This window comes from Rhizobium sp. BK399 (assembly GCF_014194695.1).
Taxonomy (GTDB): domain Bacteria; phylum Pseudomonadota; class Alphaproteobacteria; order Rhizobiales; family Rhizobiaceae; genus Rhizobium.
Genome location: NZ_JACIAH010000002.1, coordinates 453,484 through 497,625, shown reverse-complemented (window position 1 = coordinate 497,625; position 44,142 = coordinate 453,484). Strand labels below are relative to the sequence as shown.

At 59.9% G+C, this 44,142-nt stretch carries 39 protein-coding genes, 1 tRNA gene and 1 pseudogene (1 of these 41 only partly in view); 20 read left to right on the top strand and 21 right to left on the bottom strand.

Going from position 1 to position 44,142, the window contains the following annotated elements:
* Positions 1-213, bottom strand: a pseudogene (locus FHT97_RS08880) (nodulation protein NodT); the annotation flags it as partial.
* Positions 214-438: 225 nt separating this feature from the next.
* Between FHT97_RS08880 and FHT97_RS08875 the strand changes: the two are divergent.
* The 7 genes from FHT97_RS08875 to FHT97_RS08845 all read left to right on the top strand — a co-directional run bounded on the left by FHT97_RS08875 (position 439) and on the right by FHT97_RS08845 (position 7,696).
* Positions 439-894, top strand: coding sequence for a MarR family transcriptional regulator (locus FHT97_RS08875; RefSeq protein ID WP_183861443.1), 456 nt, complete (start codon positions 439-441; stop codon positions 892-894).
* Positions 884-2,965: an FUSC family protein gene (locus FHT97_RS08870; RefSeq protein ID WP_183861394.1), complete on the top strand. Its 2,082-nt coding sequence runs from the start codon at positions 884-886 to the stop codon at positions 2,963-2,965. The genes FHT97_RS08875 and FHT97_RS08870 overlap by 11 nt, the downstream gene beginning before the upstream one ends.
* Complete coding sequence (locus FHT97_RS08865) at positions 2,962-3,171, top strand: DUF1656 domain-containing protein (protein ID WP_183861392.1); 210 nt, start codon at positions 2,962-2,964, stop codon at positions 3,169-3,171. The genes FHT97_RS08870 and FHT97_RS08865 overlap by 4 nt, the downstream gene beginning before the upstream one ends.
* Entirely contained in the window at positions 3,168-4,034 is an 867-nt protein-coding gene (locus FHT97_RS08860; protein ID WP_183861390.1) for an HlyD family secretion protein, read from the top strand. Before FHT97_RS08865 ends, FHT97_RS08860 begins: the two co-directional genes overlap by 4 nt.
* Before the next feature lie 125 nt (positions 4,035-4,159).
* Positions 4,160-5,368 (top strand): adenylate/guanylate cyclase domain-containing protein, encoded by a 1,209-nt coding sequence (locus FHT97_RS08855; protein WP_183861389.1) that lies wholly within the window; start codon positions 4,160-4,162, stop codon positions 5,366-5,368.
* Positions 5,369-5,533: 165 nt separating this feature from the next.
* On the top strand, positions 5,534-5,833 hold the full coding sequence (locus FHT97_RS08850; protein ID WP_183753940.1) for a hypothetical protein: 300 nt from the start codon (positions 5,534-5,536) through the stop codon (positions 5,831-5,833).
* 126 nt (positions 5,834-5,959) lie between these two features.
* Positions 5,960-7,696, top strand: a complete 1,737-nt coding sequence (locus FHT97_RS08845; protein WP_310503158.1) for a hypothetical protein — start codon at positions 5,960-5,962, stop codon at positions 7,694-7,696.
* Between the two features lie 115 nt (positions 7,697-7,811).
* Here FHT97_RS08845 and FHT97_RS08840 read toward each other — a convergent pair whose 3' ends face one another.
* The 12 genes from FHT97_RS08840 to FHT97_RS08785 all read right to left on the bottom strand — a co-directional run bounded on the left by FHT97_RS08840 (position 7,812) and on the right by FHT97_RS08785 (position 20,949).
* Positions 7,812-8,834, bottom strand: coding sequence for a DUF4105 domain-containing protein (locus FHT97_RS08840; protein ID WP_183861387.1), 1,023 nt, complete (start codon positions 8,832-8,834; stop codon positions 7,812-7,814).
* 122 nt (positions 8,835-8,956) lie between these two features.
* Positions 8,957-9,487: a DUF1269 domain-containing protein gene (locus FHT97_RS08835; protein WP_183753944.1), complete on the bottom strand. Its 531-nt coding sequence runs from the start codon at positions 9,485-9,487 to the stop codon at positions 8,957-8,959.
* A gap of 69 nt (positions 9,488-9,556) precedes the next feature.
* Positions 9,557-10,534, bottom strand: a complete 978-nt coding sequence (locus FHT97_RS08830; protein ID WP_183861385.1) for an HAD family hydrolase — start codon at positions 10,532-10,534, stop codon at positions 9,557-9,559.
* A 13-nt stretch (positions 10,535-10,547) separates the two neighbouring features.
* Complete coding sequence (locus FHT97_RS08825; protein WP_183861383.1) at positions 10,548-11,522, bottom strand: formylglycine-generating enzyme family protein; 975 nt, start codon at positions 11,520-11,522, stop codon at positions 10,548-10,550.
* Positions 11,523-11,637: 115 nt separating this feature from the next.
* Positions 11,638-12,948 carry a BatD family protein gene (locus tag FHT97_RS08820; protein WP_183861381.1) on the bottom strand — a complete coding sequence of 437 codons (1,311 nt, stop codon included), beginning with the start codon at positions 12,946-12,948 and terminating at the stop codon, positions 11,638-11,640.
* Positions 12,945-14,504, bottom strand: coding sequence for a VWA domain-containing protein (locus FHT97_RS08815; protein ID WP_183861379.1), 1,560 nt, complete (start codon positions 14,502-14,504; stop codon positions 12,945-12,947). The genes FHT97_RS08820 and FHT97_RS08815 overlap by 4 nt, the downstream gene beginning before the upstream one ends.
* A complete protein-coding gene (locus FHT97_RS08810; protein ID WP_183861377.1) occupies positions 14,501-15,487 on the bottom strand; it encodes a VWA domain-containing protein in 987 nt (328 codons plus the stop codon). The genes FHT97_RS08815 and FHT97_RS08810 overlap by 4 nt, the downstream gene beginning before the upstream one ends.
* Complete coding sequence (locus tag FHT97_RS08805) at positions 15,474-16,004, bottom strand: DUF4381 domain-containing protein (protein WP_183861375.1); 531 nt, start codon at positions 16,002-16,004, stop codon at positions 15,474-15,476. Before FHT97_RS08805 ends, FHT97_RS08810 begins: the two co-directional genes overlap by 14 nt.
* Complete coding sequence (locus tag FHT97_RS08800; RefSeq protein WP_183861373.1) at positions 16,001-16,951, bottom strand: DUF58 domain-containing protein; 951 nt, start codon at positions 16,949-16,951, stop codon at positions 16,001-16,003. The genes FHT97_RS08805 and FHT97_RS08800 overlap by 4 nt, the downstream gene beginning before the upstream one ends.
* A 10-nt stretch (positions 16,952-16,961) precedes the next feature.
* Positions 16,962-17,939 (bottom strand): MoxR family ATPase, encoded by a 978-nt coding sequence (locus tag FHT97_RS08795; RefSeq protein ID WP_183861371.1) that lies wholly within the window; start codon positions 17,937-17,939, stop codon positions 16,962-16,964.
* A 58-nt stretch (positions 17,940-17,997) separates the two neighbouring features.
* Positions 17,998-19,611 (bottom strand): arylsulfatase, encoded by a 1,614-nt coding sequence (locus tag FHT97_RS08790; protein ID WP_183861368.1) that lies wholly within the window; start codon positions 19,609-19,611, stop codon positions 17,998-18,000.
* Positions 19,612-19,806: 195 nt separating this feature from the next.
* Positions 19,807-20,949: an alpha/beta hydrolase gene (locus FHT97_RS08785; RefSeq protein ID WP_246712582.1), complete on the bottom strand. Its 1,143-nt coding sequence runs from the start codon at positions 20,947-20,949 to the stop codon at positions 19,807-19,809.
* Positions 20,950-21,381: 432 nt separating this feature from the next.
* Here FHT97_RS08785 and FHT97_RS08780 point away from each other — a divergent pair, with 432 nt between their 5' ends.
* From FHT97_RS08780 to FHT97_RS08760, 6 genes are all read left to right on the top strand, one after another.
* Complete coding sequence (locus FHT97_RS08780) at positions 21,382-22,575, top strand: MFS transporter (RefSeq protein ID WP_183861364.1); 1,194 nt, start codon at positions 21,382-21,384, stop codon at positions 22,573-22,575.
* Positions 22,576-22,866: 291 nt separating this feature from the next.
* Complete coding sequence (locus FHT97_RS30775) at positions 22,867-23,211, top strand: hypothetical protein (protein WP_246712581.1); 345 nt, start codon at positions 22,867-22,869, stop codon at positions 23,209-23,211.
* A gap of 92 nt (positions 23,212-23,303) precedes the next feature.
* Positions 23,304-23,552: a DUF982 domain-containing protein gene (locus tag FHT97_RS08775; RefSeq protein ID WP_210296641.1), complete on the top strand. Its 249-nt coding sequence runs from the start codon at positions 23,304-23,306 to the stop codon at positions 23,550-23,552.
* Positions 23,553-23,583: 31 nt separating this feature from the next.
* Positions 23,584-25,263 (top strand): ABC transporter ATP-binding protein/permease, encoded by a 1,680-nt coding sequence (locus FHT97_RS08770; RefSeq protein ID WP_183861362.1) that lies wholly within the window; start codon positions 23,584-23,586, stop codon positions 25,261-25,263.
* A gap of 59 nt (positions 25,264-25,322) precedes the next feature.
* Positions 25,323-27,770 carry a phosphoketolase family protein gene (locus tag FHT97_RS08765; RefSeq protein WP_183861360.1) on the top strand — a complete coding sequence of 816 codons (2,448 nt, stop codon included), beginning with the start codon at positions 25,323-25,325 and terminating at the stop codon, positions 27,768-27,770.
* Between the two features lie 158 nt (positions 27,771-27,928).
* Complete coding sequence (locus FHT97_RS08760; RefSeq protein WP_183861358.1) at positions 27,929-29,248, top strand: glucoamylase family protein; 1,320 nt, start codon at positions 27,929-27,931, stop codon at positions 29,246-29,248.
* 57 nt (positions 29,249-29,305) lie between these two features.
* Here FHT97_RS08760 and FHT97_RS08755 read toward each other — a convergent pair whose 3' ends face one another.
* Positions 29,306-29,599, bottom strand: coding sequence for a hypothetical protein (locus tag FHT97_RS08755; protein WP_183753975.1), 294 nt, complete (start codon positions 29,597-29,599; stop codon positions 29,306-29,308).
* Positions 29,600-29,926: 327 nt separating this feature from the next.
* Here FHT97_RS08755 and FHT97_RS08750 point away from each other — a divergent pair, with 327 nt between their 5' ends.
* Positions 29,927-31,120 (top strand): succinylglutamate desuccinylase/aspartoacylase family protein, encoded by a 1,194-nt coding sequence (locus FHT97_RS08750; protein ID WP_183861438.1) that lies wholly within the window; start codon positions 29,927-29,929, stop codon positions 31,118-31,120.
* A gap of 164 nt (positions 31,121-31,284) precedes the next feature.
* Here FHT97_RS08750 and FHT97_RS08745 read toward each other — a convergent pair.
* The 4 genes from FHT97_RS08745 to xylF all read right to left on the bottom strand — a co-directional run bounded on the left by FHT97_RS08745 (position 31,285) and on the right by xylF (position 34,882).
* Positions 31,285-31,361, bottom strand: a tRNA-Arg gene (locus tag FHT97_RS08745).
* 118 nt (positions 31,362-31,479) lie between these two features.
* The gene (locus tag FHT97_RS08740; protein WP_183861356.1) at positions 31,480-32,262 is read right to left on the bottom strand and encodes an ATP-binding cassette domain-containing protein; all 783 of its coding nucleotides are present in this window, start codon (positions 32,260-32,262) and stop codon (positions 31,480-31,482) included.
* 14 nt (positions 32,263-32,276) lie between these two features.
* The gene (locus FHT97_RS08735; RefSeq protein WP_183861354.1) at positions 32,277-33,587 is read right to left on the bottom strand and encodes a sugar ABC transporter permease; all 1,311 of its coding nucleotides are present in this window, start codon (positions 33,585-33,587) and stop codon (positions 32,277-32,279) included.
* A gap of 254 nt (positions 33,588-33,841) precedes the next feature.
* A complete protein-coding gene (xylF, locus tag FHT97_RS08730; RefSeq protein WP_016554835.1) occupies positions 33,842-34,882 on the bottom strand; it encodes a D-xylose ABC transporter substrate-binding protein in 1,041 nt (346 codons plus the stop codon).
* Positions 34,883-35,110: 228 nt separating this feature from the next.
* Between xylF and FHT97_RS08725 the strand changes: the two genes are divergently transcribed.
* The gene (locus tag FHT97_RS08725) at positions 35,111-36,334 is read left to right on the top strand and encodes an ROK family transcriptional regulator (RefSeq protein WP_183861352.1); all 1,224 of its coding nucleotides are present in this window, start codon (positions 35,111-35,113) and stop codon (positions 36,332-36,334) included.
* A gap of 92 nt (positions 36,335-36,426) precedes the next feature.
* Here FHT97_RS08725 and iolG read toward each other — a convergent pair whose 3' ends face one another.
* Positions 36,427-37,419, bottom strand: a complete 993-nt coding sequence (iolG, locus tag FHT97_RS08720; RefSeq protein ID WP_183753981.1) for an inositol 2-dehydrogenase — start codon at positions 37,417-37,419, stop codon at positions 36,427-36,429.
* Between the two features lie 154 nt (positions 37,420-37,573).
* Here iolG and FHT97_RS08715 point away from each other — a divergent pair, with 154 nt between their 5' ends.
* Complete coding sequence (locus FHT97_RS08715; protein ID WP_183753983.1) at positions 37,574-37,837, top strand: hypothetical protein; 264 nt, start codon at positions 37,574-37,576, stop codon at positions 37,835-37,837.
* Here FHT97_RS08715 and FHT97_RS08710 read toward each other — a convergent pair whose 3' ends face one another.
* Together FHT97_RS08710 and FHT97_RS08705 are read right to left on the bottom strand one after the other, a co-directional pair.
* The gene (locus tag FHT97_RS08710) at positions 37,838-38,311 is read right to left on the bottom strand and encodes a hypothetical protein (RefSeq protein ID WP_183861350.1); all 474 of its coding nucleotides are present in this window, start codon (positions 38,309-38,311) and stop codon (positions 37,838-37,840) included.
* 54 nt (positions 38,312-38,365) lie between these two features.
* Positions 38,366-39,373: a LysR family transcriptional regulator gene (locus FHT97_RS08705; protein WP_183861348.1), complete on the bottom strand. Its 1,008-nt coding sequence runs from the start codon at positions 39,371-39,373 to the stop codon at positions 38,366-38,368.
* A 273-nt stretch (positions 39,374-39,646) separates the two neighbouring features.
* Between FHT97_RS08705 and chvE the strand changes: the two genes are divergently transcribed.
* From chvE to araD1, 4 genes are all read left to right on the top strand, one after another.
* On the top strand, positions 39,647-40,711 hold the full coding sequence (chvE, locus tag FHT97_RS08700; protein ID WP_016554829.1) for a multiple monosaccharide ABC transporter substrate-binding protein: 1,065 nt from the start codon (positions 39,647-39,649) through the stop codon (positions 40,709-40,711).
* A 99-nt stretch (positions 40,712-40,810) separates the two neighbouring features.
* Entirely contained in the window at positions 40,811-42,349 is a 1,539-nt protein-coding gene (mmsA, locus tag FHT97_RS08695; RefSeq protein ID WP_183753989.1) for a multiple monosaccharide ABC transporter ATP-binding protein, read from the top strand.
* Positions 42,346-43,554, top strand: a complete 1,209-nt coding sequence (mmsB, locus tag FHT97_RS08690) for a multiple monosaccharide ABC transporter permease (RefSeq protein WP_114713454.1) — start codon at positions 42,346-42,348, stop codon at positions 43,552-43,554. Before mmsA ends, mmsB begins: the two co-directional genes overlap by 4 nt.
* A gap of 112 nt (positions 43,555-43,666) precedes the next feature.
* Positions 43,667-44,142, top strand: partial view of an AraD1 family protein gene (gene araD1 / locus FHT97_RS08685; protein ID WP_183861436.1) — the start only. The gene runs 520 nt beyond the window's last position; the window shows 476 of its 996 coding nt (coding positions 1-476); it begins with the start codon at positions 43,667-43,669; the stop codon falls past the right edge of the window.

The window sequence follows — 44,142 nt, the reverse complement described above, 5'->3', positions numbered from 1 at the left end:
CGACAGGTTCTCATTCAGGCCCTGAACGACCAGGCCGTCCAGCTTCCGGTCGCGATAGGCCGTCCACCAGGCCGTCGTCGACACGTCGCCAATGTCCTTGGCGCCACCCTCGCTGAACTTCGCCGGAAGCGGCATCTCCGGAGGAACATGGTCCGGGCCGCTCACACAGCCTGACAGAACAGACAGTGCGGCAAGGATTGCATATCGGCGCATAGGGTCTCCAATGGGATGCTCGGCGATTCTCTAACAAACTATTACGGCGTATGGTTAATTTTTCACTTCCTCAATAGGCTTTTCACGGCTGTCCAACGGGAGAGCGTCATGACGGGGGAAGGAGGCGATCGATACCCAAAAGGGTCTGCTAGTCACATCATTGCCCCCAAATAATATCATTGTATTCTAATCGATAGGATGTTATCTAATTCCATGACAACGAATCTGAAGCGAACCTGGGCCGAATTCGCACCCTTGCTTATGATCTGCGGGCGCGGGTGGCGTCGGGCTTTGAACGCCGTCCTGACCGATCACAACCTGTCCGACGCCAGCGCTGCGCCGTTGATCGCGCTGCTTCGGCATGGCGACCGGATACCGCAGGGTGTTCTGGCTGAACGGGTCGGTGTGGAAGGGCCGACCCTCGTGCGGGTTCTCGACAGTTTGGAAAATGACGGCTTGATCTGCAGGGTTCCCGATGAGGCGGACCGCCGTATCAAGCTGGTGCAACTCACCGGAGGAGGCACAGCGGTCGCCGAGCGCGCCGAAAGCTGTGCGGCGGAGCTGCGAGCACAGATCCTAGGCGACCTTGATCCTCAACAGGTCGAGGCCGCCTTGGAGGTCCTGCGCGCCATCGCGGCGAAAACCGCGGTCCTATCCGGAACACAGGAAAATGACGAGTAGCAAGAACGCGACCGATCCCAGCCTGGGAGACGTCGTCTTTTCCCTCAAGACCTTCACAGCCGCGATGCTGGCGCTTGGTATTGCGCTTTGCTTCGACCTGCAGAATCCCTATTGGGCGGTCGGTACGGTTTACATCGTGGCTCATCCGCTATCGGGTGCGAGCACATCGAAGGCGCTCTACCGCCTGATCGGCACGGCGCTTGGCGGCGGGGTTACGGTGATCCTGATCCCCAACCTCGTCAATTCGCCGGAGATGCTGACGCTTGCGATCGCCCTGTGGATGGCTTTTTGCCTTGGCGTCAGTCTGCTCCACCGAACACCACGCAGCTACAGTTTCATGCTGGCGGGATATACGACCGCTCTGACCGGCTTCCCGATCGTCGCAAACCCGGATACGGCCTTTACCTACGCAACTGCCCGTGTCGTGGAAATCGCGCTCGGCATCATCTGCGCGGCGGTTGTGAATCGCATCCTCTTTCCGCGACACGCCGGGCCGGTTCTGGCTGGACGTATCAATGCCTGGCTGCGCGACGGCGCTGACCTGGCCATCGGCACGCTGAAGGGCAGGGGCCGCGATCCCGCGCTGCTGGCCGCAGCCCGTCGGCTCGCTGCCGATGCGGTCGATCTCCATAGCTTCACCACCCATGTCGCCTATGACACCTCGGCGCTGCGTGACATCGTCGGTCGCACCCGGATATTGCAGCAGCGCATGGTTGCGATGCTGCCGATCGTTTCGGGTCTGGCAGACGTGCTGCATGCGCTCGAGAGGGCAACAGCGGGTAAATTCACGCCGGCCATCACGACGTTGATAGGCGAAGTCACGGCATTGCTCGAGAGTGGCAAACCGCTTGCCGAGGACAAACGACAGCAACTCCTTGTGCTGATGACCAGGGCGGAGGAGGAGGGACGCGCGCAACAGGAGTGGAACGGGCTGCTTGCCCATAACTTCACCGCACGCATCCGGGATCTCGTGCAGATATGGGGCGACTGTCTCAGCCTCCGGCAAGACATTGAATCCGGATCGCATCATGACCTTCGTTGGCGCCGGTTCGGCACGTCCTTCGACCGGGCTCCGATCCACAAGGATTATGGCATGGCCATTCATTCCGGCCTTTCGGTTATGCTGGCGACGTTCATCGCGACAGCCTTCTGGATCTATACAGGTTGGCCTCAGGGTAGCGCGGCTGCGATGATGGCCGGCGTGCTCTGCTGCATCTTCTCGTCGATGGACGATCCGGCGCCGATGATGATCAAGTTCGTGAATGTCGCCATTGTGACCGTCATTGCAGCTTTCGTCTTCGAGTATGGCCTGATGCCACTGATTCACAGCTACGTCGAACTCGCCGCCGCGCTCGGGTTGATGCTTGTGCCGGCCGGGTTGCTGATGACGAAGCCATCACTTGCGCTCTATGGCATGGGTTTCTGCGTGAACCTGCCGAACATGCTGACGCTGCAGGACCGCCTGAACCTCGATCTCGCGTCATTCGTAAATTCGAATGCGGCGATGATCATCGGCATGGTGATTGCCTGCGGAACGACAGTCCTCGTTCGCTCGGTCGGTGCTGAGTGGACCGCTTACCGTGTGCTGAGGTCGGGCTGGACGGATATCGTTGCTGCAGCGCGCCGACCCGAAGAGATCGACTTCACGAAGTTGCTCTACCGCATGGTAGACCGGCTTGGTCTGGTTGCGCCACGTCTGGCGATGATTCCGGCCGAGTCCGCAGTCGCACAGACCGATATCATGCGTGACCTGCGCAACGGTCTCAACACGCTGGATCTCCAGCGCCACAAGCAATTGGTATCGCGGGACAAACGCGAGCCGATCGAGAAGGTGCTCTCCGGTATCGCGGCCTACTACCAGCAGAAGCAGAAGAGCCGGGATGCGCAGCCAGACGAAAATCTGCTCACGATCCTGGATCAGGCGCTGGCGGCACTGGTCGAGGCCGGCAAGTCTTCGGCGATTGAGGGCGCACGCCGATCTATGACGGCGCTCAGATACACCCTTTACCCTGACGCAGCCTCCCTCCCTGTCGTCGCGGGCGCGGGAACTGCAAAGGAACATGCCGCATGAGGCCTGATATCGACATTTACGGGGTCTTCTTCCCGACGTTGGGCGCGATCGCTTTCGCAGCCTACCTCCTCAATTCCGTCCTGCGGCGGGTGCTGGCCTCCGTCGGTTTCTACCGGTTGGTTTGGCATCGGCCGCTTTTCGACACGGCCATGTATTTCTGCCTGCTTGGCGCCATCGCGCTGTCTCTGAACAAGGTGTCATTATGAAATCGCTTCTCGCTCATTCCGGTCGCTTCCTGCTCACCGGCGTCATGGTTGCCCTGGCGGGAGTGCTCGGCTGGCATCTCTGGGACTACTATATGGACGAGCCCTGGACTCGGGACGGTAAAATTCGTGCGGACGTCGTGCGGCTTGCCGCCGATGTTTCCGGGATCGTCAGCGAAGTGGACGCAAAGGACAATCAGGCCGTTCGGAAAGGTGACGTGATCTTCCGCATCGACCAGGCGCGTTTTGCGCTCGCGCTGCGTCAGGCCGAAGCGCAGATGGAAAGCAGCAAGGCTGCACTCGATATGGCAAGAAGCGATCTCGAGCTCTATCGCAAATTGGGTGAGAGTTCGGTAACGCGGCAGAAGATCCAGCAAGCCGAGACAACCGTCCAGCAGGACGAGGCCGCCTACAGCCAGGCGGTGATCAGCCGCGACACTGCACAGCTCAATCTCGACCGCTCCGTGGTGAGGGCGCCCGTCAATGGCGTGCTGACCAACTTCTCGATGAAACCTGGGAATTATGTGACGGCGGGCACTGCGGTTACGGCGCTGATCGACAGTGATTCCTATTACGTTGCCGGCTATTTCGAGGAGAACAAGCTGGACCGCATCCAGGTTGGCGACGCCGCACTTGTTTATCTGATGGGCAGCAAGACACCTCTCAAGGGACACGTCGATGGGGTGGCGGGCGGCATCGAGGATCGGGAGCGAAGCGATACCAGCGCCCAGCTCGCCAACGTCACTCCGACTTTCACATGGGTTCGGCTTGCGCAGCGCGTTCCCGTTCGCGTGGCGCTCGATACCCTGCCTGATGACACAGCCCTGGTTGCCGGCCGCACGGCAAGCGTCACCATCGTCAATTGATTGGGGCGGCTGAAGAGCCGCCTTCGAATACCGCAAGTTCACCGGTCTGGGCGCCCCAACGATGCCGGGAACGAAGCCGTTCGGCTCGAGAAAAACAAATGGTCGCCCGGTTCCAGGAGACAGCCGTGGACGATCGCCACGTCATAGAAATCACCACCTGGCTGATGCAGAGCGGACTTAAAGGCATGCCGGAAGCAGACCTGCTCGCCGGCTTTTGCGAACGGTGTCGCGCGAATGGGCTCCCGATCGAGCGTTCCGTCGCCGTCATGGACGCGCTTCATCCTATCTATGAGCGGAGAGCGTTCCGCTGGGACAGCAGGGAGCCGGTCGAACGCGTGTCGGAGTATGGTTTTTCCGGTCCCGGCGCGGTGGCTGACAATTGGCTTCGCTCGGCCTTCCATCACTTGGAAACGACGGGGTCGGGAGAGATCCGCAGCAGGCTGACCAAGGAAGATCCGGCCGACTTCTATCTGCTTGACGATCTGAAGGCGGCGGGCTTCACCGACTTTATCGCCATGGCGCATCGGTTCGGCGATGGCGGGGCAATCGGTGACATCGACTGCTTTTTCTCGCACTTCGCCACCCGATCAAAGGAAGGTTTCACGGATGGTGACATTGCCGTGTTGCGGGATCTACTTCCCTGTTTGGCGTTGGCCGTCAAATGCGTGACGGTCAGCGGCGTGGCCGGCACGATCGCCAAGGTCTATCTCGGACAGGATGCCGCAAACCACGTCCTTCACGGCAAGATCACCCGCGGTCAAAGTGACCGCATCTCGGCGGCCCTCTGGTTTTCGGACCTCGCCAATTTCACGCACATCTCGGACACCGTAGATCCGGAAGAAATCATTCCGATGCTCAACGACTACGCCGATGCTGTGATCTCGTCGGTCCAAGAGGCTGGAGGCGAGGTGCTCAAGCTGATGGGCGACGGCACGCTGGCGATCTTCAAGGGCAGGCGACCGAGCGAGGCCTGTTCCGCGGCGCTGACCGCCCGGTCGCTGCTCGACAGGCGCCTGCTCGATCTCAATGCGCAACGTCGCATCGAGGGCAGGCCGGTGACCGACGTCTATCTCGGACTTCATCTTGGCGAGGTCTTTTACGGCAACATCGGCAGCGAGGATCGACTCGACTTCACAGTTATCGGACCTGCGGTAAACGAGGTCAGCCGCATCGTTTCCCTCTGTCGGGCACTGCAGCGGCGGCTTCTGATGTCGGCGAGTTTTGCCGCGATCGTTCCCCCGTCGCAGATCGACAATCTGCATTCGATCGGTCTGCATGTGCTTCGGGGCGTCAACCGTGCCCAGGAGCTGTTTACGATGATACCGGCTGCTTGAACGCGCTTGCCGCCGCCCAAGCAGGCCCAATTCGCAACGTAAATGCCAAGGTAACAAAGCCCAACGGCAGCCGTTAGCGCAGTCTGTTACCGTTACGTACTTCCGCCGTGCCGCCAGCTCGCTAAGATCGCTCAAACAAAGCCGACTGAGGCCGGGGTGGTCTTCATGGGCAAGGAAAACGACGAGGTAAGAACACCTTCCGATGCCGAGCGGCGAGGGCTACGTCGCTTGATGCTGAAGCTGCCCGCTGTCCGCGGACGACTTCAAACGATCGGAGAGAAATCCGAGCCGCTTCGCAGCCTCTGCGAAGCATATGAGGACGCAAGTTCCACGCTCGACCGGTTGAGAAGCGTTGCGGGAGGCGCAGACAGCGCGATGGTCCATGAATATGAGATCGTCTGTGCCGAGATCGAAGCCGACGTAATCAAGTACTGTCTCGAGCGCGGAGGCGGCGTCCCGGAATAGGATTGACACGCGCCTGCACTGATCCCGTTTCGGTTTTGTTAGCATTTCATATTGCAACCCCTTGTTTTCTGCTCAATAACCCCATTTGTTCTACTTGGCATTGAGCGTTGCGTAGCAGGGGCGGCAATGATGAAGGCTGAAGAACAGGAAGGCTGGGCTCACGAAGTTTCGCGCCCAGAGGCCCGTGCAGAGCTCGAGCGTCTGCTCGCCGACGAGCGGTTCAGAGCCACCGAAAGAAGCCGGAGCATTCTCAGATATATCACGGACCAGCAATTCGCCGGTTGTGCCGATGGTGTGAAAGCCTATTCCATCGCCATTGATGTCTTAGGTCGGCAAAGCAATTTCGATCCATCGCTCGACCCCATTGTCCGCATTGAGCTTAGCCGATTGCGGTCGTCGCTTAGCCAGTACTACGAAGCTTTTGCGGAAGAAGGCCGGGTTGCGGTTCAACTCCCGCGAGGGCGCTATATTGCGATTTTTACGCGGTCTTCGAGTGGCCTTCCACCGGTCGATGACGGAGAACATTCCGTCCCCACCGGCGGAGAGTCCCTGGCTTCCGTCGCTGACCAGAATCCGTTGAAGGTAGTGCCGGATGTCCCAGCGAGGTCCGTTCCGACCTGGCTGCTTGTAGCCACTTCAGCCCTGCTGATTGTCGCGGCCATGGCCGCTGGTGTTGCTGTCTATGCATCCCGCCCAATCACGACAGCCAAGCCTACGGTCGCAGTCACGCTAACCGCAGTCGATGAAGGTTTGCGCGAAGAGGCTTCCGTGACCCGCGACATGCTGCTGACTGCCCTGACGCAATTCCAGACGTTGACGGTTTCGCAGGCCCAGCAAAATGAAAGGCCGCTGGCCTCAGTGCTCCGTCCGGCGAAGTCGAACGCTTACGCAATCGACATGAAATATTATGGTGATGGCGACGACCGCACCATCTGGTGGCAGATTGTAGACACCGCGACTGGCGACCTCCTCAAATCCGGGCTTGAAAGGGTTGATACGAGCGGAAGGACCCCCGCGGCGGTTCGGGACGAACTGGTTGCACAACTCGCACGCCGCTTTGCGGCGACGCGAGGGGTCATCAACAACATCGAAGCACACGATGCTGCCGAGGATTCGCTTGGCAACGCATGCGTCCTGCGAGCAGAGTATGAGCCGGACGACGGCCGAGCATCGGGTACACGGACGATCAACTGCCTGGAGCGAACAATCGCCGCAAACCGCTATGATGCGGACGCCACGGCAGCGCTTGCGACGCGGCTGGCGGGTCAGGTGGAGGAGAGCACGACGGCACGAGCGCTCGAGCTTGCCAATCGGGCCGTCCACTTGGCGCCGCTCTCCGACCGGGCATATATCGCTCTGATGCTGGCGCAATTCTACGGCGGCAGGATTGACGCTGCGCTCGCTGCGGGCAATCGCGCGCTGGCGCTCAGCCCCAACAATCCCGATGTGGCGGCAAAGCTTGGCCTCGTCCTGTTTTCGTCAGGCTATTTCGATGCGGGTGTTTCCCTTGCGCGAGACGCCGAAAGGTCTGTCGATGTCGTTCCGCGCGACGCGGTTCTGGTGCTCGCCCTCGACGCTTACCGGCAAAAGGATTGGTCGGAGGCCACGCTGCTTGCAGACCAGGTAAGCGATACCACATTCTTGATCAAAGCCTTGCGGGTGGCGGCACTTGGCCAAATGGGATCGGATGAAGCGGGGCCAGGCCTTGCGGAACTGAGGAAGCTCGCGCCAGAGTTTGAAACGACCTTCCGCGAACAAACGACACAGCAGCGCTACCAGCCCGCACTATCCGCCTCCATCGAAGATGGACTCGTCAAGGCAGGCGCTCGCTTCAAGACCGAGGGCTTGGCGACTGCCTTTTAGTAGTCGGGTTTAGTCGGCCTCACTAACCACGACGTAGGTGCGATTGCGATATTCTATCCGGTCAGCGTCCCTGCGCCGTTGGACGCGGCTACCAAGGTCGAGGCCGTTTGCGCTGTCAGCCGCCATTCAATGCTGACCTGATCACCTTAGAATAGTCGCTCGACGTTGGCGCCGCCTGCGCCCGGCTGCTGATCTCGGCTTGCTTCCTGACTTCGTCGAGCGGCAGGCCGTTTGGGATCAGGTGGTGGTCGTAGAGATAGTCCGGCAGGTAACCGGATACTATGATGCGCCAGTCGAGAGGGATGCCGGGATCGATCAGCCGGGCGAGCTTGAAGACGATCGTCGTGCAGTTTGCCGTGATCGTCTGATAAAATTCGGGCTGTGCCGCCAACGCATTACCCTTATCGAGAAAGGACAGAAACAGGGCGCGGGCGACCTGCGGAGAGAGCCGGAGTGGATAAAGCGACACCGTTTCCCGGCGGACGTTGGTTCGCAGGCGAACGATGTCGCTCTCTTCAGCCGCAATCAGAACCAGTTCGAACTCCTTGAAGAAGCCGCCGATCTCCGAGAATGCTTCACCGCGTTCCTTTCGGATTTCGGCCGAAAATACGACGTGGCGACCGTCCGCAAAACCAAAGCTGACGAGGGTATGGGCGATCGCGGGGTTGCTCCAGACGGAATTCAGGAGGTCTACCGATTGGAGCGAGGAGAGGTCGTACTGCTCGGTCTGCCAAACCGGATCGAAGTCTTCTGCCGTCCTCCATTGAAAGTTCCGCACGTTGTGCAGCGTGATCTGATCGCCTGAGACGGTTGCGGTGATGCCATGGGCGACATCGGCGGCCCAACCCCTGTCGTTGCTAGGCTCGATGCTTTTCCACCAAAAGGAAACGGCGAGCATCGTGGCCAGCAGCAGCACGCTGGCGAGCATCGGCCGCCGCCTGACAGCCAGGATGGCGATCAGGCCAACGAGGGAGCCGGCGGCAATGATCGGCCATTTCCATCCGGATGGCGCCTGATAGTGGGCGGCGAGAGCAAACCACCCGATAAAGGCGATGACCACCAGCCGAAAAACGAGGCGGGTGGTGAGCGCCAGAACCTGCCATTTCGAGGAGGGAGCCTCGGTGGAGGTGATTGCCATTTTTCGCCCCTCGCGATGCGTCAGCTCACCATGGAAGCGGGCAATATCGCTCAGGCTCGCAGCAACCGCAAACGATCGGAGGAACCCGGCGCGTTTTGCGATCGGCGCGCTGGGCATTTAGATCATGTGGATGCAGCTGCGCCCGAGGTGTCCGAGAGGGCCTTGCGCAACCGCTCCTCCTGTTCCGGCGCCAGCGACGTTTTCAGGACGCGGCCGCGCAGCCCGTGGAGTTCGGCGAGAACCTTCTCCGGCTGCGCCTTGCGGACGAGGACAAAAAGAGCGGAAGAGGAGTTCGGTATGGTTGCGGCAAGAGACTTGATGAACTCGTCATCGATGCCATAGTCGGCGAGCGAGCCGGAAATCGCGCCGGTGCCGGCTCCAACAAGTCCGCCGATGGCAAAGCCGGCGAGCGGGTTGAGGAATAGCAAGCCGACCAGGCCGCCCCAAAGGGAGCCGGACAGCAGGCCGGAAGTGGCGCCGACTGCCGTCAGGTTGAGGCTCTGCTTGAGATGGACCTTGCCGGCCTCGTCGCGAACCACCACGACTGCATCCTCGAGGTCGACGAGGTATTCCTTCTTCAGGTTGTTCAATTTCAGCAGCACCTTGTCTGCTTCATCCATGGCATCAAAGCCGATAACGATGAGTTCTGACATTGTCCGTTCCTTTCGTTTTTAACAGCGAGGATATGGAGCATGACGGCTGGCGGACGTATGCCGCCCGGGCTATTGATCGAATGCGTAGATCTTCTTCCAGTCGGCTTTCATGTCGACGAGCAGCCAGTTGCGGGCGGCCGCCTCATCTAGCGCCTTGTCTAGCTTCCCGAACTCCGATTTGCGATCATAGGCGTATTCCCGATCTGCATCGGTATGATGAACGATCATCGCGAAGTGCGGTCCCTTGCCGGCCGTGACCCAACGCAGCATCTCGTAGTCGCCATCGGAATTGCCGGCTGCAAAGATCGGGAGTCTACCGATGAACTTGTTGATGCCCACCGGCTTGCCGGGGCCATCGTCGACGAAATCGACCTTTGGGAGCCGGTTCAGAACAGGCGTATCGCCGACCAGCGCATATTGCGTCGTAATCGTGCTGCCGACGACCTGTTCGGGCGGGATTCCATACGCCTTCTCGGTAATGGGGCGCATGAATTCAACACCGCCGCCGGAGACGATGAAGGTCTTGAAGCCATTGGCGCGCAGGTAGTCCAGAAGCTCGCGCATCGGCAGGAATGTCATCTCGTTATAGGGTTTGCCCGTCTTCGGGTGTCTCGCCGTAGCGAACCAGTCGACGACGATTTTGCGGAATTCGTCAGTCGTCATGCCGGCATGGGTGTCCATCGCAAGTTCGACGATGCCCCGTTCACCGCTCTTGGCCATGCCCTTGAGGTCGCCGGAAAGGATCGACTTGAAGGGTTCCTTCTCTTTCCATTCGGGATGCTCGGGAGCAAGTGCCTTGACCCGATCCAAAATGAAGCCCAGCTGGAAATAGAATGGCTGCTCCGTCCAGAGCGTTCCGTCGTTGTCGAAGACGGCGATGCGGTCCTCGGGCGCCACGTAATCGGCGTTGCCCTCCGTCGTCACTTTCTTGACGAAGTCGACAATTTCCTGCTTCGATTTGCCATCGTTCCAGGACGGGAGTTCCTGTGCGAGTGCGCTGACAGGGAGCAACAGGAAAAGCAAGAGGAAGCGCACAGACCGAGACATGAGATGCTCCTGATCAGGTTGCTACGCGCTTGATGCAGCGAAAGCCGACATGGCTGGTCGAGGTATCTTCCGGCTCGGCGTGACGTGCCGCCGGTCGATAGCGGCGGCAATAATTCGGGGCGCAAAGATGTGAGCCGCCCTTCAGTACGCGCCTCGGAATAAGAATATTCGGCTGGTTGGGATCGTAGCTGGCCTCTCTTGCGCCGCCGCGAGGGTTCTCAGGAATGCAGCAGGCTTTCGCAGCCGGCTCCGGATGACGTGTTGACCAGTAGTCCGTCGTCCACTCCCAGACATTGCCGATCATGTCATAGGCTCCGTAGCCATTTGGCGGAAAGGTGCGTACGGCTGTCGTTCGGTCCTTGCCGGCGGGCTTCGTGCTATGTGTCGGGAACGTGCCTTGCCAAGTGTTGGCCATGGCAACGCCATCAGGCATCAGCTCGTCTCCCCAGGCAAACTCTGTGTCTTCAAGCCCGCCACGCGCCGCCAGTTCCCACTCCGCTTCCGTCGGCAGATCCATGCCGGCCCATTCCGAATAAGCTTTCGCATCGGCATAGGCGACATGGACGACTGGATGGTCGAGCTTGCCGCGAAGATCGCTTAAGCCGCCATAGGGCCGCCGCCAGTTGGCTCCGAACTTGAACTTCCACCATTGCGAGATGTCGCTGCCGGTCACGGATTTGGGCTGTGTGAAGACCAGTGACCCGGCTCGCAGCATGTTCGGTAGGGCACCTGGGTAGTCCTTGGGGTCGGGCGCTTTCTCGGCCACCGTAATGTGGCCAGTCGCTTTCACAAATTCCTGGAACTTGCGGTTTGTGACCGGCGTCGCCTCGATCCAAAAGCCGTCCACAGTAACAGGATGGGCCGGCGCCTCTTCCGGATAGTGATCGTTAGAACCCATGACGAAAGTCCGGCCGGGTATCCATACGAGGTCGCCCTGGTCGTCGCCCTGACGTTGCGCCCGATGCCCCGTGTCAAATGCCAATGCCATCTTCGCCTCCGAGCGCTTGTCTTGAGTATCGCCGCGCTTTGCTTTCCCGGTAAGTACGTTACGGTAACACGCCTTCCGTGAAACGTTACATTTTCCGGAAATCTGATCCTTCAGCCTATGGGTTCAACTCGGGCAGGGGATGGCCACGCGCAGGGCGCTGTGGTTGCTGCCGCGGCAGCCTGTTTCGAGTAATCGCCGCTGCAAGCGCGGCCCGATCAAGCGTCTCGTTATGCGAACCAGGCGCGTATAACAGCCGGTCGAGTTGTTGGAGCTGCCGCGAGAGATCGTCGTCCCCGCGGGCTGCTGTCCATGCAGAACCTGTTCGATAGCCGATAGCTCGGCACCAACCGTCAAAAGAGGCGTAGATGTCCTGTGGGGCTCCGTTCTTGACGGCATGAATGAGCCGGCGGAAAAGCTGCGGTTCGGAACTGGCCCGTATCCGCTGCTGCCGCGCGAACCACTGCTGCACCGGTGGGAACCAATGGCGGACACAGATGAAGACGGCGCCTAGTGCGATGAGTGACAAGACGGTGACGGCGATCGCGCGCATCGAACGCTGCTGCACGGGCGCTGCGGGATCGCTTGATTGAACTTGCGGTGCAATGCCCTCGGTCGTCGGGGGTGCGTCGGCCACGGTCAGGGCAACGGCAGGCAGCGAAGCAGTTTTGCTCGACTTGGCCTCGGTGTCGAACCAACCGAGGCTGATTGGCGGGATCTGAAAGGATCCCGGCGCTTCGGCAACGTAGGTGACGCTCTCCGTTCGCGAGCTTCCCACAGCCCGGTCACGGGTGACGCCATCAGCCAGCTGCGGCGACTGCGTATAGGTTTGCAGACCCGGTGCCTGCGCGATCTCCAGCGGCGGGATCATCATGGCTTGGGTGTTCTCGGCAAAGATGACCACGGTTCGCACGATGGCCTCGCCTGCCTTCAGCTTGGCAGGATCGCGATCGAACGATTGGGTGATGGTCACACCGCGGGCGGCAAAAGGTAGCGTCGTGCCGTCGCTGCCGGTCGGAGACGCAGCTGTAAATTGCGTCGGCGGCAGTTGCGCTGTGCCGTGCACGAACTTGCCGTCATCGGAATAGCTGAATTCGATCGTTGCCGGAGGGAGGGCGAAGGTGCCGGCCACCTCGGGCACGATCGCATAATCGCGGCGGATGCCGGAATATTGCACGCCATCAATCGTTTCCGTGATGTTCTGAGCACGCTCGTCAGGCAGCGTCACGAGCGCGTTCGGAACGTCAAACAACGGAAACTGCGGCGGTGAGGTGAAGAAATTCGGTGCAAAGACGTCGACCGTGACCCGCACCTGCTGCCCCGGCACGATGCTGTCGCTGTCGTTGATCGTCACACGTGCAAAGGGCTCGGCGGCGAAGGCGGTGCATGCCGTCGAAGCAAAGATCAATGCAGCCCAGATGATCCTCACGGCTTCTTCTCCTGCACTTCGATCGCGAACTTTCGCGCCATCAAATCGGCGGGGCTCACCTGGAGATTTTTCATCCACATCTCGGAGGTCTGCTCGGCAACATCGACTTGTCCAGCCTTGCCCTTTTTTCCCTTGTCGTCGAACTTGACCTCGTCCGGCTTCTGGTTCGGATCTTGCTGCTGCTCTTGCTCTTCGTCCTTTTGGGTCGCCAGCAGGTTCTCGGCAATCGCCAGATTGGCCTTCGCCTCCGGCCACTCCTTTCGTTTGTCTAGCGCCTTCTTGTAGGCCGTGACCGCCTCTTCAAACTTCGAAAGAAACAACAGGGAGTTTCCCTGATTGTACCAGCTTTCGGCGCTGTCGACCGCGGCGAACGCATCGACGGCCTGTGCGAATTTACCGGCGCGATAGAGCGCTACGCCGCGCCACATCGGATCGTGAAAGCGAGTTGCCGCATCATCGTAGTTGCCACGCTCGAACGCGATCCTCCCTTGTTGATCAGGCGTCAACCACATGTCAGCGAAGCCTGCGGCGTGTGAAGAAGTCGGCATAAATACAAGTCTTGCCAAGATAAACGCCGTTCCGAGCCGGACGACCCATCCCCTCCGGAAGGTTAACGCGAAGAGCACCGCCGCCGGTGCAAGCAGCAGCCAGCCGGCATCCTTCCAACGGTCGCCTTGCGCCGATTTCTTCTGCGCGAAATTGGTTGCCACGCGCTGCGTTATCCAGCGGACGTCCGTGTCGTCATCGGTGATTGTGGCGACATCAACGCCGGTCAGCGCGTGCAAATTTTTAAGCGCGTCGATATCGAGCTTGGCAAAAACGCGGCTGCCTCCGGTGCCGGTGAGAAAGCCTCCGTCCGCTGTCTTGACAGGACCGCCTTCGGCCGTGCCGACGCCGAGGATCAGGATGCCGTTGTCTGTTTTCCGCTTGAATGCGTCGAAAGCGTTCTGCTCGACGCCATCGGTGATGAAGACAACGGTACCGGCCACGCCGCCTTCGGAGAGTGCCTGTTCCGCCGTGGTAAGCGCTGCCGCGGTGTCCTTGCCGTCGACCGGCATGATGCGGGTAGCCAGCGCGTCGGTGTAGGTTTCGATCAGTGAGGAATCGTCGGTCAGCGGCAGCACGAGGTGGGCCGATCCGGCATAGGCGATGACCGCGGTCCTGGCGCCCTGCCTCTGCGCAATGATGTCTTTGATTTTCAACTTGGCGCGTTCAAGCCGGGAAGGCGTGAGATCGATCGCGTCCATCGTCGGCGACAGGTCGACGGCGAGCACCAGCGGTGCGGTATCTTCCACAAAGGGTGGCGCCTCGCGTTCCCAGGTCGGGCCGGCGGCGCCGAGGACGGCCAAGCCGAGTACTGCTGCAAGCAGCCAGGACGGGCGCACGCGAGTGCGCCCAGAAGCATCGACGATCAGCTTCTCCAGAAGATGAGGGGCAATCATATCCTTCCAGCGATTGCGGGCGTTGCTCGAGCGCGAGGCGAACCACACGATCCCGATCGGCAGGAGAATGGCAAGGAGCCACCAAGGGCGAAGGAAATGGAAATCTTCGATCATGCAGTGGACCTCCGAAGAAGCCCGCCCGCTGCGGCTGCGCAGTAATAGAGCGCGAGCACCGCAATCGCCGCGCCGAGCGGCCAGTGGAAGAGTTCGATGCGCGGCCGCCACGAGAGGTTCTTCTGATCCTCCGGGGTGATCTTGTCGAGCTCGTCATAGATCGCTGCAAGCTGGCTCTGGTCGCCACCGAAGAAGTAGCGGCCGCCGGTGTCGCTGGCGATCTTTTGCAGGGCCGTGGTGTCCAGCTTTTCTTCGCCGGTTGCGGCCGGATCGCCTATGCCGACCGCATGGATAACCACGCCCTTCTGCTTGGCTATGTCGGCGGCTTTTGCGGGCGGCATCTTGCTGGCTGTGTCGTTGCCGTCGGTCAGCACGATCAACACCTTTTCAGGCACCGTGGTGTTCTCAAACATCTTGATGGCAAGACCGATCGTATCACCAAGCGCGGTGCGTGGACCGGCCATCCCGGGCAGGGTTTCGGCAATCATGGCCTGAACCGTACGATGGTCCATCGTGAAGGGGACCAGCGGGTAGGGAGCGTCACCAAAGGCGATCAAACCGATGCGATCGCCCGGCCTCTTTGTAACGAAATCGGCGACGACGCTCCGGACTGCATCGACGCGTGGATGCGTCGTCCCATCGGGGGCACGGAAATCGCGGGTATCCATCGATTGCGAAAGGTCGAGAGCGAGCATCAGGTCACGCTGGGGTTCGACCTTCTCGATCGGCGGCTCGACGAATTGTGGGCGGGTGAGGGCGAGGACGATAAGGCACCAGGCGAGGGCTTCGGCAATCAGTTGCGGCCAACCGCGCCGGGCGATCACCGAGCCGGAGGTCGGCGTGATGCCGACTGCGCTTGCGACCTGGTCAAAGAAAGGCAAGCGAACGGATGCCGACGTTTCATGGTGGGCGGGCAACAACCACCAGACGATCAGGGGCAGTGGCAGCAACGCCAGCAGCCATGGATGATCAAGCTGATACATGATGCCGCTCGATCCAGTTGCGCGCACCGGCAATCAATTCGGCCCCGGTATTCGGTTGCGTCGCGCCGATCCCTTTGCTGGCGTGATATTCGAGATCGTCAAGCACGGCTTGCAGTGCCTGGCTGCTGGTACGATCACCATGGACTTCGAGAAACTTCACCCAGGCGGCCCCGGCGAGGGATGCAACGTCGTTGCGCGGCCAGCCGGCCAGGGCAACACGCTTCAAGAGCACTGCGAGGTCTTGAACGCCTGACTGCTGTGTCTCGGGATCACGGATCTTCGCCTCCACGCCGGCAAGTAGTGCCAGCGCGTCGCGCCGGTAGGCGTTGGCGCGATAGCGGCGAAGCCATAGTAGAAACACTGTGACAAGGATCAGCATCAGGATCGCCGCGAGGACGGCCCAGCCCCATGTCTGAGGCATCCAGGAGACTGCTGGCGGCAAGGATATGTCCTTGAGCGAGCGCAGCGCGGTTTCGGTCATTGGGTCCAACGGGGTGCCGGCGGGTTCCATGGTCATCGCCTCCTCTGGCGCCAGGCCGCCTGCTCCAGCAGCTTACGAAGTTGCGGGGCTGTCTCCTCCGCCGTCGAGACCGGCAGCATGGGAAGCCCAAGTTCGCGCTGCCATGCGCGCAGTTCCTCACCGCGTTCGCGTGCGAAGCGATCGATCGCCTGGCGTACGCTGCCCTTCCGCAGTGCGAGTTCCGCCTGAAGGTTGCCGCCGCTAACGACGATGTCGCCGGATTGCGGCAGTTCCAGCATGAAGGGATCGTATACGAGAAGGCAGATGACATCGTTGTGCGCGGAAAGGCGAAGCAGTCTGTCGCGGGTTGCCGCGGTGTGGCCGTCGAAGTCGCTGATGACAATGATGAGATGATCGTGATGTGCGATGCTGGTGACGCGTTCGACAACAGCGTCGAGCGCAGTCGGAGATGATGTTCCGGCAAAATCTGCATTCAACTCGGCATTCTGGGTCGCAATCCGGTCGGCAAAGCCAATCACTGCCTCCCGGCTGCGATGCGGGCGGATTTCGTCGATCCGCTCGTCATTAAAGACGAAGCCTCCAACACGGTCGCCCGAGCCGAGAATGCGCCAGGAGCAGAGCATGGCCGCCTCCGCCGCCGTCACCGACTTCATCGACCGCCGACTGCCGAAGAACATGTTGATGCGCTGATCCACGACGACCAGTGCCGGCCGCTCCTTTTCTTCGGAATAGACTCGGACGGCTGGTTTGGTCGTGCGTGCGGTGACGCGCCAATCGATCGTGCGGATGTCGTCACCCGGCAGATAGTCCCGCAATTCCTCGAAGGTCAGCCCACGGCCACGCATCGAGGATTGCATGCGACCGGCGAGCAGGCGGTGGCTCTTTGCCTTGTGGACGAAGCTCAGATCACGGGCGCGGCCTTCCAGGGCCACCAACTGGCTAGTAGAGACATGGACGCCTTCTGCATCAGGATTTGCCGGCATTGCGCGATCCTCACGAGACGGCCACGAGCTCGACGATGCGATTGATCACCTGGTCAGGCGTCGTGTTCGACGCATGCGCTTCGTAGGATAGAATGAGGCGGTGGCGAAAGACGTCTTTGACGATCGCCTTGACGTCATCGGGCGTCACGTAATCCCGGCCCTTGAACCAGGCGTAAGACCGCGAGACCTTGTCGAGACTGATGACGCCGCGCGGACTGATGCCGACCTGCAGAAGCTTCGCCAGGTCCTTGTCGTATTTGTCGGGATAGCGCGTGGCGAGCACCAGCGCGACGATGTAAGCCTCGACCGGATCGGAGACGGTGACTGCGCCAATTTCCTTGCGGGCATCGAAGACAGATTGCGGGTTAAGTTTCTGCTGCTCGGCAGGCTTTGTTCCGCCATGGGCAGCATTCTCCTCGTCCCGGTTCAAACGCATGATCGCCGCCTCTGACTTGCCATCGGGGTAGCCAACCTCGACATGCATGAGGAAGCGATCGAGTTGCGCTTCGGGAAGGGGGTAGGTGCCCTCTTGCTCGATCGGATTCTGCGTTGCCATGACCATGAAGAGGTCGGGCAAGGGATAGCTCTGTCCGCCGACCGTCACCTGCCGTTCCTCCATCGCCTCGAGAAGCGCTGACTGCACCTTGGCCGGTGCGCGATTGACTTCGTCGGCGAGGATCAGGCTGGCGAAGATCGGCCCTTGCTGGAACTTGAATTCCCCCTTGCCGCCTTCACTGAAATAGATCTCCGAGCCGGTAATGTCGGCGGGCAGCAGGTCAGGGGTGAACTGGATACGCGAAAGCTCTGCATCAAGGTTCTTTGCCAGGCTCTTGATGGCACGCGTCTTTGCGAGTCCCGGCAGTCCCTCGACGAGAAGGTGGCCGTTGGCAAGGAGGCCGAGCAGCAAGCGCTCGACCATTGTATCCTGCCCGATGATCGATTGGCCGACCCGTTTGCCGAGGTCGAGAATATCGTCGCGTGCCGTCATGGCTCCCCCTTGGGCAAATCGAGCGGGTCGTCAGAGATCGACCCGCTCTTGGTGGTTGCTACTTTCCAGTCGAGGGACCTTGCTCCATCGAGCGCATCAACGCATCGACCATCTGGTCGATGCTGAAGCTCGCCGATCGTTGGCTCGGAGGGTAGTCCTTGAAAGTCTGTAGGAAGGGAGCGACCCGGTATACGCCGTACTGAATGAGGTAGGCGTTCTTCGCCAGCCAGTCGTAGTACTGATCGGAGACGACATCGGCCCGTTCATAGGGATCCATGCGCAGGTTGAAGACCTTGGGCGCGCGGAGGCAGGTGAAGGGATTTGCCCAGACCACGAAGCCTCCCGGCTCTCTCTGTTCGCAGAAGACGATCTTCCAGTTGTTGTAGCGATAGGCGACGACTTCGCCGTCATCATTGAAATAGTAGAAGTCCTCGCGCGCCGATTTCGGCTGCTGTCCTGTCAGGTACGGCAGCTGATTGTAGCCGTCGAGATGGACCTTAAACTGGTTGCCGTTGATGCTTGCGCCATTGAGGAGTTGCTCCTTGACGTCGGGGTCGCCGGCTGCGGCAACCAGGGTCGGGAACCAGTCAAGTCCAGACATCATCTCGTTGGACACTTCGCCCGCTTTGACGTGGCCTGGCCAACGAACCATTGCCGGAACGCGGAAGGCGCCTTCCCAGTTGGTATCCTTCTCGCTTCTGAAGGCGGTCGTCGCCGCATCTGGCCAAGACCACTGGTTCGGGCCATTGTCGGTTGTGTAGACGACGATCGTATTGTCGGCGATCTTGAGGTCGTCCAGCGCCTTGAGGAGCTTGCCGACGTCACCATCATGCTCGACCATGCCATCGGCGTATTCATTGCCGGGCATACCGCTTTGGCCCTGCATGGATTCGCGAACGTGTGTGAACGCGTGCATGCGGGTCGTGTTCATCCATGTGAAGAACGGCTTACCCTCCTTGGCCTGCCGCTGCATGAAATCGATCGCAGCCGCCGTCGTTTCATCGTCGATCGTTTCCATGCGCTTGCGGTTGAGGGCGCCGGTGTCGTCGACCCTGCCGTCGGCGAACGAATGCAGGACTCCGCGCGGCGCATTCGCCTTCACGAATGCCTGATCGTTCTTCGGATAATAGGGACGCTCGGGTTCTTCCTCGGCGTTCAGGTGATAGAGGTTGCCGAAGAACTCGTCGAACCCGTGTTGCGTCGGGAGAAATTCGTCACGGTCGCCGAGATGGTTCTTACCGAACTGGCCCGTGGCATAGCCGAGCGGCTTCAAGGCCTGAGCGATGGTGATGTCGCGCGCCTGCAGGCCGACTGTCGCCCCCGGGATGCCGACTTTGCAAAGACCGGTACGAAGGCAGACCTGGCCGGTGATGAATGTGGAGCGACCGGCAGTGCAGCTGTTTTCGGCGTAGTAGTCGGTAAACAGCATGCCTTCCTTGGCGATGCGGTCGATGTTGGGCGTCTTGTAGCCCATGACGCCCATCGAATAAGCGCTGATGTTCGTCTGACCAATGTCGTCGCCGAAAATGACGAGGATGTTCGGCTTTGCTGTATTCTGGGTTGGCGCCGCCTGCTGCGCGTGAGCGGCTCCATAGCTGAGTGAAGTGGAGGCGAGGGCCAAGGCGAGTGCCGCGCCGGCGTGCCGAAGTCGCTTGGAGAGAGACGCACTCATCGTGATCTCCCTTGTCTTTTCAGGTCGTTCAACATTTACGCGCTCCTGATCGTGGGCAGGCCGGGCCTCGGCGCTGCAGAAAGCTCGTCGGACTTTTCGACGAGCTTACGTTCCCACTGAAGAGCATCACTCGGTAAGTACGTTACGGTAACAAGCGGGCGCCAAAACGTAACAGCGAGCGGAAATGTGCCGGGCCTATTGGGTTAACGGCTGAGGTTTGAGGTCTCCCTGCAGCGTTTCGTCAGCCGGGCGCTTCTTTGCGTTCTGTATTGGCTGCTCGAGGACCGTCACTGGTGCTGCGACCGCTGTTGCTGCGACGTTGCCGATCGTCGTTACCGTGCCGCCGACCACTGCGGTCAGACCCTGGCCGAGCGAGACATTGGAATCCGTCAGCGTCTGCCCGGTGATGATGCGTTGGCCAATCAGCTGAACGATCTCAGGACTCTCGGCAAACTTTCCGTGGTTCAGGCCTTCGCCTTTGACCTTGGTAAGATCGATCGCGGTAATGCCCGCGGCTTCGAGTTTCGAGCGATAGGGCTCTACTGTCGGGTCGATCGCGCCGAGGCGTGAGACCTTACCGGTGATGAAGCTCGAGACGGCAAGGGCCTTGTCATCCTGCGATACGAAGATCGTGAATTTCGGCCTCGGCTCACCCATCTCGGCAAACTGTTTGGCGAAGACCTGGATATCGATATCAGGCGAGGCGAGAATGACGTTGTGGATCTTACTGTTCACGTGTCCGTCGCGGATGCCCATCTGCCGCAGCGATTCCATGGTCAGCCAGGTGCCCATCGAGTGAGCGAGGATGGTGATGTCCTTGACGTCGGGGTCGGCGGCCAGTGTCCGCAACGCCTGCTCAAGCGCTGTTCGCGAATAGTTGGTGCTTTCCTTGTCGTACTCATAGGCTGTGAGCTGCGCGCGTGAGGGCCACGTGAAGAGGATGGGAGTCGCGTGCATATCGGAATCGTGGACGATCTGCGCGAGGCGGAAAACGGAATCCTCGTATTTGTTGTTGAAGCCATGGATGAAGACCAGCGCGTGACCGCCTTGGATATTCTGGCGGAACCATGCACGCCCCTGCGGAACGGTATCGATCTCCTTGACGCTGGTCACGGCAAAGTCGGTCGCCGGATTCGGCGGTAGGCGCTTTGGCCATTGCACGGTGCCGGACGAGCGTTTCGGCGGTATCGAGACATCGACGGCCGTCAAGTAAGGCTTTGGGCTGCGTTCGCCGTTAAACAGTGTTGCGGGATCGCCGGATGGCTCGCGGGTGGTCGCGACCAGCATGCTGACCTTGGTGGTGTTGGGTGTTGCCGCTGTCAGTGCAACAGGCGTCATTACCCCGCTTGGATGACCACAGCCTGCAAGAAGTGCGGCGACGAGCAACGGTACAAGTGTCCGAACAGTGCGGGCAGCAATCACGTTTCCGGTTCCCTCATTGAAAACGCAAGCACCTTACGGTGGCCGGTCTAAAGTGAAAGTACTTTACAGTAACCACGCAGATGTTACGTGCAATTCGCGCGAGATGCCCAGACGACGCTAAGAGTTTTGTACTGGTGTTACCGAACGGCAACGAGCCTTTCGGGTTGCTCGATTTCTCAGCGCCTCCGCCCGTCCTTGCGGGGTCTCCTTCTTTGCCGTCCTTTCGCGCCTTCGTGAATTCAGTTCACAGATGCATGGAACAAGTGACTGCTTATCACCGAACTTCGATGTCTCCATATGTTCGCCAGTCAACCACGCCGGCAGACCGGCAGTCATTCGAGGCACATCATGCCAATTGCTCTTTTTGCTTTGACGATCGCGGCCTATGCGATCGGAACCACGGAATTCGTCATTGTCGGCCTGTTGCCGACCGTCGCTTCAGATCTCCATATCAGCCTGCCGCTGGCGGGATTGATCGTCAGTGTTTATGCGCTCGGCGTCACGTTCGGGGCACCGGTGCTGACGGCCTTGACCGGACGTATCGAAAGGAAGCCGCTGCTCCTCGGCTTGATGGCACTGTTCATCGTCGGCAACGGCATGGCAGCACTCAGCCCAAGTTATGCACCCTTGCTGGTGGCACGCGTGCTATCGGCGTTTGCCCACGGTGTCTTCTTCTCGGTCGGCTCCACGATCGCGGCCGATCTCGTCCCCGAAAACCGTCGGGCTTCGGCCATCGCGATGATGTTCATGGGATTGACGGTTGCCATCGTCACCGGTGTGCCGCTCGGCACGCTGATTGGCCAGGTCTTCGGCTGGCGTGCGACCTTCGCCGCCGTTGCAGGTCTCGGGGCGATCGCCTTTCTTGGCATTGCCGTGCTTCTGCCGTCGAACCTGAAAAAGGCGTCGGCTGCTACCATTGGCGACCAGATCCGCGTGCTCGGGAGCGGACGCCTGCTCATTGTCTTTGCCATGACCGCGCTCGGCTACGGCGGCACTTTCGTCGCGTTTACGTTCCTTGCGTCGATCCTGCAGGACATCACCGGCTTTGCGGCCGGTACGGTCAGCCTCATCCTCGTGGTCTACGGCATCGCGATCGCCATCGGCAACATCGCTGGCGGCAGGCTTGCCAACCGCAGTCCGGTCCGCGCTCTAACTGGATTGTTCATCGCCCAGGCGATCGTGCTGGTGCTATTCAGCTTCACAGCTGCATCGCCTTGGCTGGTCGTTCCGACACTTGCCGCTTTGGGTTTCCTCTCCTTTGCCAATGTGCCGGGCCTGCAAATCTATGTGGTGCAATTGGCAAAGCAGGTTCGTCCGGCGGCTGTCGATGTCGCCTCTGCCCTCAACATTGCGGCCTTCAACCTCGGCATTGCCGCGGGCGCATGGATCGGCGGCCTGGTGGTCGAGTCTCCCCTTGGCCTTGGGGCAACACCATGGGTCGGTGCAATACTGGTTGCCGGCGCGCTTGTTCTGACACTTTGGAGCGGCGCCCTGGACAGCCGCTCGGCATCCGACGCCGGCTCTGTGACGCAGGCCGCCTGACCGCGGCGGTGGCCCCCGCAAATTTCCTTGGAGCGGCGGACGACGCGAATCCCAATCGCGTCGTCCGCCGCTGTTTTCCTAGGAAGCATCGGGGGTAGCGGGAAGTGCAGTCAGGTGCTTTTCGCGAGGCTGCCAAATACTTCTTCTCGCAGTAGAATTTTCTCGTGGGGGATCACAATTCCCTTGCCTAGCGGCGACATACTGCGACATACTTATGCAGCTGACACCACCTGAAAGCACGCATCGAAATACCTTGCGATTTCCCGTTTTCTCGGAGCTGAGGTTCGATCAATGGTGTATCTGCCGCCTGGGGCAACTACTTCGTTTTTAAAATTATTGATTGCCGTCTCTTGTTGGGCCTCGTTTTTGCCCAACCGAGCCGCGTACGCAAAAGACCCCTTTGCCGATTTTCCGGTGGTTATCGGCTGTGAAGTGAAGGGCACTTACCATGCCTTCTATTTGTCTAGGGTAACGAAGGACGGTACCGCCACTTACACAGCTTCGGACCGGATTGCGGGTACGATTACGCTGGACGGCAAAGCAAAGGCCATTGGCGGATTGGAGGGAGGAACCTGCGGAGGTAAGACCCTCGAGGAACTGCGAGCGTCAGGGCAGGCACACGACCTCAAATCTTAGCCCCTCGACGTCGAGATTTCTGGGCCATGTGTTTAACGGATCGGTGAACCGGCTGGAGGCCGATGGGTTCCGTCAATTGAACGGGGGAATTCATGGACGACGTATGTCCTGGCCCTTGGAACGTCTGTGTGCTCGCGCGCACGGGCAAGAACGGTGCCCTTGAGTTCATCGGCACGGCCGAGGAGGCGTTGAGGAAGCTAAAGAGCAATTGGCCTCGACCTGGGCCGGCTTTCGCGTTGGCGGTGGAAAGCTGCCAGGATGTCGTGCGGAGTTGGGCTCCAAGCTATCTCGCACGGATTGCCTTCGAGGAGGCTGTCCGGGAGGCGGGGCTTCATCTGTAGGTGGGGCTGGCGTGACGCAAAGAGGAGAAGCATGGAAGAGCTGCGAACTCCCTTTAGGGTAACGGCGGGCCGCTTTCTGCGCTCAGTGAGGATTTTCATTTCTTCAGAGGTTGGTGGCGTCGCAAAACTGCTGATGGCAGGCCTTGTGGTATTGTTCTTCGCGATCAACGGGCTCAACGTGCTCAACAGTTTTGTCGGCCGAAATTTCATGACGGCAATCGCCGACCGTCAGGTTAGCGACTTCGCTCGCCAAGCCGTCTTCTACGTCCTCGTGTTTGCCGGCTCCACTGCTGTATCGGTGTTTGCGCGCTTTACCGAGGAGCGCCTCGCGTTGCTTTGGAGAGGGTTCCTCACACGCCGGGTCGTCAATCTATACCTTACCGACGGAGCGTTCTATCGCCTCGATGTTTCGGGCAAGCTTTCGCATCCCGACCAGCGCATCTCGGAAGATATTCGCGCATTTACCGTCACGACCCTGTCTTTCTTGCTGATGATCCTCAATAGCGGTCTGACGATCGTTTCGTTTTCCGGCGTGCTTCTCTCCATCAATCCCGTGCTCTTCGCCGTTGCCGTCTTTTATGCCGCCGGTGGCTCCTTTCTTACGATCAGGCTGGGGCGGCGGCTCATCAAGTTGAACTACGACCAGCTCGATAAGGAAGCGAGTTTTCGCGCCGGCCTTCTTCAAGTCAGAGAAAATGCGGAGCAGATCATGCTCGCCGGCAATGGGCCGCAGCTGAAATCCTTCCTCGCGAGCCGTCTTGATGATCTGATTGCGAACTTCCGCGTCATAACCTCAGTGAACCGCAATGTCGGCTTCTCCACGACCGGCTACAATTGGTTGATCCAAATAATCCCCGCTCTCATCGTCGCGCCGGCGTTCTTCCGGGGGGACATTGAGTTTGGCGTGATTACACAATCGGCGGCTGCCTTCGCAATGTTGGTCGGTGCATTCTCGCTGATCATCAATCAATTCACGTCGATTTCAAATTTTGCTGCCGTCGTGGCTCGTTTGAGCACGCTCTCGGAAGCAATAGAGAACTCGCGGCGGCAGGTCGGATCCGAAATTCGGATCGATCAAACCGGGGAGGGACTATCCTACGAGAAGCTCACGATACGACCGGAGCCGGACGGTTCGCCATTGTTAAATGAGCTGACGGTTACCATTCCGCCTCGGGCCCGTGTCCTCGTAACCTGCTTACGCGAGGAACAAGGTAGTGCGCTTTTCAGGGCAACCGCGGGCGTTACCTACTCAGGTTCCGGCGGAATTCTACGGCCCGGGGGTGATGCAATACGGTTCCTTCCGCAGCAGTCCTATCTTCCCCCGAGTTCGCTTCGACAAGTGATTGTTCCGCCGACGGCGAGCGAAGAAATTCCGAACGAACGAATTTCGATGCTACTTGCCGAATTCGGACTCGAGCGCATTTCTAGGGCAGAGGGATTTCAACAAGAAGTGGAATGGCACACGTTTCTGACGCAAAGGGAGCAGCACCTATTGATGCTGGCGAGCGTATGCGCAGCGAAACCGCGTGTCGTCCTGCTTGAGAGGACAGAGGTTGTGGTGGGCTGGGATATGCTTTCCCGGATCACCACGCGCTTCGCGGATGACGGCATTGCCTGCGTTCACATCGGGAGCGCTGCCAGCATATCGGCCTATGATGCCATTTTGGACCTCGGCGATAATGGCGCATGGCAGTGGAGGAAACCCGCATAGCCGTTCAAACGGTGGCGGCACGAAACCGAGACGACAAGAAAGTCGATAGGAGGCTGACGATGACGAATGCCGCTCTTTCAACCGACGATTATCAGGCAAAAGCCACTCCGCTGGGAGCCGACGAACTGCGCTTGATGGACGCGTACTGGCGCGCATCGAACTATCTTTCGGTCGGACAGATTTATCTGCTCGACAACCCTCTCCTGAAGGAGCCGCTCAAGCGTGAGCACATCAAGCCAAGGCTGCTTGGCCACTGGGGAACGACGCCGGGCTTGAACATGCTCTACGTGCATTTGAACCGCGTCATTAAGCGCGACGACCTCAACATGATTTATATCATCGGTCCCGGTCATGGCGGGCCGGCGCTCGTCGCGCATGCCTATCTGGAGGGGACCTACAGCAAGGTTTATCCGAATATTGGCCAGGATGCCGAGGGAATGCAGCACCTGTTCAAGCAGTTCAGCTTTCCCGGTGGAATTCCGAGCCACGTCGCTCCCGAAACGCCCGGAAGCATCCATGAGGGCGGCGAACTGGGCTACGCTCTGAGCCACGCCTACGGCGCGGCCTTCGACAATCCCGACCTGATTGTCGCCTGCGTCGTCGGTGATGGCGAGGCGGAAACTGGTCCGCTCGCCACGGGATGGCACGGCAACAAGTTTCTCAATCCGGCCCGCGACGGATGTGTGCTGCCGATTCTGCACCTCAACGGCTACAAGATCGCCAACCCGTGCTTCCTGGCGCGCATTCCCGAGCCCGAACTGAGGAAGTTCTTCGAAGGGATGGGCTATGCCCCGCTGTTCGTCGAGGGACATGAGCCCGACAAGGTGCAGCAGCAATTGGCCGCCGCCATGGATACAGCCGTTGCCGAGATCAAGCGGATATGGGCAGAGGCGCGCGAGAAGGGTAATCTGAAGCGGCCGGCGTGGCCGATGATCGTTTTCCGGACGCCGAAAGGCTGGACCTGCCCAAGCGAAATCGATGGCAAGAAGTGCGAGGGTTACTGGCGAGCCCACCAGGTCCCGATGGGCGAAATGGACAAGCCCGAGCATATCAAGATCCTGCAGCACTGGATGAAGACCTACAAGCCCGAGGAACTCTTCGACGAGGAGGGCAAGCTGCAGGCAGAATTCGCTGCGTTGGCGCCCGAGGGGCATCGCCGGATGAGCGACAACCTGCACGCAAACGGCGGGCTGCTGTTGCGTGATCTGAAGATGCCCGATTTCCGCGACTACGCCGTCTCGGTGCCGAGCCCCGGCGCGACAACGACCGAATCCGCACGGGTCATGGGTAAATTCCTGCGCGATGTCATGAAGCTGAACCTGAACAGCAAGAACTTCCGGCTATTCAGCCCCGACGAGAACAACTCCAACCGCTGGCAGGATGTGCTCGAGGTTACGGACCGCTGCTACATGGCGGAGATCTACCCCGAGGACGATCACCTGTCGCCCGACGGGCGCGTCATGGAAGTGTTAAGCGAGCATCAGTGCCAGGGCTGGCTGGAAGGCTACCTGCTGACGGGGCGGCACGGCTTCTTCTCCTGCTACGAAGCGTTCATCCACATCATCGACTCGATGTTCAACCAGCACGCCAAGTGGTTGAAGGTCTGCAACGAGATTCCGTGGCGGCGGCCGATCGCGTCGCTCAACTACTTCCTGAGCTCGCATGTCTGGCGCCAGGATCACAATGGCTTCAGCCACCAGGACCCGGGTTTCATCGACCATGTGGTCAACAAGAAAGCCGAAGTGATCCGCGTTTATCTGCCGCCGGACGCCAACACGCTGCTTTCCGTCACCGACCACTGCCTGCGCAGCCGCAACTACGTGAATGTCGTCGTTGCCGGCAAGCAGCCTTCACCGCAGTGGCTGACGATGGATGAGGCGATCAAGCATTGCGCGGAAGGGCTTGGTATCTGGGAATGGGCCAGTTCCGACAAGGGCAGCGAGCCCGATGTCGTCATGGCATGCTGCGGCGACGTTCCGACGCTGGAAACGCTGGCCGCGGTGCAGTTGCTCCGGGAGCATTTGCCGGATCTGAAGGTCCGCGTCATCAATGTCGTCAATCTCATGAAGCTGCAGCCGTCGAGCGAGCATCCGCATGGCCTGTCCGATCGTGATTTCGATGCGTTCTTCACCAAGGACAAGCCGGTCATCTTCGCGTTCCATGGATATCCCTGGCTGATTCATCGCCTGACCTACCGGCGCACCAACCACGACAATCTGCATGTGCGGGGGTACAAGGAGGAGGGGACCACCACGACGCCCTTCGACATGGTTGTCCTGAACGAGCTCGACCGCTTCCATCTGGTTGAGGACGTCATCGATCGACTGCCGCAGCTTGGCGCCAGTGCCGCCTACTTCAAGCAGGCAATCCGCGAAAAGCTGATCGAACACCGGCAATACATCCAGAAGCATGGCGATGACATGCCCGAAATCAGCGGCTGGAAATGGGGTGTGCGGGGCCAGTCCGCCGGAGCGCGAAGGACGTCGACGGAAGGCGACAATACATGAGCCGTCCAGCCTGCATATCTGGGGGAGCTCGGACGGGCAGGCTGCGATAAGCCCAAGATATCCAGGTCACTGCGGGCGACGCTCAGGCAGTGACTTGGATTTGGCAGCATGCGGCACTGCCAGAAAATGGAGCGCGAAGCTTTTTAATAGGTGAAGCCATGGTCGAGGTGCCTTTGACCGCGCCAAATCCGGATGCCCCTCCGAGCGACGAGGACTTCGAGCGATTGCAGTTCACGACGTTGCTCTACTACCTGCATTGCACCAACCCGGACAACGGGTTGGTGCGCGACAAGACCCAAGACGGCGCACCAGCAAGTATTGCCGCCATTGGCATGGCGCTTGCTACCATTCCGGTCCTGGTGGAGTGCGACATCATCATCCGCGAGTTTGCCGCCAAGATCGCCCGACGACGGCTGCATTTCTTGATGCGATGCCATCAAGGCCCTGAACCGGATGCGTCGGGCTACAAGGGCTTCTTCTATCATTTCCTTGACATCGAGACGGGGCGGCGGGTCTGGCAGTGCGAATTGTCGACCATCGACTCGGCGTTTCTGTTCGCCGGTGCGCTAACGGCCGCAACCTATTTCGATCGGGACACGGCTGACGAGGCGAAGATCAGGGAGCTTGCGGCGGCGCTCTACGAGCGGGCGGACTGGAACTGGGCGCGTGACCATGGCCCGACGCTGACCCATGGCTGGCGACCGGAAAACGGCTTCATTCCCTATCGCTGGCGTGGCTACGACGAGGGGCTGCTTCTCTACATACTGGGGCTCGGGTCACCGACGCACCCGCTGCCCCCGGAAAGCTACGCGGCCTACACGGAGAGCTACGAGTGGCGGAACATCTTCGGGCGTGAACTGCTCTATTCGGGCCCACTCTTTACGCATCAGCTTTCACAAATGTGGATCGATTTCCGCGACATCCGCGACGAATTCATGCGCGAGCACGGCAGTGACTATTTCCAGAACAGCCGCCAGGCTACCTTTGTGCAGCAGGAATATGCGATCCGAAATCCGATGCAATTCGAGGGCTATGGCGAGCACTGCTGGGGCTTTACCGCCTGTGATGGTCCCGGCTGGCGAACGCTGGAAACTGGCGGATATCGCCGGGAGTTCTTCGATTACATAGCGCGCGGCGCACCGTTCGGGCCTGATGACGGGACGGTAGCCCCCTGGGTCGTCGTGGCGTCTCTGCCTTTCGCACCCGAGATCGTCATTCCAACCGTTCGCAATTTCAAGGGCATGCAGCTGGGGATGAGGCGGCTTTACGGATTCAAGCCATCCTTCAATCAGAGCTTCAAGGACCCGAGCAGTCCCACAGGGTGGTGGATCAGCCCCTATCATTTCGGCATCGATCAGGGGCCGGTGGCCCTGATGATCGAAAATTACCGCACCGGCTTCCTGTGGAAGCTGATGCGCGATTGCGAGCCGATCGTCCGCGGATTGCGCCGGGCGGGCTTCGACGGTGGCTGGCTCTAGGAGGGGCGCACGGCGAACTCTGCAGTTCGATCTCGAACGGATCGTCAGTGGATCAGTTCAATGGGAGCCGCGGAGCTGATCGTCCTTCAGCCAATTTCGGTTGAACACGCTCTTTGCAGCGTCCGTGGCCTCCGACGTATGCACGATATCGTCCCGCAGCCACCAGTCAATTGACCTGCCGGGTGCCGACAACTCCCTCTGGTCCAGGCTCGCCGTCACGAGGATCGATATCGACGGGGCCCGAGACGATTTTATCGCGGCCGTTTCGGCCGCAGACAATGCGAATAGCGGCGCGACAATGCCCGTCATGAGCACGGAGGCATAGACTGGGAACGTTTGCGAGTACGACATGACATGCATCCCGCTTGAACTGCAGCAATACTACAATGTCGGAAGTCAAACTCGCAGTCGACTCGATATTTGGTGTTGCGCCGAAAGAACGCCTATGCCGGAGACAGGAAAGAGGCCGTTCTGGCGGCTGTCGGGAGGCCGGCTTTGTGTACTACCTCCGGAATTGTCGAGCGACACGCAGGTTTGCGAGGTCGTCAGAGTTTTGCGGAAATTGTGCAACCTTGCCAGTGCAGCAGCGTACCCTAGTTGAAATCGCGCGGGATTCTCGCGACCGATGTGCATGCCGTTGTTCTATTGCAATTTTTCAAATCACAAAGGGCCCCCATCATGTCGGACAAATCGAACACAGGCATTGATCGCCGTGATCTCCTAATCGCATCTATTGCCACGGTTGGCGCGTCGGCTGCCCTAGCTGTGAGCGCACGTACCGCGAGTGCCCAGGAGGCAGCGGCGCCTGCTGCCCGTGCCGCGTCGGGGACTGTCTATACCGGCGATGTTATCGATGGAAAAAAGGTCGTCAGTGCGCTCGACGTCGATGACTTGGAGCCGGGGCAAAAGCACCTCTTGTATTTTCAGGGGGCGCAGATGCCAACGGGGCAGCACTGGAACGTATCCGTGACGGTCGCAAAGGGGGCAAAGCCCGGCAAGCGCGGCGTTCTGACCAGCGGTGTGCATGGCGACGAAATGAGTAACATTCATACTGTCCAGACGGTGATGAACCAGCTCGATCCCGCGCAGATGTCGGGCACAGTGATGGCAGTCACCGACGTGGCGCGCCCGGCCATTGAAAGCATGCAGCGCAGATGGCCCAATCAGGGCAGAGGCATAGATTTGATCGATATGAACCGGGAATGGCCCGGGAATGAGAACGGCGCCACGGCGCCCAGCCGACACGCGGGGCTGCTGTTCAACCGGTTGCTGCGGCCGAACGCCGACTTCGCGATCGACTTTCACACCGGAACAACCGGTTTCGAAGTCACCGCATTCAATATTGGCGGCATGGATGTGCCCGAGGTCAAGGCAATGCTGGAGCTCTATCCCGTCGGCCAGATCTTCGACAACCATGTCTATCCCGGTGTTCTGCACAACGCATTCATGGACGTGGGCATCCCGTCCTTCACGCCGGAGATTGGCGCGGCTCGCGTGCTGGACCTCGAGATGATCTCGCTGTTCGTGGAGGGCACGATGAATGTTCTCAAGCATTACGGCATCGTTGGTGGGCCTATGGGCCGGACGGCCAAGGACGTGAATGTCTTCATCGGCAACAGTGCGTTCCCGATTCTGGCAACCCAGGGCGGTATCGTCGAGCATTTGGTCAAGCTCAACGACAAGGTCGAACCCGGACAGAAGGTCGCCATTCAGCGCAACAGCTTCGGCGAAGTGGTCGCGGAGTATACAAGCGGCGTAGCTGGAGAGGTAACGGGCCAGCGCAGCGACGCCATGTCCGAGCCGGGCAATCCGCTGGTGTTCATCCTCTTCCACAAAGCGGCGCTGGAGGGCGTTGAGTCTTATCCCGAGTAAACCACCGTAAGGCCTATTCTTTCAATGCCTTAGCGGATCATGCCGTTGCCGCCGGATGTCCAGCGGTTAAAGGGGCGAGAGCGGCAGTGTTGTGTCCGCTCAAAAACGTGGCCTGAGTGGACTTTGATCTGGAATGATGAGGAGACTGGCGATTTAGGGCTGATTGGCGCACCCGACAGGATTCGAACCTGTGACCTTTGGAATCGGAATCCAACACTCTATCCAGCTGAGCTACGGGTGCATGCCTGAGGCGGTTTGAATCGCCTGTCCGATGGGTGGTTCTTAGCCTAGCTTCTCGCCAGCATCAATCTCCAAAATTGAAAAGTGCGCCGTTCTTGCAAACGGCGCGCCGATTGTTGTCAGACCTGCATGGCGCCGGGGCCGGGGATGGCCTTTGGCGGGACCTTGCCGAGGATGATCATGCCGAGGACTTCGTCCTTGGTCACGTCCTCGGTGCGTGCATGGCCGACGACCTGGCCGTTCTTCATCACCGAGACGCGGTCGGCGAGGTCGAAGACGTCGTGGATGTCGTGGCTGATCAGGAAGATGCCGATGCCTTCCTTCTTCAGCTGCTTGATCAGCTCGCCAACCTGCGCCGTTTCCTGTGGGCCAAGGGCAGCCGTCGGCTCGTCCATGATCAGGATGCGGGCATTGAAGAGGATCGCGCGGGCGATCGCCACCGATTGCCGTTGGCCGCCTGAGAGTGCCTTCACCGGCTCCTTGAAGCGGCGGAAGTTGGGGTTGAGACGACCCATCACTTCGCGAGTCGAGGCTTCCATGGCGACGTCGTCGAGCGTGCCCCATTTCGTGCGGATTTCGCGGCCGAGATAGAGGTTGGCGGCGGCGTCGACGTTATCGGCGACGGCAAGCGTCTGGTAGATCGTCTCGATGCCGTACTTCTTGGCATCGCGCGGATTGCGGATGTCGGCCGGTTCGCCGTTGATCAGGATCTCGCCGCTGTCGCGCTTGTAGGCGCCGGAGAGGATCTTGATGAGCGTCGACTTGCCCGCGCCGTTGTGGCCGAGAAGGGCGACGACTTCGCCGGGGTAGAGATCGACCGAGGCATTGTCCACGGCGTGGATGCCGCCGAAGGAGATCGAGATGTTCTTCAGTTCCACAAGGGGAGTGCGTTGATCAGTCATATCTAGGACTCCTCTTACTTCGACCGCGAGCGATAGACGGTGTCGAGCCAGACGGCAACGACCAGCACGGCGCCCACGACGACATTTTGTATGGGGGTATCGACGTTTGCGAGACCCATGCCCGACTGCAGCGACTGCATGACCAGCGCGCCAAGCATGGCGCCGGCGATCGTGCCGGTGCCGCCGGCAAGCGACGTGCCGCCGATGACGGCCGCCGCGATGGTGTAGAGCTCGTAGGTCGTGCCTTGCGAGTTGGCGGCTGCATTGAGGCGAGCGGTCGAGATCGCCGCGGCAACAGCTGCCAGGAAGCCCATCAGCGCGAAGATGCGGACCGCGACCCAGCGGGTCTTGATGCCGGCGAGCTCGGCTGCCTCAGGGTTGCCGCCGATCGCGAAGACATAGCGGCCGAAGCGCAGGCGGGTGGCGATGAAGGTCATGACGATGCCGACGAGGACGGCGATCAGGACCGGCACAGCGATGCCGTAGGAGATGAACAGGCCGGCTTCCGGCCAGGCGATACCGTTGGCCTCGGCGTATTTCTTGGCGATCGCCACCGGCCAGTAATAGATGGTCGAGACCCAGATGGCGCCGAGCACCAGCACACAGCCTAGAACGGCCAGGAAATATTCGGCCCAGAGCGGCCGGCGCGGGAAGTTGAAGCGCTTGCGCTGGTGGCGCGAGCCGATGATGCCGACGATAATCAGCACGCAGGCGACAAGCCCGATGATCCAGCTCCAGGTCGCGCCGACGGCACCTTCAGCACCGCCGCCCATGATTCGGAATGTGGTATCGAGCGGAGCGACCGTCTGGCCCGATGTGACGTACCAGGCAAGACCGCGCCAGGCGAGGAAGCCGCCGAGCGTGACGATGAAGGAGGGGACGCCCAGGAAGGCGATGATGACGCCCTGGAAGAGGCCGATCAGCGTTCCGGCGATCAGGCCACAGACCAGCGTGATCAGCCAGGTCCAGGAATTGTCGAAGCCGAGATATTGCGGCAGGAATTTCGCCTGGACGACGCCCATGATCATGGCGACGAGGCCAAGCATCGAGCCGATCGACAGGTCGATGTTGCGGGTGACGATGACGAGCACCATGCCGGTCGCGAGAACCGCGATCTCGGTGGTCTGGACCGAGAGGTTCCAGAGGTTGCGCGGCGTCAGGAAGAGCCCGCCGGTGTAGAGATGGAAGCCGATCCAGATGACCAGCAGCGCCGCGACCATGCCGAGCAGGCGCGTGTCGATCTCGGTTGCGCGCAGGAAGCGCGTGAAAGCGTTACCCTCCGCCGGGCGCGGATGGCCCGATGAGGATTGCGTGATGTTTGCCATGGGTTTGCCGTTTCCCCCACTGTTTGAGCTTTTTGGCGCGGGCGCCCGAAAGCCCTTGCCGAGGTGCCCTGTTCTTCTAATCGACCACCGAGAGACTTCCGAAGCGGCCGCTCAAGGGGCGGCATTGTTCCGGCAGGGAATCAAAGCGTTCGCGGTGCGTTGCGAGGCGGGGAGCGTTCGTGGACGGCTCCATCCGCGTCCGGCGCCGCAGCGTGACCGCTGCGGCGCCGGCATGTTGGTTTAGCTGGCGAGGATTAGTCGCAAGCCTTGACGGTGCCAGCCTTGACGCCCTGGCAAGCTTCAGCCTTGGAGATCCAGCCGGCGTCGATGACGACGTTCAGGTTGTCTTTGGTGATTGCTTCCGGCTTCAGGAAGATCGACTGCATCTTCACCTTCTTCGGACCGCCTTCGAAGGAAGTTACGCCCTCGATCTTGTCCATCGTCTTGCCGCCAGCGAGGTCGAGCGCGATTTCAGCAGCGCGCTTGCCGAGTTCGCGGCTGTCCTTCCAGACGGAAACCGTCTGCGTGCCGAGCGCAATGCGGTTCAGAGCAGCCTTGTCGGCGTCCTGGCCGGAAACCGGAACGGTGCCAGCCATGCCCTGTGCGTCGAGAGCAGCCACTGCGCCGCCGGCGGTGCCGTCGTTGGAAGCAACAACCGCGTCGACCTTGTTGTTGTTGGCGGTCAGGAACTGTTCCATGTTGCGCTGAGCGTTCTGCGGCAGCCAGCCGTCGGTGTAGGCTTCGCCGACGTTCTTGATCTTGCCCGCGTCAACAGCGGCCTTCAGGACTTCCATCTGGCCGGCGAACAGGAAGTCCGCGTTCGGGTCGGACGAAGAGCCCTTGATGAAGACGTAGTTGCCTTCAGGCTTGACCTTGAACACGCCTTCAGCCTGCAGGCGGCCGACTTCCTTGTTGTCGAAAGTGATGTAGAAGGCAGCAGGGTTTTCGATCAGGCGGTCGTAGCCGACGACCGGAATGCCTTCAGCGGCAGCCTTTTCGATGGCAGGGCCGATCGCGTCACTATCCTGAGCGAGAACGATGAGTGCGTTCGCGCCCTGCGATATCAGCGATTCAACGTCGGTGAGCTGCTTTGCGGCAGACGACTGTGCATCAGCAGAAATGTACTTCGCGCCCTTGGCTTCGAGGGCTTTCTTGATGGCGGCTTCGTCGGTCTTCCAACGCTCTTCCTGGAAGTTCGACCAGGAAACACCGACGACGAGGTCGGCAGCCATTGCGGCGGTATGCACCGACACCAGGATGGCCGCGCCGGCCATCAGCTTCAAAACAGACTTCATAAATATCCTCCCGAGTGAATAGCGGCCAGCCCCAGCCAGTGGTTCCTCCGGCCGCCGCGGTTCGCTGACGAGAAGCTTCGAATTATTTTCTCGACAGTCGAGAAATTTAGTGTCAGAGATTTTTTCAACTGTCAACACTGCACTACCGACGGAATTTTCGTTAGGGAAAACCTGTCGGGGATACAGTGTGAACGAGGGCGGAATGCGAGGGGGAGAGGGCCGGCATATATGCTGACCAAGTCGAGCACGGAGTTGGTCCGGCAGAGAAATAGCGTCCTCGTGCTCGCCGCGCTTCGAAGGCATGGAGCGCTCGCCCACACTGAAATCGCCGACTCTACGAAGCTGTCCTCCGCCACGGTTTCGGCGATCACTGCCGATCTGGAGAAGGCGCAGATCATCGAGAAATCCGAGCATCAGGCAGCGAGCGGACGGGGGCGCCCGCGCGTCATGTTTCGGCAGCGACGCGACTGCGGCTACCTTGTCGTTGTGATCATTTCGTCGGATGGCGTGCAGTACTCGTTGGTCGACTACGCCGGCAAGCTCATCGACCGATTCAGCGAGGAAAGGTCGCATGATCCTGCAGGCGCCGAGCGGTTTGTCGCCTCCGTTAGGGATGGGCTCGCGCGCATTCTTTCACGCTCAAAGGTTCCCCGGGAAAAAGTGCTGCTGATATCGATTAGTAGCAAGGGGCTCGTGCATCCCACAGAACCGGTGCTGGTTTGGTCGCCGATTTTCGGCAGCAATCAGATCGACTTCGAATCAGCGTTGCGGCCAGATTGGCAAGCCAGGATCCTTCTCGGCAATGAGACGCAGCTTGTTGCAGCGGCGCTCGGTGCGCATGAGGAAAATACGAGGCCGACAGATTTTCGTGCTCTTGCCGCATTGTCGCTCGGACACAGCATCGGCCTTGGCATCGTCCGGCGCACGGGGCAGGGCGAGCGGGAAATCTCGGCGCCGAATTTCGGACATATGCTACACATGGCGAATGGTGGCCTCTGTCGCTGCGGCAGCAGGGGATGCATCGAGGCCTATGCTGGCTTCTACGCCATTCTGCGTATGGCCTTCGAGGTGCCGCTCGATACCATTCCGGCGAAGTTCGTGCCTGTCGCCGAGCTCGACAAGATCGCAGCGCAAGCGCGCCACGGGCATCGCATGTCTGCCTTTGCGTTCAGGCAGGCCGGCATCGCGCTCGGAAACGGACTTTCACGTCTGCTTAGCCTGACGGAGCGCATGCCGATCGCAATCACGGGTCCAGGAACGCGTTACTATGATCTGTTGCGTCAGGGCATCGAGGATGGACTTGGCCAGGCGCATATCGTGCGGATGGAAGGAATGCCCGAGATTCGCGTTGCGCCTGACGAATCGATCCTTGTCTTCGAGGGGCATCTCGACCGGGCATTGTCGGTGATCGATCAGGAGTTGGTTCTGTCGGGTATTCAGGGGGCCGACTAGCCATGCGGCCAGGGCGAAATAGGCGTAAAACGAGAAATGGCCGGGCAGGGACCCGGCCATTTCACAGGTGGCTTTCGGTCGGGAGAGGGCCGTCAGCCAATCTTGATGAGCTTGCCTTCCTTGACGGACTGCACGGCAGCATCTGCCAGCGCCAGAGCAGCGAGACCATCGGCACCCGACGGCGCGATCGTCGCACCCTTTTCGATCGCCGCGATGAAGCTAGCGATCTCGTTGGCGTAGGCTTCGGTGTAGCGGGTCATAAAGAAGTCATGCAGCGGCGGGCGGGTGTAGCCGTCGCCGTTGGCAACTTCGATCGAAACAGGGCGCTGATTTTCGGCGGATACCATGCCTTTGGAGCCATGCACTTCGATGCGCTGGTCGTAGCCATACGTGGCGCGGCGGGAGTTGGAGATGATCGCCTGCTTGCCGGACTTGGTCTGCAGGATCACCGAAACGCTGTCGTAGTCCCCGGCTTCGCCGATCGCCTTGTCGACAAGGACAGCGGCGGTGGCGCTGACGGCAACCGGCTCTTCGCCGAGCAGGAATCGGGCCATGTCGAAATCGTGGATCGTCATGTCGCGGAAGATGCCGCCCGAACGCTTGATGTAATCAACCGGTGGGGCGCCCGGATCGCGCGAGGTGATCGTGACCATTTCAACGTCGCCGATTCGGCCGTCGTCGATCGTCTTGCGAACGGCCATGAAGTGCGGGTCGAAGCGGCGATTGAAACCGACCATCAGCTTGCCCTTGGTCTCGTCGACGACCTTGATGCACGCCTTGACGCGGGCAACGTCGAGATCGATCGGCTTTTCGCAGAAGATGGCCTTGCCGGCGCGGGCGAAACGCTCGATCAGGTCGGCGTGAGTATCGGTCGGGGTGCAGATGACGACGGCGTCGATATCCTTGGCGGCTTCGATCGCCTCGATCGTGCGGACCTCGCAGCCATACGCCGAGGCGATGGCTTCGGCCGCCTGCGGGAATGCGTCGGCGACAGCAACGAGTTTGGCATTGGCATCGCCGCTGACGGCCTTCGCATGAACCTTGCCGATGCGGCCGGCGCCGAGAAGACCAAATCTGACTGTCATGAGAACCTCCCTTGGATTCGGAACAAATGAACCGAATTGTGATGCATGTGGAATTTTCATTCCATTTAATGGTTGCCGCGTCAAGCCCGGCGCCCTTTCACATTTTCAGAATCCATCCTAAAGACATGTGATCGAAATACGGCGCGGGACAATTATGCAGCTCATAGATCCGAACCATCCGGCCTATCGCCCGCTCTGGGCTCGCGTCCTGATCGTGACCGTTTGCTTCGGCTGGGCACTGGTCGAGATCATCACCGGTGATCCGTTCTGGGCGGTTCTATCAGGCGGTGCGGGCGTCTATGCCGCCTATATGCTGTTCTGGAGCTACAAACCGCAAGCGGCAGAGAGCGTCACGCCGGCACCTTCCGATGACGAGGAAGAAAAAGAAGATCGAGAAGACAAGAAGGACGCTGACTAGTCAGCGACCGAGGCGCCGCAGCGCCTGGTCGATCAGCAAATTCGCGGTCGTCATCCGCTTGGTGGCGTTCTCGCGGAATAGCGGATGAACGCGATCGGGGTGGTTCTTCTTGGCAAAGGCACGACGCTTTTCGCTGAGGCCCTGGGCTGTATCGCGCATGGAAATATCCAGTTCTGCAGCGATATCCTCTGGCGCTACGCGCGTGAGGTGATCTGGCATCACAGGGTCTGGCTCAGGCGAGGTCGGGGGCACCGGTGAGGACTCAGGCGCCGTCTCCGGGGCAAATCCCATTGTCTCCACGTACGCCTGATCGGCCCTGTTTGACTGGGCCGAGACCCCTTCCATGACATCGAAGGCAAGACCGGTGTTGAGACCGCTCACACGGGCGGTGGGTGCATCCTGCTCGGCTGCCTCATCGTCCTCCGCCTTCAGGCGGTCGAGGACGGACTGGAACACGGATTGGCCAAACAGCATGATTGCCTCCCTTGGAGGCGCGCATTAGACCCGAGCAAGGTGGTGCCGAGCTTGTCACGCGGCGGCGACTTTTTTGCTCTCGGCCAGCACCAGATCATAAAGCAGCCGTGCACTCGGGGGCAGGGCGCGCTCCTTCACTGTGATCAGGCTGTACGGCCTGACGTTGATGTCAAAGTCGATCGGCAGCACCCGGACATCCGAAGCCTTTGATTTGTGGGACGCCAGGAACTGTGCCACGTCGAGCGCGATAGGTGCGATTGCATCGGTCTGGCAAACTGTCGCGCAGGTAAGCAGCAGCGACGAGGTGTTGACGATATTTTCCGGCAGCGACACACCGCGCGCCAGGAACAGGTCCTCGATCGTCCGGCGCAGCAAAGTACCTGCAGGCTGGAAGACCCAATCATAGCGCGGGAGGTCATCGAGGGACGCCACCTTCTTCTTGAGCAGCGGATGACCGCCCCGGACGATCAGGCAGGCCTTCTCCACGCCGATCTCTTGGACCTGGAACAAGCGCGGATTGAGGTCGTCAGGAATACGGCTGATGATGAAGTCGTGCCGGGCGGCGAGCAGCTCCCGCGCCAGCACGTTGCTCGTTTCGACCTGGATAGTCACCTCGATGCCGGGGAGAGCCGTTCTGACACGCTTGATCGCCGGCACGACAAGGCTCATGGCTGGCGCCGTAACCGCGCCGATGAAGACCGCGCCGCCCTTGCCCGTCTTCAATTCTGCAATTTCGCGGCCAGCTTCGCGCAGTTCCAGCATGATCTTTCGCGCGCGCCGTGCGAGCGCCTGTCCGAAGGTCGTCAGAACCACACCACGCGCGACGCGCTCATAGAGCGGCGTCTTCACGATCGACTCCATTTCCGACAGGATTCGCGAGGCGGCCGGCTGCGAAATGTTCAGCGCTTCGGCCGCGGCTGAAATTTGACCGCTATCTTCGATTGCGACGATCATCCGCAGGTGATTCAGTTTAAGCCCCGATCTCAGAAGGGCGTCATCACCGAAAATATCCGTGTGAATGTCCACATGGGCATGCGTCTGCGGGTCCGAAATAATCGTCATGGTTGCGGCCTCCCAACCGTGTTCCATCAAAAGTAATACTTTTTAACGATATACCAAAATTGTTATGCACTTTGCCAGTTATTCTATTTGACAGTTATAGGAATCCATACCAGTTTGCCGCCGTGTGCTGGTTGGCACTCAACACGTGTGAGAGCGTGGAGGAGACCTACTTCGTTTCTCACCATCTGAAGTATTATCCAAGACGGAACCTGCCACAGTTTCGGGGCGGGCGATTTTTCGTCCGTGCGTTTATTAACTAAGGGAGAGAGAGATATGAAATCCATTATCTCGTTGATGGCAGCGGCGGCCTTTGGCGTCGCTTCGTTCGTAATGCCGGCTATGGCAGCCGACAAGGGGACTGTCGGCATTGCAATGCCCACGAAGTCGTCCGCTCGCTGGATCGATGACGGTAACAACATCGTCAAGCAGCTCCAGGACGCTGGCTACAGCACCGATCTGCAGTACGCTGACGACGACATTCCGAACCAGCTGTCTCAGATTGAGAACATGGTCACCAAGGGCGTCAAGGTTCTCGTCATCGCCGCTATCGACGGCACGACGCTTTCCGACGTTCTCCAGAAGGCTCACGACGCAGGCATCAAGGTCATCGCTTATGACCGTCTGATCCGCGACTCGGGCAACGTCGACTACTACGCGACGTTCGACAACTTCAAGGTCGGCGTTCTGCAGGCAACCTCTATCGTTGACGCCCTCGGCCTCAAGGATGGCAAGGGCCCGTTCAACATCGAACTCTTCGGCGGTTCGCCGGACGACAACAACGCCTTCTTCTTCTATGATGGCGCAATGTCCGTTCTGCAGCCTTACATCGACAGCGGCAAGCTCGTCGTAAAGTCTGGCCAGACCGGCATGGACAAGGTTGGTACGCTGCGTTGGGACCCGGCAACGGCCCAGGCTCGTATGGACAACCTGCTCTCGGCTAACTACACCGACGCGAAGGTCAATGCAGTTCTGTCGCCTTACGACGGTCTGTCCATCGGCATCATCTCGTCGTTGAAGGGCGTCGGCTACGGCTCTGGCGATCAGCCGCTCCCGGTCGTTTCCGGCCAGGACGCTGAAGTTCCGTCGGTCAAGTCGATCATCGCTGGCGAGCAGCACTCCACGATCTTCAAGGACACCCGTGACCTCGCAAAGGTTACCGTCGGCATGGTCAACGCTCTGATGGAAGGCAAGGAGCCTGAAGTCAACGACACCAAGACCTACGACAACGGCGTCAAGGTCGTTCCGTCCTACCTGCTGACCCCGGTCGCAGTTGACAAGACCAACTACGAGAAGATCCTCGTCGAAGGCGGTTACTACAAGGCTGACCAGCTGAAGTAATAATTGTACCACGTTGGCCGGAACCTGCTGCTTGCGGGTTCCGGTCTTCAATTTTATGATCGCCGCGCCCCTCTCGGCTGCTGGCGCTGGATTTTGACCATGGACAATACAATCCTCGAAATGCGGAACATCACCAAGACGTTCCCGGGCGTGAAGGCGCTTGAGAATGTGAACCTCAAGGTTCGGCAAGGTGAAATCCACGCATTGGTGGGTGAAAACGGGGCCGGAAAGTCGACCCTGATGAAAGTTCTCTCCGGCGTGTACCCGGCCGGAACCTACGACGGTGACATCGTTTATGAAGGCGACGTCCGTCATTTCAAGGCGCTCAAGGACTCCGAGGAAATCGGCATCGTCATCATTCACCAGGAGCTGGCGCTCGTGCCGCTCCTGTCGATCGCCGAAAACATCTTCCTCGGCAACGAAGTCGCCCAGAACGGCATCATCAAGTGGCAGGAAGCCTTCAAGCGCACGAAAGAGCTGCTGAGCAAGGTCGGCCTCAAGGAGTCGCCGGAAACGCTTGTTACCGACATCGGCGTCGGCAAGCAGCAGCTTGTCGAAATCGCCAAGGCGCTTTCGAAGAGCGTGAAGCTGCTCATCCTTGATGAGCCGACAGCGTCGCTCAACGAAAAGGATTCCGATGCGCTGCTCGAGCTCCTCATCGAATTCCGCAACCAGGGCCTGACGTCGATCATCATCACGCACAAGCTCAACGAAGTGCGCAAGGTCGCCGACCAGATCACGGTTCTGCGCGACGGCATGACGGTCAAGACACTCGACTGTCAGACCGAAGAGATCAGCGAAGACATCATCATCAAGAACATGGTGGGCCGCGAGCTCGCCGATCGTTATCCGCCGCGCTCCGTGCCGATCGGCGAGACGATCCTCGAGGTGAAGAACTGGAACGCTTACCACCAGCACCACCGTGACCGCCAGGTCCTTCACAACATCAACGTCACCGTCCGCAAGGGCGAGGTGGTCGGCATCGCGGGATTGATGGGCGCCGGACGCACTGAATTCGCCATGAGCCTGTTCGGCAAGTCCTACGGTCACAAGATCCACGGCGACGTCTTCATGCACGGCAAGTCCGTCGATGTCAGCACCGTTCGCAGGGCGATCGATGCCGGTCTCGCCTACGTAACCGAGGATCGCAAGCATCTCGGTCTCGTGCTCGGCGAAAACATCGTGCACAACACGACGCTTGCCAATCTGGCTGGCGTGTCGAGCGGCACGGTCATCGACACCATCAAGGAATCCAAGATCGCGTCGGATTATCGCTCGAAGCTTCGCATCCGCAGCTCCAGCATCTTCCAGGAGGCGGTCAATCTTTCGGGTGGCAACCAGCAAAAGGTCGTGCTGTCGAAGTGGCTGTTTTCCGATCCCGACGTTTTGATCCTCGACGAGCCCACTCGCGGTATCGATGTCGGTGCAAAATACGAAATCTATACTATCATCAACCAGCTCGCCGCCGATGGCAAAGGCGTTCTGATGATCTCATCGGAAATGCCGGAGCTCCTTGGCACGTGCGACCGCATCTACGTCATGAATGAAGGGCGTATCGTTGCGGAACTGCCAAAGGGAGAGGCGAGCCAAGAAACCATCATGCGCGCTATCATGCGCTCAGGGGAGAAGAAACAATGACCCCGGTCAACCCTTCCGCCACCGAAGAGAGCAACGTCGTTTCCGTTGCGGACTACATCCGCGGTAACATCCGTGAGTACGGCATGCTCATCGCGCTTGTCGCGATCATGGTGTTCTTCCAGTTCTATACGGGCGGCATCCTGTTCAAGCCGGTCAACCTGACGAACCTTGTTCTGCAGAACTCGTTTATCGTCATCATGGCGCTCGGCATGCTGCTTGTCATCGTGGCGGGGCATATCGATTTGTCGGTCGGCTCCATCGTCGCCTTCGTCGGCGCGGTGGCGGCTATCATGACCGTCAACTGGCAGATGAACTTCGTGCTTGCGGGCATTCTCTGCCTGATCATCGGTGGCGCCATCGGCGCCGCGCAGGGCTACTGGATTGCGTATCACCGGATTCCGGCCTTCATCGTAACGCTCGCCGGCATGCTCGTCTTCCGCGGCCTCACGCTGTTCGTTCTCGGCGGCAAGAACATCGGCCCGTTCCCGAAGGATTTCCAGGTCATCTCGACGGGCTTCCTGCCGGGCGACATGATCGATATCGGCGGAATTCCGCTCCATTCGACGTCGCTAGTCCTGACCGTTCTCGGAACTGTCGTCCTCTTTTATCTCGCCTGGCGTCGCCGCAAGGTCAACGAGAGCCATGGCATCGATGTGGAGCCGATGAGCTTCTTCATCGGTCAGAACCTCATTCTTTCGCTGGCGATCCTGTTCCTCGGCTATCAGTTGTCCAGCTACAAGGGCCTGCCGAACGTTCTCGTCGTCATGCTCGTGCTGATCGCGGCCTACGCCTTCGTGACGCGCCGCACCACGATCGGTCGCCGCATCTACGCCATGGGCGGCAATGAAAAGGCCACCAAGCTTTCGGGTATCAACACCGAGCGCCTGAGCTTCTTCACCTTCGTCAACATGGGCGTTCTGGCCGGTCTCGCCGGCATGATCATCGCGGCCCGCCTGAACTCGGCAACGCCGAAGGCGGGCGTCGGCTTCGAGCTGGATGTTATCGCAGCCTGCTTCATCGGCGGTGCTTCGGCATCCGGCGGCGTTGGCAAGATCACCGGTGCCGTCATCGGCGCGTTCATCATGGGCGTCATGAACAACGGCATGTCGATCGTCGGCCTCGGCATCGACTTCCAGCAGATGGTCAAGGGATTGGTGCTTCTCGCTGCCGTCTTCTTCGACGTTTACAACAAGAACAAGGGCTAAGCGCTTCGGCGCTGCCCAGGCATTCGCAGTCATGTGAACTTACCAATCCGGCGCCTTCAGGGAGCCGGATTGGCGGAGCATTTTCCGCGCAATCGAAAAAAGGATGAAGACCGTGCTCATTTCGCAGATCAAGGGTTCGAACGGAGAGATCATCGTCGCCGTGCGCGAGCCGGGCGGTACCGCGAAAGCCGTCAAGAACGCCGGCAGCGTCTATGCGCTGGCCATGGAAGCCGCAAACGGCGGCAAGTCGCTCGCAGCGGTGATCGAGGCGCATGGTCTCGGTGATGCCGTCGATCTCGAAAAGGCTTATGCCGAAGGCAAGTTCCTGCCGCCGATGACGCATCCTGACGCTGCGCATCTGCATCTGACGGGCACCGGTCTGACGCATCTGGGCTCGGCCGCAACGCGCGACTCCATGCACAAGAAGACCTCCGAGGCGGCTGAGGAAACGCTCACCGACTCGATGAAGATGTTCAAGATGGGTCTTGAGAACGGCAAGCCGAAAGCCGGCGAGAAGGGCGTGCAGCCTGAGTGGTTCTACAAGGGCAACGGCTACGGTTCGGCTGCTCCTGGCACTCCGCTCGTTTC

Excerpts from the sequence above, each read along its gene's own strand:
- FHT97_RS08870 (WP_183861394.1), top strand. The coding sequence starts at position 884 with ATGACGAGTAGCAAGAACGCGACCGATCCCAGCCTGGGAGACGTCGTC.
- FHT97_RS08865 (WP_183861392.1), top strand. The coding sequence starts at position 2,962 with ATGAGGCCTGATATCGACATTTACGGGGTCTTCTTCCCGACGTTGGGC.
- FHT97_RS08860 (WP_183861390.1), top strand. The coding sequence starts at position 3,168 with ATGAAATCGCTTCTCGCTCATTCCGGTCGCTTCCTGCTCACCGGCGTC.
- FHT97_RS08850 (WP_183753940.1), top strand. The coding sequence starts at position 5,534 with ATGGGCAAGGAAAACGACGAGGTAAGAACACCTTCCGATGCCGAGCGG.
- FHT97_RS08845 (WP_310503158.1), top strand. The coding sequence starts at position 5,960 with ATGATGAAGGCTGAAGAACAGGAAGGCTGGGCTCACGAAGTTTCGCGC.
- FHT97_RS08840 (WP_183861387.1), bottom strand. The coding sequence starts at position 8,834 with ATGGCAATCACCTCCACCGAGGCTCCCTCCTCGAAATGGCAGGTTCTG.
- FHT97_RS08835 (WP_183753944.1), bottom strand. The coding sequence starts at position 9,487 with ATGTCAGAACTCATCGTTATCGGCTTTGATGCCATGGATGAAGCAGAC.
- FHT97_RS08830 (WP_183861385.1), bottom strand. The coding sequence starts at position 10,534 with ATGTCTCGGTCTGTGCGCTTCCTCTTGCTTTTCCTGTTGCTCCCTGTC.
- FHT97_RS08825 (WP_183861383.1), bottom strand. The coding sequence starts at position 11,522 with ATGGCATTGGCATTTGACACGGGGCATCGGGCGCAACGTCAGGGCGAC.
- FHT97_RS08815 (WP_183861379.1), bottom strand. The coding sequence starts at position 14,504 with ATGATCGAAGATTTCCATTTCCTTCGCCCTTGGTGGCTCCTTGCCATT.
- FHT97_RS08810 (WP_183861377.1), bottom strand. The coding sequence starts at position 15,487 with ATGTATCAGCTTGATCATCCATGGCTGCTGGCGTTGCTGCCACTGCCC.
- FHT97_RS08805 (WP_183861375.1), bottom strand. The coding sequence starts at position 16,004 with ATGACCATGGAACCCGCCGGCACCCCGTTGGACCCAATGACCGAAACC.
- FHT97_RS08800 (WP_183861373.1), bottom strand. The coding sequence starts at position 16,951 with ATGCCGGCAAATCCTGATGCAGAAGGCGTCCATGTCTCTACTAGCCAG.
- FHT97_RS08795 (WP_183861371.1), bottom strand. The coding sequence starts at position 17,939 with ATGACGGCACGCGACGATATTCTCGACCTCGGCAAACGGGTCGGCCAA.
- FHT97_RS08790 (WP_183861368.1), bottom strand. The coding sequence starts at position 19,611 with ATGAGTGCGTCTCTCTCCAAGCGACTTCGGCACGCCGGCGCGGCACTC.
- FHT97_RS08785 (WP_246712582.1), bottom strand. The coding sequence starts at position 20,949 with ATGACGCCTGTTGCACTGACAGCGGCAACACCCAACACCACCAAGGTC.
- FHT97_RS08780 (WP_183861364.1), top strand. The coding sequence starts at position 21,382 with ATGCCAATTGCTCTTTTTGCTTTGACGATCGCGGCCTATGCGATCGGA.
- FHT97_RS30775 (WP_246712581.1), top strand. The coding sequence starts at position 22,867 with ATGGTGTATCTGCCGCCTGGGGCAACTACTTCGTTTTTAAAATTATTG.
- FHT97_RS08775 (WP_210296641.1), top strand. The coding sequence starts at position 23,304 with ATGGACGACGTATGTCCTGGCCCTTGGAACGTCTGTGTGCTCGCGCGC.
- FHT97_RS08770 (WP_183861362.1), top strand. The coding sequence starts at position 23,584 with ATGGAAGAGCTGCGAACTCCCTTTAGGGTAACGGCGGGCCGCTTTCTG.
- FHT97_RS08765 (WP_183861360.1), top strand. The coding sequence starts at position 25,323 with ATGACGAATGCCGCTCTTTCAACCGACGATTATCAGGCAAAAGCCACT.
- FHT97_RS08760 (WP_183861358.1), top strand. The coding sequence starts at position 27,929 with ATGGTCGAGGTGCCTTTGACCGCGCCAAATCCGGATGCCCCTCCGAGC.
- FHT97_RS08755 (WP_183753975.1), bottom strand. The coding sequence starts at position 29,599 with ATGTCGTACTCGCAAACGTTCCCAGTCTATGCCTCCGTGCTCATGACG.
- FHT97_RS08750 (WP_183861438.1), top strand. The coding sequence starts at position 29,927 with ATGTCGGACAAATCGAACACAGGCATTGATCGCCGTGATCTCCTAATC.
- FHT97_RS08740 (WP_183861356.1), bottom strand. The coding sequence starts at position 32,262 with ATGACTGATCAACGCACTCCCCTTGTGGAACTGAAGAACATCTCGATC.
- FHT97_RS08735 (WP_183861354.1), bottom strand. The coding sequence starts at position 33,587 with ATGGCAAACATCACGCAATCCTCATCGGGCCATCCGCGCCCGGCGGAG.
- xylF (WP_016554835.1), bottom strand. The coding sequence starts at position 34,882 with ATGAAGTCTGTTTTGAAGCTGATGGCCGGCGCGGCCATCCTGGTGTCG.
- FHT97_RS08725 (WP_183861352.1), top strand. The coding sequence starts at position 35,111 with ATGCTGACCAAGTCGAGCACGGAGTTGGTCCGGCAGAGAAATAGCGTC.
- iolG (WP_183753981.1), bottom strand. The coding sequence starts at position 37,419 with ATGACAGTCAGATTTGGTCTTCTCGGCGCCGGCCGCATCGGCAAGGTT.
- FHT97_RS08715 (WP_183753983.1), top strand. The coding sequence starts at position 37,574 with ATGCAGCTCATAGATCCGAACCATCCGGCCTATCGCCCGCTCTGGGCT.
- FHT97_RS08710 (WP_183861350.1), bottom strand. The coding sequence starts at position 38,311 with ATGCTGTTTGGCCAATCCGTGTTCCAGTCCGTCCTCGACCGCCTGAAG.
- FHT97_RS08705 (WP_183861348.1), bottom strand. The coding sequence starts at position 39,373 with ATGACGATTATTTCGGACCCGCAGACGCATGCCCATGTGGACATTCAC.
- chvE (WP_016554829.1), top strand. The coding sequence starts at position 39,647 with ATGAAATCCATTATCTCGTTGATGGCAGCGGCGGCCTTTGGCGTCGCT.
- mmsA (WP_183753989.1), top strand. The coding sequence starts at position 40,811 with ATGGACAATACAATCCTCGAAATGCGGAACATCACCAAGACGTTCCCG.
- mmsB (WP_114713454.1), top strand. The coding sequence starts at position 42,346 with ATGACCCCGGTCAACCCTTCCGCCACCGAAGAGAGCAACGTCGTTTCC.